Origin of the sequence: Allobosea spartocytisi (assembly GCF_014764685.1) — a bacterium.
Lineage (GTDB): Bacteria > Pseudomonadota > Alphaproteobacteria > Rhizobiales > Beijerinckiaceae > Allobosea > Allobosea spartocytisi.
Genome location: NZ_JACXWY010000010.1, coordinates 1 through 54801 on the forward strand (window position 1 = coordinate 1; position 54801 = coordinate 54801).

57 protein-coding genes and 9 pseudogenes (1 of these 66 only partly in view) are annotated in these 54801 nt (G+C 63.3%); 43 read left to right on the forward strand and 23 right to left on the reverse strand.

The features are described from left to right. Nucleotides 1-133: 133 nt before the first annotated feature. Together IED13_RS16420 and IED13_RS16425 are read left to right on the forward strand one after the other, a co-directional pair. Nucleotides 134-1258, forward strand: a pseudogene (locus IED13_RS16420) (RHE_PE00001 family protein); the annotation flags it as partial. 310 nt (nt 1259-1568) lie between these two features. Further along, nucleotides 1569-2234, forward strand: a complete 666-nt coding sequence (locus IED13_RS16425) for a hypothetical protein (protein WP_157732848.1) — start codon at nt 1569-1571, stop codon at nt 2232-2234. 173 nt (nt 2235-2407) lie between these two features. On the opposite strand, the gene IED13_RS16430 is transcribed toward IED13_RS16425, so the two are convergent. Both IED13_RS16430 and IED13_RS16435 read right to left on the reverse strand, forming a co-directional pair. Then, complete coding sequence (locus tag IED13_RS16430; protein WP_089172780.1) at nt 2408-3331, reverse strand: ImmA/IrrE family metallo-endopeptidase; 924 nt, start codon at nt 3329-3331, stop codon at nt 2408-2410. After that, nucleotides 3328-3648, reverse strand: a complete 321-nt coding sequence (locus IED13_RS16435) for a helix-turn-helix domain-containing protein (protein WP_191124812.1) — start codon at nt 3646-3648, stop codon at nt 3328-3330. The genes IED13_RS16430 and IED13_RS16435 overlap by 4 nt, the downstream gene beginning before the upstream one ends. 191 nt (nt 3649-3839) lie before the next feature. Between IED13_RS16435 and IED13_RS16440 the strand changes: the two genes are divergently transcribed. From IED13_RS16440 to IED13_RS16450, 3 genes are read left to right on the forward strand one after another with little or no spacing between them, the layout of a single operon-like run. After that, nucleotides 3840-5087, forward strand: a complete 1248-nt coding sequence (locus tag IED13_RS16440; protein ID WP_089172901.1) for a nucleotidyltransferase domain-containing protein — start codon at nt 3840-3842, stop codon at nt 5085-5087. Then, nucleotides 5087-5539, forward strand: a complete 453-nt coding sequence (locus IED13_RS16445; protein ID WP_191124813.1) for a type II CBASS E2 protein — start codon at nt 5087-5089, stop codon at nt 5537-5539. The genes IED13_RS16440 and IED13_RS16445 overlap by 1 nt, the downstream gene beginning before the upstream one ends. Further along, a complete protein-coding gene (locus tag IED13_RS16450) occupies nt 5536-6570 on the forward strand; it encodes a CBASS cGAMP-activated phospholipase (RefSeq protein WP_089172781.1) in 1035 nt (344 codons plus the stop codon). The genes IED13_RS16445 and IED13_RS16450 overlap by 4 nt, the downstream gene beginning before the upstream one ends. 21 nt (nt 6571-6591) lie before the next feature. On the opposite strand, the gene IED13_RS16455 is transcribed toward IED13_RS16450, so the two are convergent. The 3 genes from IED13_RS16455 to IED13_RS16465 form a co-directional block, all read right to left on the reverse strand. Continuing rightward, nucleotides 6592-7032 carry a hypothetical protein gene (locus IED13_RS16455; RefSeq protein ID WP_089172782.1) on the reverse strand — a complete coding sequence of 147 codons (441 nt, stop codon included), beginning with the start codon at nt 7030-7032 and terminating at the stop codon, nt 6592-6594. 115 nt (nt 7033-7147) lie between these two features. Beyond that, nucleotides 7148-7774 (reverse strand): RES family NAD+ phosphorylase, encoded by a 627-nt coding sequence (locus IED13_RS16460; RefSeq protein WP_318652277.1) that lies wholly within the window; start codon nt 7772-7774, stop codon nt 7148-7150. After that, nucleotides 7771-8442: a hypothetical protein gene (locus tag IED13_RS16465; RefSeq protein ID WP_089172784.1), complete on the reverse strand. Its 672-nt coding sequence runs from the start codon at nt 8440-8442 to the stop codon at nt 7771-7773. The genes IED13_RS16460 and IED13_RS16465 overlap by 4 nt, the downstream gene beginning before the upstream one ends. Nucleotides 8443-8638: 196 nt before the next feature. Here IED13_RS16465 and IED13_RS16470 point away from each other — a divergent pair, with 196 nt between their 5' ends. The 10 genes and pseudogenes from IED13_RS16470 (at nt 8639) to IED13_RS16515 (ending at nt 15443) form a co-directional block, all read left to right on the forward strand. Beyond that, nucleotides 8639-8902, forward strand: a complete 264-nt coding sequence (locus IED13_RS16470) for a hypothetical protein (RefSeq protein WP_157732849.1) — start codon at nt 8639-8641, stop codon at nt 8900-8902. 109 nt (nt 8903-9011) lie between these two features. After that, nucleotides 9012-9368 carry an ArsR/SmtB family transcription factor gene (locus tag IED13_RS16475; RefSeq protein WP_089172785.1) on the forward strand — a complete coding sequence of 119 codons (357 nt, stop codon included), beginning with the start codon at nt 9012-9014 and terminating at the stop codon, nt 9366-9368. Continuing rightward, nucleotides 9361-9885 (forward strand): annotated as a pseudogene (locus tag IED13_RS16480) (arsenate reductase ArsC); the annotation flags it as partial. The gene IED13_RS16475 and the pseudogene IED13_RS16480, both read left to right, overlap by 8 nt. 13 nt (nt 9886-9898) lie before the next feature. Further along, nucleotides 9899-10324, forward strand: a complete 426-nt coding sequence (gene arsC / locus IED13_RS16485) for an arsenate reductase (glutaredoxin) (RefSeq protein WP_191124814.1) — start codon at nt 9899-9901, stop codon at nt 10322-10324. Between the two features lie 7 nt (nt 10325-10331). Next, on the forward strand, nt 10332-11384 hold the full coding sequence (arsB, locus tag IED13_RS16490) for an ACR3 family arsenite efflux transporter (RefSeq protein WP_089172902.1): 1053 nt from the start codon (nt 10332-10334) through the stop codon (nt 11382-11384). A gap of 58 nt (nt 11385-11442) precedes the next feature. After that, on the forward strand, nt 11443-11760 hold the full coding sequence (locus IED13_RS16495) for an ArsR/SmtB family transcription factor (protein ID WP_089172788.1): 318 nt from the start codon (nt 11443-11445) through the stop codon (nt 11758-11760). A gap of 56 nt (nt 11761-11816) precedes the next feature. Beyond that, a complete protein-coding gene (locus IED13_RS16500; protein ID WP_191124866.1) occupies nt 11817-13223 on the forward strand; it encodes an NAD(P)-binding domain-containing protein in 1407 nt (468 codons plus the stop codon). Next, a complete protein-coding gene (locus IED13_RS16505) occupies nt 13220-14395 on the forward strand; it encodes an MFS transporter (protein ID WP_318652272.1) in 1176 nt (391 codons plus the stop codon). Before IED13_RS16500 ends, IED13_RS16505 begins: the two co-directional genes overlap by 4 nt. A gap of 134 nt (nt 14396-14529) precedes the next feature. Continuing rightward, nucleotides 14530-14916 (forward strand): antitoxin Xre/MbcA/ParS toxin-binding domain-containing protein, encoded by a 387-nt coding sequence (locus IED13_RS16510; protein ID WP_089172790.1) that lies wholly within the window; start codon nt 14530-14532, stop codon nt 14914-14916. Further along, nucleotides 14913-15443 (forward strand): RES family NAD+ phosphorylase, encoded by a 531-nt coding sequence (locus IED13_RS16515; protein ID WP_089172791.1) that lies wholly within the window; start codon nt 14913-14915, stop codon nt 15441-15443. The genes IED13_RS16510 and IED13_RS16515 overlap by 4 nt, the downstream gene beginning before the upstream one ends. Before the next feature lie 194 nt (nt 15444-15637). Here IED13_RS16515 and IED13_RS16520 read toward each other — a convergent pair whose 3' ends face one another. The 4 genes and pseudogenes from IED13_RS16520 to IED13_RS29350 form a co-directional block, all read right to left on the reverse strand. After that, on the reverse strand, nt 15638-16441 hold the full coding sequence (locus IED13_RS16520) for an undecaprenyl-diphosphate phosphatase (RefSeq protein ID WP_089172792.1): 804 nt from the start codon (nt 16439-16441) through the stop codon (nt 15638-15640). Continuing rightward, a complete protein-coding gene (locus tag IED13_RS16525; protein WP_191124815.1) occupies nt 16441-16863 on the reverse strand; it encodes an ArsR/SmtB family transcription factor in 423 nt (140 codons plus the stop codon). Before IED13_RS16525 ends, IED13_RS16520 begins: the two co-directional genes overlap by 1 nt. Before the next feature lie 156 nt (nt 16864-17019). Beyond that, nucleotides 17020-18246 (reverse strand): L,D-transpeptidase family protein, encoded by a 1227-nt coding sequence (locus IED13_RS16530; RefSeq protein WP_248307710.1) that lies wholly within the window; start codon nt 18244-18246, stop codon nt 17020-17022. A gap of 93 nt (nt 18247-18339) precedes the next feature. Beyond that, a pseudogene (locus tag IED13_RS29350) lies at nt 18340-18435 on the reverse strand (DinB/UmuC family translesion DNA polymerase); the annotation flags it as partial. Nucleotides 18436-18756: 321 nt separating this feature from the next. Between IED13_RS29350 and IED13_RS28865 the strand changes: the two are divergent. From IED13_RS28865 to IED13_RS16565, 7 genes and pseudogenes are all read left to right on the forward strand, one after another. Continuing rightward, nucleotides 18757-18960, forward strand: a pseudogene (locus tag IED13_RS28865) (arsenical-resistance protein); the annotation flags it as partial. A 66-nt stretch (nt 18961-19026) separates the two neighbouring features. Then, a pseudogene (locus IED13_RS29420) lies at nt 19027-19245 on the forward strand (MerR family transcriptional regulator); the annotation flags it as partial. A gap of 268 nt (nt 19246-19513) precedes the next feature. Next, nucleotides 19514-20299, forward strand: a complete 786-nt coding sequence (locus tag IED13_RS16545; protein WP_089172794.1) for a winged helix-turn-helix domain-containing protein — start codon at nt 19514-19516, stop codon at nt 20297-20299. 127 nt (nt 20300-20426) lie between these two features. Then, the gene (locus IED13_RS16550; RefSeq protein ID WP_089172795.1) at nt 20427-20825 is read left to right on the forward strand and encodes a FixH family protein; all 399 of its coding nucleotides are present in this window, start codon (nt 20427-20429) and stop codon (nt 20823-20825) included. Next, a complete protein-coding gene (locus IED13_RS16555; protein WP_089172796.1) occupies nt 20822-22240 on the forward strand; it encodes an efflux RND transporter periplasmic adaptor subunit in 1419 nt (472 codons plus the stop codon). Before IED13_RS16550 ends, IED13_RS16555 begins: the two co-directional genes overlap by 4 nt. Further along, complete coding sequence (locus IED13_RS16560; protein WP_191124816.1) at nt 22237-25413, forward strand: efflux RND transporter permease subunit; 3177 nt, start codon at nt 22237-22239, stop codon at nt 25411-25413. The genes IED13_RS16555 and IED13_RS16560 overlap by 4 nt, the downstream gene beginning before the upstream one ends. Nucleotides 25414-25598: 185 nt before the next feature. Beyond that, on the forward strand, nt 25599-26090 hold the full coding sequence (locus IED13_RS16565) for a DUF411 domain-containing protein (protein WP_089172797.1): 492 nt from the start codon (nt 25599-25601) through the stop codon (nt 26088-26090). 134 nt (nt 26091-26224) lie between these two features. On the opposite strand, the gene IED13_RS16570 is transcribed toward IED13_RS16565, so the two are convergent. After that, nucleotides 26225-26638 carry a MerR family transcriptional regulator gene (locus IED13_RS16570; protein WP_191124817.1) on the reverse strand — a complete coding sequence of 138 codons (414 nt, stop codon included), beginning with the start codon at nt 26636-26638 and terminating at the stop codon, nt 26225-26227. A 381-nt stretch (nt 26639-27019) separates the two neighbouring features. Here IED13_RS16570 and IED13_RS16575 point away from each other — a divergent pair, with 381 nt between their 5' ends. From IED13_RS16575 to IED13_RS16615, 9 genes and pseudogenes are all read left to right on the forward strand, one after another. Then, nucleotides 27020-27568, forward strand: a complete 549-nt coding sequence (locus IED13_RS16575) for an MAPEG family protein (protein WP_089172798.1) — start codon at nt 27020-27022, stop codon at nt 27566-27568. 128 nt (nt 27569-27696) lie between these two features. Continuing rightward, the gene (locus IED13_RS16580) at nt 27697-30750 is read left to right on the forward strand and encodes a heavy metal translocating P-type ATPase (RefSeq protein ID WP_191124818.1); all 3054 of its coding nucleotides are present in this window, start codon (nt 27697-27699) and stop codon (nt 30748-30750) included. 58 nt (nt 30751-30808) lie between these two features. Next, a complete protein-coding gene (gene lspA, locus IED13_RS16585; RefSeq protein ID WP_318652273.1) occupies nt 30809-31357 on the forward strand; it encodes a signal peptidase II in 549 nt (182 codons plus the stop codon). Nucleotide 31358: 1 nt separating this feature from the next. After that, nucleotides 31359-31997, forward strand: coding sequence for a cation efflux transmembrane domain-containing protein (locus tag IED13_RS16590; RefSeq protein ID WP_089172799.1), 639 nt, complete (start codon nt 31359-31361; stop codon nt 31995-31997). Between the two features lie 253 nt (nt 31998-32250). Beyond that, the gene (gene blh, locus IED13_RS16595) at nt 32251-33543 is read left to right on the forward strand and encodes a bifunctional sulfur transferase/dioxygenase Blh (protein WP_089172906.1); all 1293 of its coding nucleotides are present in this window, start codon (nt 32251-32253) and stop codon (nt 33541-33543) included. 29 nt (nt 33544-33572) lie between these two features. Next, nucleotides 33573-33881 (forward strand): sulfite-sensing transcriptional repressor BigR, encoded by a 309-nt coding sequence (gene bigR, locus IED13_RS16600; RefSeq protein ID WP_089172800.1) that lies wholly within the window; start codon nt 33573-33575, stop codon nt 33879-33881. Then, nucleotides 33878-34285, forward strand: a complete 408-nt coding sequence (locus IED13_RS16605) for a YeeE/YedE family protein (protein WP_089172801.1) — start codon at nt 33878-33880, stop codon at nt 34283-34285. The genes bigR and IED13_RS16605 overlap by 4 nt, the downstream gene beginning before the upstream one ends. Then, nucleotides 34282-34731, forward strand: coding sequence for a YeeE/YedE family protein (locus tag IED13_RS16610; RefSeq protein WP_089172802.1), 450 nt, complete (start codon nt 34282-34284; stop codon nt 34729-34731). Before IED13_RS16605 ends, IED13_RS16610 begins: the two co-directional genes overlap by 4 nt. A gap of 66 nt (nt 34732-34797) precedes the next feature. Beyond that, nucleotides 34798-35124, forward strand: a pseudogene (locus IED13_RS16615) (transposase); the annotation flags it as partial. Between the two features lie 271 nt (nt 35125-35395). Here IED13_RS16615 and IED13_RS16620 read toward each other — a convergent pair. Continuing rightward, on the reverse strand, nt 35396-36430 hold the full coding sequence (locus IED13_RS16620) for an IS110 family RNA-guided transposase (protein WP_191124819.1): 1035 nt from the start codon (nt 36428-36430) through the stop codon (nt 35396-35398). 32 nt (nt 36431-36462) lie between these two features. Here IED13_RS16620 and IED13_RS16625 point away from each other — a divergent pair. Continuing rightward, nucleotides 36463-37386 (forward strand): annotated as a pseudogene (locus IED13_RS16625) (IS3 family transposase); the annotation flags it as partial. A 39-nt stretch (nt 37387-37425) separates the two neighbouring features. Here the strand turns inward: IED13_RS16625 and hisI are convergent. The 6 genes from hisI to IED13_RS16655 form a co-directional block, all read right to left on the reverse strand. Beyond that, nucleotides 37426-37842 carry a phosphoribosyl-AMP cyclohydrolase gene (gene hisI, locus IED13_RS16630; RefSeq protein WP_089172804.1) on the reverse strand — a complete coding sequence of 139 codons (417 nt, stop codon included), beginning with the start codon at nt 37840-37842 and terminating at the stop codon, nt 37426-37428. Nucleotides 37843-37848: 6 nt separating this feature from the next. Next, nucleotides 37849-38466 carry an SCO family protein gene (locus tag IED13_RS16635; RefSeq protein ID WP_089172805.1) on the reverse strand — a complete coding sequence of 206 codons (618 nt, stop codon included), beginning with the start codon at nt 38464-38466 and terminating at the stop codon, nt 37849-37851. Beyond that, complete coding sequence (locus IED13_RS16640; protein WP_089172806.1) at nt 38453-38686, reverse strand: hypothetical protein; 234 nt, start codon at nt 38684-38686, stop codon at nt 38453-38455. Before IED13_RS16640 ends, IED13_RS16635 begins: the two co-directional genes overlap by 14 nt. 56 nt (nt 38687-38742) lie before the next feature. Then, nucleotides 38743-39786, reverse strand: coding sequence for a L,D-transpeptidase family protein (locus tag IED13_RS16645; RefSeq protein WP_191124821.1), 1044 nt, complete (start codon nt 39784-39786; stop codon nt 38743-38745). 153 nt (nt 39787-39939) lie between these two features. Beyond that, the gene (locus IED13_RS16650) at nt 39940-41334 is read right to left on the reverse strand and encodes a TRAP transporter large permease (RefSeq protein ID WP_191124822.1); all 1395 of its coding nucleotides are present in this window, start codon (nt 41332-41334) and stop codon (nt 39940-39942) included. Next, nucleotides 41331-41888, reverse strand: coding sequence for a TRAP transporter small permease subunit (locus IED13_RS16655; RefSeq protein WP_089172807.1), 558 nt, complete (start codon nt 41886-41888; stop codon nt 41331-41333). The genes IED13_RS16650 and IED13_RS16655 overlap by 4 nt, the downstream gene beginning before the upstream one ends. A 276-nt stretch (nt 41889-42164) precedes the next feature. Here IED13_RS16655 and IED13_RS16660 point away from each other — a divergent pair, with 276 nt between their 5' ends. The 3 genes from IED13_RS16660 to IED13_RS16670 are packed head-to-tail and all read left to right on the forward strand — an operon-like array spanning nt 42165 to nt 44235. Next, nucleotides 42165-42857 carry a class I SAM-dependent methyltransferase gene (locus tag IED13_RS16660; protein WP_191124823.1) on the forward strand — a complete coding sequence of 231 codons (693 nt, stop codon included), beginning with the start codon at nt 42165-42167 and terminating at the stop codon, nt 42855-42857. Next, nucleotides 42857-43498 carry a TlpA family protein disulfide reductase gene (locus IED13_RS16665; RefSeq protein WP_089172808.1) on the forward strand — a complete coding sequence of 214 codons (642 nt, stop codon included), beginning with the start codon at nt 42857-42859 and terminating at the stop codon, nt 43496-43498. Before IED13_RS16660 ends, IED13_RS16665 begins: the two co-directional genes overlap by 1 nt. Beyond that, complete coding sequence (locus tag IED13_RS16670) at nt 43495-44235, forward strand: cytochrome c biogenesis CcdA family protein (protein WP_248307712.1); 741 nt, start codon at nt 43495-43497, stop codon at nt 44233-44235. Before IED13_RS16665 ends, IED13_RS16670 begins: the two co-directional genes overlap by 4 nt. 159 nt (nt 44236-44394) lie before the next feature. Here the strand turns inward: IED13_RS16670 and IED13_RS16675 are convergent, their stop codons facing one another. Next, nucleotides 44395-44604 (reverse strand): cold-shock protein, encoded by a 210-nt coding sequence (locus tag IED13_RS16675; protein WP_089172908.1) that lies wholly within the window; start codon nt 44602-44604, stop codon nt 44395-44397. 101 nt (nt 44605-44705) lie between these two features. Here IED13_RS16675 and IED13_RS16680 point away from each other — a divergent pair, with 101 nt between their 5' ends. The 3 genes from IED13_RS16680 (at nt 44706) to IED13_RS16690 (ending at nt 46635) form a co-directional block, all read left to right on the forward strand. Then, a complete protein-coding gene (locus IED13_RS16680) occupies nt 44706-44924 on the forward strand; it encodes a hypothetical protein (RefSeq protein ID WP_089172810.1) in 219 nt (72 codons plus the stop codon). A gap of 231 nt (nt 44925-45155) precedes the next feature. Beyond that, on the forward strand, nt 45156-45581 hold the full coding sequence (locus tag IED13_RS16685; protein WP_068078949.1) for a Ros/MucR family transcriptional regulator: 426 nt from the start codon (nt 45156-45158) through the stop codon (nt 45579-45581). Between the two features lie 99 nt (nt 45582-45680). Continuing rightward, a protein-coding gene (locus IED13_RS16690; RefSeq protein ID WP_089172811.1) for an IS630 family transposase occupies nt 45681-46635 on the forward strand; the annotation gives its coding sequence in 2 pieces (ribosomal slippage) (nt 45681-46028 and nt 46030-46635; 954 coding nt in all). 86 nt (nt 46636-46721) lie between these two features. Here the strand turns inward: IED13_RS16690 and IED13_RS16695 are convergent. From IED13_RS16695 to IED13_RS16705, 4 genes and pseudogenes are all read right to left on the reverse strand, one after another. Further along, nucleotides 46722-47411, reverse strand: a complete 690-nt coding sequence (locus IED13_RS16695; protein WP_260368478.1) for a DinB/UmuC family translesion DNA polymerase — start codon at nt 47409-47411, stop codon at nt 46722-46724. Continuing rightward, a pseudogene (locus IED13_RS28870) lies at nt 47377-47531 on the reverse strand (IS21 family transposase); the annotation flags it as partial. The gene IED13_RS16695 and the pseudogene IED13_RS28870, both read right to left, overlap by 35 nt. Nucleotides 47532-47686: 155 nt before the next feature. Continuing rightward, nucleotides 47687-48847 (reverse strand): annotated as a pseudogene (locus IED13_RS29355) (sodium:proton exchanger); the annotation flags it as partial. After that, nucleotides 48751-49473, reverse strand: coding sequence for a hypothetical protein (locus IED13_RS16705; RefSeq protein WP_318652274.1), 723 nt, complete (start codon nt 49471-49473; stop codon nt 48751-48753). The gene IED13_RS16705 and the pseudogene IED13_RS29355, both read right to left, overlap by 97 nt. A gap of 321 nt (nt 49474-49794) precedes the next feature. On the opposite strand from IED13_RS16705, the gene IED13_RS16710 reads away from it, so the two are divergent. Further along, nucleotides 49795-50109, forward strand: coding sequence for a PepSY domain-containing protein (locus tag IED13_RS16710; RefSeq protein WP_157732852.1), 315 nt, complete (start codon nt 49795-49797; stop codon nt 50107-50109). A gap of 82 nt (nt 50110-50191) precedes the next feature. Here IED13_RS16710 and IED13_RS16715 read toward each other — a convergent pair. Then, nucleotides 50192-50946, reverse strand: a protein-coding gene (locus tag IED13_RS16715; protein ID WP_188098602.1) for an IS5 family transposase whose coding sequence is annotated in 2 segments (ribosomal slippage) — nt 50192-50613 and nt 50613-50946 — 756 coding nt in all. Because the reading frame shifts where the segments join, the coding sequence is not laid out codon by codon here. Between the two features lie 100 nt (nt 50947-51046). On the opposite strand from IED13_RS16715, the gene IED13_RS16720 reads away from it, so the two are divergent. The 4 genes from IED13_RS16720 to IED13_RS16735 form a co-directional block, all read left to right on the forward strand. Then, nucleotides 51047-51976: an ABC transporter ATP-binding protein gene (locus IED13_RS16720; RefSeq protein ID WP_089172814.1), complete on the forward strand. Its 930-nt coding sequence runs from the start codon at nt 51047-51049 to the stop codon at nt 51974-51976. Then, complete coding sequence (locus IED13_RS16725) at nt 51973-52839, forward strand: ABC transporter permease (protein WP_089172815.1); 867 nt, start codon at nt 51973-51975, stop codon at nt 52837-52839. The genes IED13_RS16720 and IED13_RS16725 overlap by 4 nt, the downstream gene beginning before the upstream one ends. A 193-nt stretch (nt 52840-53032) precedes the next feature. After that, complete coding sequence (locus tag IED13_RS16730; protein ID WP_089172816.1) at nt 53033-53710, forward strand: winged helix-turn-helix domain-containing protein; 678 nt, start codon at nt 53033-53035, stop codon at nt 53708-53710. Next, a protein-coding gene (locus IED13_RS16735) for a sensor histidine kinase (protein ID WP_191124825.1) crosses the window boundary here: on the forward strand, nt 53697-54801 show its 5' portion. It continues 263 nt past the right edge of the window; only the first 1105 of its 1368 coding nucleotides appear in the window; the start codon lies at nt 53697-53699; its stop codon lies off the right edge, out of view. The genes IED13_RS16730 and IED13_RS16735 overlap by 14 nt, the downstream gene beginning before the upstream one ends.

The window sequence follows — 54801 nt, forward strand, 5'->3', positions numbered from 1 at the left end:
ATGTCGCCATGTGACGTTCCTCACGCGACAGGTCGAAATCGTAAGGGGAAAGTCGAGCCCCAGATTCAGGCTAAACCTCGGCAAGGACGTGACGATCCACAATTGAAATCGGCAAGGGAAAGCGACAGAGGCCGCGGCGATCGCGCTCTCCCGCTGCGACGAGCGCCTGGCCCGGGCCACGCCCGATCTGGCCGAAGGCGTGCGTCAGCGCGGCCACGCCTTCGAGGCCCAGGCCCTGATCGCGCTCGCCGGCGGCCTCTGCCCGCTCGAGGATCTGATCCTGCACGACGCCGGCATGGATGTGCGCAGCCCGACCCGTGAGATCACCCGCGCTGCCGCCATGCTTGACGAGCGCCGGCGCCTGGCGCGGCGCGAGCCGACCGGGATTCTGAGCCCCGATGCCGTGCGGGGGCGGCTCGGGCTCACGCAACCGCGGCGACCGGAAGGGAGCGGGCGATCTGGGGCCGCGCTGGTCTCCACGGATAGGATCTCAGCGCCATGGGAGGAGAGCTATCGCGGTGAAGACGATGATGATCGGATCGGCGAGGACCAGGAGCTGGAGGATGATACCGATCCCGCCACTGACCCGGCCTTCGCCGAGATCGACGCCTTACTGGCGCGCACCCGCAACAAACTCGACAGCTGGAACGACTTGTCCTCCGACGCGGGCCGAAAGAGCCTGACCCTGCGCGATCCTGCCTATGACGGCGCCGGGCGCTGCCAGCGTTGGCTCGCCGTCCTGGAGGAGGGGAGGGGGCTGCCGGCGACGCTCGCGGCCGCGCTCGCCCTCGATGCCTGGCTGGCGCTCGAGCCGTCGGAACGGGCCGGCGAGCTCGGCTTTGCTCTGGCGGCGATCGTGTTGCGTCAACGGGGTCTGGCTCAGGCGCATCTGCCGACCCTCGGGCTCGGCTTGAGGCTAGGACGCTTCCGCTGGGGGCCGCACCAGGCGCTCAGTGTCCGGGTCGGTGGGTTGCTCGGCGCGCTGACGGAGGCGGCTGCCTTCGTTCAGGCGGATTGCGATCGGCTGTCACTGGCGCGGGAATTGATGCTGCGGAAGTGTGAAAATCGAAGGGGGAATTCGAAGCTGGCAGAGCTCATCGTGCTGTTCGTGTCGTCGCCGCTCGTCACCGTGCAACTGGCCGCAGCGAGGCTAAAAGTGACGCCGCAGGCGGTCGAGGCGATGCTGAAAGAGCTCGGCGCCAGCCTGCCGCGCGAGCTCACCGGCCGGAAACGCTATCGGGCCTGGGGGATCGTCTAGGCTTGTGCCGATCGGCGCGATCCGCAGGGGCGCGGCGGCAGGCGATCCCATCCTTGGTCGAGCCTGCAATGGCTATCTTGCGATCCGGATCGGCAGCGAGGCTCGGCCGGATTGCTGGTGGCTTCGCGCTGGAGTCCGCTGCGAAGCGATCGCCTCGTTAAGCCGACAACCGGGCAGTGTCCTATCCCAGCGACGGCTTGCTAAACCCCTCCGACGCATGGGGGGCGGGGAGGACAAATCCGGGCCTGGCGCTCACCGGAACGCTCACCCCGTGGTGCAGCTTCATCGACCGGACAAACCGATCCCAGGCATGAGCCGGCTCCACGTCATGGAAGCAATCGAGACACTGGATTCCCGTCGCGACCTGGTCGGGGCCGGTTTTGTGGACATCCACGCCCCGCCGGGTGAACCGACCGATACAGCAGCCGGTCTCGTCGTTGACCCAGACGCTGCGTCCATCCCAGATGATTTCGTGCTTCGAGCTCACACTGATCATGCTCCAGCGGTGCAGGCGCTGTTGGCGGGGAGCCCGCTCTCATCCGCAGTGACAGTGCTTAAGGTAGATTTGGATCTCGGCCAATTCGGGTGCTTCGGCGGCTGCTCAAATTCAGGAGGAAACCGTGAGCTAGAGACTGAAGCGCGTCCGGCAATGCGCGAAATGCCCCTGGAAGGTTTCGACCGACCGCACGACATCCCTCATGGCTACAGCGAAGACCAACATCGCACGCTCGCGGCCACCATCGCGAGCCCGGGATGCCTCGTCGGGACCGGCAGAGCCATGGCTTGCCACGAACATCCGCCGGGCGATGAGGCTCACTGTGTCGGTTGGTTGATGAACCAGCTTGGTCCGGGCAACAACATCCCGCTGCGGCTGCAGGTGCGGGACTGCGAGAATATCGGCGCGGTTGTGCTTGACGGCCCGCAACACGAGTGTTTCGAGGACACGCTTCCTATCCCGGCCGATGAAGGCGGCTGAACCGCGACCTCGAGCAAATCGACGCTTCGATTGGCCGAATGGATCCCCGTCCCAATCTACGCCAATTCTGTCGAAGGCAAGAGCGACATGCTGCTCATCTGGTCTCGACCCCGGTCCCACCACAATGCAGGGCCTTTCGGCGCCCCTTGCCTCGGCGACACCCGACCGTCGCATCACCGGCTCGGCAACTGCCCGCCGTTGGTGAATCGATCCAAGACGTCGGGCTCTTCCTCTTCCCCTTGGAAGCGCGGGCCCTCGGACTCAAATTGGAGCAGGGAGATCTCCTGATCGTATCGATCGGAGCGAAAGCACATTTCATGCACCGGCTCAGGAAACCACACGCCCGCGGTCTGCATCGTTCCCGTGAGAGCACTGTCCGAGTAATCGCCGCGAGCGGCGAAGGCCTGGGCGGGCAGCTCGAACACGGTGTTCTTCGTACGGATGAACCGTCCTGACTTCAGCGCACGGTCACTCGGTTTTGCCCAATGGGCAAAACCCTCGTTCGAGACGACCACCATGGCCCGCGTTTCCGTGTATTCGAGCCAGCGCAGGATCGCGGCGGTCATGGAGACGCCATAGCGCTTCGCGAGGCGCCCGAGGATGTCGAAATCGACGCGAGCGTTGGCAGGGTGCTGCCGACGGAAGTCGTGAAGCGGCATCAACAGTGCCGCCGCGAACTCGTCCGCCTCCTGTTCGATACCGGATCCACCGCGGCGGACCACAGCGTTCTCATCGCAATAGATGCCGCCGTCGAAGCGCCCGTCCTCCTCGATCAGCTGCCGATGGAGAATGTAGTGGGCGAACTCATGTCCGACCGTGAAGGAGCGGCGGCCGTTGGACTGGCCGACATGGTACATGATCGCCCATTGGCGCGGTCGCGCCTCGCCATAGACCAGGGCGCCGACGCAACCGGAGATGTCGCGCTCGACGACCTCATGGATAGGGCTTTGCGGCGCAATCTTCCGTGAATATTCCAGCGCGAGCCCGACCATGTCGACCGGCGCGCGATCAAAACGGTCCGCTCCGAGGACCAGGTCCAGCATCTGGGTGATGCGAGCCGCCTCTTTCAGCGGCCGGAGGCGGCTTGGCTCGTTCATTTACGCGGCTTGGTATCGAGGATGCGAGCCATCTCTCGGATCTGGCGGCGGGTCTCCTCCGGCAAGCCGCTATATTGCCGGAAGAAGGCGGTATCCTCTGCGTCACTCAGGGTCTGGGTGTCGGCGCCGATCAGATAGTCGACGGTGACCCCCAGGGCACTCGCAATCGAGGATAGCTTCTCGGCAGACGGTCTAGGGGGATTCTTGTTTTCGAGCTCCCAAATGTAGCTCTTCGAGGACGCGGTTTCCTGGGCGAGCTGATCGAGCGTCAGGCCTTTCTGAGTTCGTAACTTCTTGATCCGCTCACCAAATTTCATAACCGGCCCTTCCAAAATCGTACCTCCGACGCCTGTTCGGAGTAGCGATAGTCTACGACCCTTGACAGGCGCATTCAAGCTTCCCATCTTGTTCGGAGTAGACGGACAGAGACTCGTATCATCCCGAACATCGCGCGGGCGGTGACGAGATGCACAGCACAGATGCAATCCGAGCCGCCACGGAGATCGATATGAACATGCAGCTTGCGCCGACCGGTCTCAATCCGTTCGACGATCCTCTCGACCGCATCCTCGCGGAGATCGCGCTCAGCATTCAGCTGCCGCCTTCGCTGCACGACAAGGCGAAATCGCGCTACGACGCCGTGCGACGCCACCTCGAAGGCACGGCAGCCTTCTTCGACCAGATCGAGCATTTCTATCCGCAGGGCTCCATGGCGATCGACGCCACGATCTCGACGCGTGGCACGGACGACGAATACGATCTGGATATCGTCTCACAGCTGGGCGGGCGTTTTCGCGGGATGACGCCGCTTCAGATCCTGATAGAGCTGGAAACGGCCCTCGCCGACTATCCCGTCCAGAAGGTGTTGCGGCAGACGCGCTGTGTCACCCTCTACTATGCTGACAAGATGCACCTCGATGTGACGCCTTCGCTGCGCGTCATTGGCACGCTCGATCGCGAGAGCCTGATCACCCACGCCAAGGGGCCGCATCGCTCCGCCGACGATAGGTTCGTCGACATGAATGCCTATGGCTTTGCGCAATGGTATGCGAGCAAGACGCCGCTCGAGCCGCGCATGGCGCGCGAATTCCACCGTCGGTGGCTCGACCATGCCGGCCTTGCCGCTCGTGCGGACGCCGAGGTCGATGACGTGCCGGATCAGTGCCACTTCATCGTCAAGAACACCGCGACGCTTGCCCTTCAGCTCCTCAAGCGGTTCCGCAATATCCGCTACGCGGCCGACAGCGGGCGCATCCCGCCGTCGGTGATGCTCTCCTACTATGCCGGGCTCGCCGCGCAGCCGAACATGTCGCTCAGCGCCATGCTCGCGCGCATCGCCAGCTGGATCATCCGCGAAATCGAACAGGCTTCGCTCTACGGTCGTCGTCTGCATGTCGCCAACCCGGTCTGCGAGGATGATATCTTCACGGATCGGTGGCCTGAATCGATCGCGCAGCAGAACGAGTTCGCCGACCATCTGCGCGACCTCGTCCGCTCGCTCGACGCGATGCGCAAGGGCGAAATCTTCCCCAACACCATGATGGAGATGCTGCGCAGCGACTTCGGCGACCGCGTCGTCACCCGCGCCGCCGATCAGATCGCAATTGAAATCGGCGGGGACATTCAGCAATCGCGCCAGCTCTATACGCGGCGTGGCGGCGTGCTGTTGCCGAGCGCCGCGGCCGTCGCCGCGCCGCTGGTCGTGCCGTCTGTCGCGGCCGCGCGGCCGCACACATTCTTCGGCCGCAAGATCTGATGAACACGCTGATCCTTTCCATCGACGCGCAGGTTGCCGCAATGAAGGCGACCTGGCCGCTGTTCGCCGCGCGTCGGATAGACCGCCGCGCGCAGCAGGCACGATGGGTGGGGAGCGTGAGGCCGCAATATGCGAGCTACTCCCTGGAAATCCGCTACGAGCTCGGCTCATGTCCCGAGGCGCGCGTGCTCGCCCCCGAGCTGGTCCGGCTGCCGGGAAACGTCGAGGGTCAGTTGCCTCATGTCTACCCGCCGGCCGAGGATCCGACCCTTTGCCTGTTCGATCCGCGCGAGCAGGAATGGACGGCAGCGATGACCATCGCAAGCACGACAGTACCTTGGGCTCTCGATTGGCTTGTTTGCTACGAACTCTGGCTCATGACCGGGCGCTGGACCGGGGGGGGCCGGCACCCGGAACCCCCGCCACCCGAAGCGATGGAGACGACGCGATGAACTACATTCCGCCGCGCCGATCGGACGGCACGATCCAGCATGCGCGCGTGAAGCAGCCGTGGCCACAGGGTCGCCCGTTCCGCATCCTGTCGATCGACGGTGGCGGCATTCGGGGAGTTTTCCCGGCCGCCGTGCTGGCGGAACTCGAGTGCCGCTTCCTGCGCGGTGCCTCGATTGCCAATCATTTCGATATGATCGCCGGCACTTCGACAGGCGGCATCATCGCGCTCGCTCTTGCGCACGGCATGACAGCGCGGCAGGCGCTGGACATCTATCTCGAACGCGGCGAGCGCATCTTCCCGCCGGCGGCTGGCTTCAGCGGGATCGCAAGGGCGCTGCGCTGGCTGTTCAAGCCGAAGCATAACCAGGCCGTTCTCAAGGATGAGCTGCTCAGGATCTTCGGCGACAAGGTGCTCGACGATGCCGTCACGCGCCTGGTGATCCCGAGCTTCGAAGGACGTCACGGCGAGCCGTTCCTCTACAAGACGCCCCACCACCCGGACTACCAGAAGGATCGCCACAAGAGATTCGCGCATGTGGCGCTTCACACGACCGCGGCTCCCTCCTACTACCCGGGCGTCGAGGATGATGGCTACGTGATGATCGATGGCGGCATCTGGGCCAACAACCCCGTCATGAATGCGCTGGTCGATGCTCTCGCCTGCTTCGACATCGCCCGTGACGACGTGCGCATCCTGAGCCTGGGCACGGGGCAGGCCACCTTCAACGTGGATGAACGGGCGCGCAACGGCGGCATCAAGGATTGGGCATTCCTGCGTTCGTTCAATGCGGCCGCCCGTGCACAGTCGCACAACGCCCTCGGCCAAGCCTATCTGCTGGTGGGCAAGAACAATGTTTCGCGCATCGATGTGCCAGAAAGCGACGCGCCGATCGCGATGGATGACGTGCAACGGTCGGTCCGGGAACTGCCGATGGTGGCACGCAGTCTCGTCGAAGGAGCCGGGCATCACATCGAGCGCGTGTTTCTCGACGGCGCCGTCGAGAAATTCATCCGCTGCCCGATGGCCTGAGCTTCGAGTGGCCCGGGCTGGCTATCGAGCTGTCAGCAAGCGGCACGCAAGCTCACGCTCGCCCCAGCGCGTTGAGAAGGTATCGGAGATATCGAACCAGGTCCCGTCGCTGCCGGTGCCATGGTTGGCTCCCATGCAGGAGCACTGGCATTCGTGTCCGACGGCTTCCCGACAGGCTCGCGCGCAGATCTCCTGCTCGCGATAGGGCTGGATGATATAGACCTTGCCGTAGCGCCGCAGGGCTCGATCAACGAAGTCGTTGAACCACGATTTAGGGAGCTCCCAGTAGGACTCGTCGCCGCCGAACCATTCGGGTGGCGTCCGCCGTGCGTTCTGAAGCCATTGCCGATTGTCGTCCGCGAATGGCAGCCGCACTCGTAGCTTCTCGCCACGTCCGTCGCGACGGAGAATGACCGGCACCTGCTTCTGCTTCCAGACGTAGCGAAGACCGGGCTGATCCATCTGCCGATAAGCCCTCAGGTGGCCGGCGCTATCGATTTGCTGCCGCGATCGAGGATCGTCGCGACTTCATGCAGGACGCTTGCCGAATTCGTCGCACCGTCTGCCGCGGAGTCAATCATCGCACGATAGCCAACTCAAAATCGTCGATGATCCCGGCCATCTCCTCGCGGCGCTCCATCATCGGCCGCACATCGCTGACGCCCAGCTTTGAGAGCGCGCGATCATAAACGGCAATGTTGGCTTCTCCGTTTAGCCGCGACTCGTAGATGATGCCGTCCGGCCGCGCATCATTGAGCCAAAAGGCGCGCGACCACTGCTGGCCAAGGCGATGGTCGCGCGCCCGCGCGGCGTCGGTCGGCATGCGCATCTGAACGAGACCATCGCCGCGCAGATCGACGAGATAAAGGTCCGTCGTCACCACGACCTCGGCGCAGGCGTAGCGCTCGAGCTCGCCCATCTCGAACGGAATGAGCCCCGACATTCCAACGCCGGCATCGCGCAGGATCGCTTCGGCGAAGCACACTTTCATGCTGCTACCGAAATAGACCACGCCGAAGCGATCCACTACAGCCGATCCGGCCTCCGGGGCGCTGAATCGGCTCGATCCATACCCGAAGCCGAGAGCATCCGGGTGCCGGCTCTCATAAAGCCGATACCACGGGCGCCCGGGGCCGAGCGTCGTGAGCTTGAGCCTGCGCGATGCGAAGTCGAGCGGTGGCAGATCGTGCGGTGCAGCAGTCAGGAGAAGTCACCCCTGCCGGTCGCCTTGGCGACCTCAACCGCTTCATCGACCCGGCCGGCCCGCACCGCAGCAAGGCCCGTGCTTCCGTCGAGCTCGCGATGGGCCTGCACCAGGAACCGGTACACGGCCCACGGATGGTCACCCACCGCCTGGAAAAGCTTCGGCAAGTCCGCAAGCAATCGGCCGCTGTCGTCGAGCTGCCAGCGAGGGAAACGCAGACCGCGCTTTGGTCCTTCAAGGCCAAGGACCTCATGCCGCTTGCGCTTTCGATTGACCGTCTCGCGGGTAGCTCCGATCTCCTCGGCGAACTGATCGGCTGACAGCATCTGCGGATCCTTCAGGATCTCGGCGACGCGCTGTGCGCCGCGAGCTGCCGCGCTGGCGAGCGCCCGATCGAGCGCGTCGCCTGTGGCCGGCGCAGCATCTTCGACCTGGACCTCAGGCGCCATCCCCGTCGATTTTAAGGTGACGGTCATCCGGACCGGCTTGCCGGTATCCTCGAACCGTTTGATCGCCTTGGCATAGGCAGACAGCACGCGCTTGGTGCGCGGGATGCTTGTCTCGGTGAACAGCGGCTCCAGCGAGGTGGCGAGGCCGACCGTCAGGTACTTTCCGCTGCGCTCGCTTCTCCTGCTGGCGGCGCTGCCCTTCTTGCGTGTTGCTGGCATGGTGCACCTCCTGACCCGAAATATGGAGACACCCGTCACGTTCGTCAACTTCGTCAGATGCAGGCGAGGGCGAATTGCGCGAGCGGATCGCACGCATGGAAGGTGTAGGGGTCCGTGTCGTTTCTTGCTCATTGTATCGTGGGCAGCCGGTCGAGATAGCCAGTGTCGGCTAAAGTGGCTTCAAGTTGGAGATCCGGTGACGTACCGCTTTGTTCATGCTGCCGATATCCATCTCGACTCACCGCTGCGCTCCCTCGCGCTGCGCAATCCCGAGTGTGATTCAGCACCGAAGCTTCAACGCGATTTGACACACGAGTCGAGCGAGACCACGCAAATCTATCTTCATGCTCACATCGCACTTAAAGAGGCAGCATTGGCAAGAGTCACGCCGATGAGCGGGCAAGGCGGCATCCGCTTTGAGCCAGACGACAAATTGCAGGCATTCTTGAACGGGCTCTGATCGCTCAACGTCGGCTCCGGGGCGCCGATAGGTCGGGTGTCGAGCGCTTCGTGGACAAATAGTCGTGAGGTCACTGGACTCCCTCAAATATGTCGATTAGTCTCGACATATGGAAAATGAACAAGTCATCCTCGCCCTGGCGGCGCTGGCGCAGAGCACGCGCCTCGATGTCTTCCGCTTGCTGGTGACTGCGGAGCCGGAGGGTCTGCCCGCCGGTGAGGTCGCGCGCCGTCTCGAGGTTCCCCACAACACGATGTCGTCGCACTTGAGCATTCTCAGCCGGGCAGGACTCGTTCGTTCGGAGCGCTTCAGCCGCTCGATCGTCTACCGGGCCGATCTCGACGCGCTTCGATCGGCCATCGCCTTCCTCCTCAAGGATTGCTGCGGCGGCCGCCAGGAGATCTGCGCGCCGCTCCTGGCCGAGCTCGCTCCCTGCTGTCCACCGAAGGTCACGACCGATGCCTGATCGCGTCCACAACGTGCTGTTCCTCTGCACGCATAACTCCGCCCGGTCGATCATGGCTGAGGCCTTGCTCAACCATCTCGGGGAAGGGCGTTTCCGAGCCTTTTCCGCCGGCAGCGAGGGCGGTCCCGGGCCGAAGCCGATGGCGCTCAAGGTGCTGGATGCCGAAGGCATCCCGACCGAGGGCCTCTCGTCGAAGACCTGGGATGTCTTCGCGAAGCCCGGCGCGCCCGACATGGATCTCGTGATCACCGTCTGCGATCAGGCGGCGGGCGAGGCCTGCCCACTTTGGCCGGGTCAGCCGATCACGGCGCATTGGGGCATCGAGGACCCGTCCAACGTCCAGGGCAGCGAGATCGAGCGCGAGCGGGCCTTCGTGACGGCGCTGCGCTATCTCAGGAACCGGATCAACGTCCTCTTGTCGCTACCCGTTGCGAGCCTCGACGAGATGGCCTTGGCGCAGCAGGTCCGGCGGATCGGCGGCCTCGAGGGCGCGAGCGGCGGTCGCCCGGCGGTCGCCCGGAGGTCGCGTGATGGACGTGATCATCTATCACAACCCGGCCTGCGGGACGTCCCGGAACACCCTCGGCCTGATCCGCAATGCGGGCGTCGAGCCGCACGTCATCGAATACCTGAAGACGCCGCCGATCCAGGCGCTGCTTAAACAGCTTCTCGACCGTGCCGGCCTGGCCGTCCGAGACATCCTGCGCGAGAAGGGAACGCCCTTCGCCGAACTCGGCCTCGGCGACCAGAGCCTAACGGATGAAGCCCTGCTCGACGCGATCGAGGCCCATCCCATCCTGATCAACCGCCCGCTGGTCGTTTCGCCCAAGGGCGTGAAGCTGTGCCGGCCGTCCGAGGCTGTTCTCTCCCTACTGCCGCCGCAGCGCGGGGAGTTCCGCAAGGAGGATGGCGAGCTCGTCGTCGATGCCTCCGGTCGCCCTGCCGCTCTCGCCTGAGGTCACTATGTCCACCTTCGAACGCTACCTGACCATCTGGGTCGCGCTGTGCATTGTCGTCGGCATCGCGCTCGGCCACGTCATGCCGGGCGTGTTCCAGGCCATCGGCGCGGCCGAGGTCGCCAAGGTCAACCTTCCCGTTGCGGTCCTGATCTGGATGATGGTCATCCCGATGCTGCTGAAGATCGACTTCGCGGCGCTCGGGCAGGTTGGCCGGCATTGGCGCGGGATCGGCGTCACCCTCTTCATCAATTGGGCCGTGAAGCCGTTCTCGATGGCGGCGCTCGGCTGGTTCTTCATCGCCTGGCTGTTCCGGCCATGGCTCCCGGCCGACCAGGTCAACAGCTACATCGCCGGGCTCATCATCCTGGCCGCGGCGCCCTGCACGGCGATGGTCTTCGTCTGGTCCAACCTGACGAAGGGCGAGCCGCATTTCACGCTCAGCCAGGTCGCGCTCAACGACGCGATCATGGTCGTCGCCTTCGCGCCGATCGTCGGCCTGCTACTGGGATTGTCGGCGATCATGGTGCCATGGGGAACGCTCGTCCTCTCGGTCGTCCTCTACATCGTCATTCCGGTGATCGTCGCGCAACTCGTTCGTAGCCGCCTTCTGGCGAAGGGCGGACAGGCTGCGCTCGACAGGCTGCTCGGTCGCCTCGGGCCGGTTTCGCTCGTTGCCCTGCTTGCCACCCTCGTCCTGCTCTTCGGCTTCCAGGGCGAGCAGATCCTCGCCCAACCGATGGTGATCGCGCTGCTGGCGGTGCCGATCCTGATCCAGGTCTACCTGAACGCCGGGCTGGCCTACCTGCTGAACCGGATCGCCGGCGAGCAGCATTGCGTCGCGGGGCCGTCCGCGCTGATCGGCGCCTCGAACTTCTTCGAGCTCGCTGTCGCCGCGGCGATCAGCCTGTTCGGTTTCAACTCCGGAGCCGCGCTCGCCACGGTCGTCGGCGTCCTGATCGAGGTGCCGGTCATGCTCACCGTCGTCTGGATCGTGAACCGGTCGAAGGGTTGGTACGAGCGCGGCGGCAAGGCGGCCGCAATTCCGGTCGGAGAATAATTCGATGTTCATGGAAATATAGCTTGACGCTGCCTTTGGCTGACCGCATTGTATTTCCATGAACGTCGAAGAAGCAGCGAAGCAGCTTGAGGCTCTCGGGAATCCAACCCGGTTGGAGCTCTACCGGACGCTCGTCCGGGCGGGTCACGGTGGCCTGCCCGTCAATCAGGTGCAGGAGCGTCTTGGGATCCCGGCCTCGACCTTGTCACACCACCTTCAGCGGCTGATCCGTAACGGCCTCGTCTCGCAGGAGCGTCAAGCCACCACGCTGATCTGCCGTGCTGTCTACCCTGCCATGGATGCCCTTCTCGGCTTCCTCGGCGACGAATGCTGCATCGAAGAGGGTTACTCTCGAGCGCCGGAAAAGGCCGCCTGACAAGCCCTTTTTATTTGCCGAATAATTCTATCATTCTAGAAACAGTGGAAAACAGAATGACCGAGCTTCCCGTCGCCGTCATCGGAGCTGGGCCAGTCGGGCTCGCTGCGGCGGCAAACCTCATCGAACGCGGCATCACGGTGAAGGTCTATGAGGCAGGCCGCGAGGCGGGGGCGAATATTCGCGCCTGGGGTCATGTCAGCCTGTTCTCTCCGTGGGAGTTCAACATCTCGCCCGCGGCCCGCGACCTGCTCGCCAATGCCGGGTGGAAGGAACCGGACGGGCAGGCCTACCCGACCGGGGCCGAGCTGGTGGATAGCTATCTCGCCCCGCTGGCCGCCACGCCGTCGCTCGCCTCCGTGATCGAATACGGCGCCCGTATCGCCGCGATCGGACGCCACGGCATCGACAAGGTGGTCAGCCGCGATCGAGAGCAGCGTTCTTTCGTGCTCACTGTCGTCGGGGATGATGGGGCAACGCGGCGCGACCAGGCACGAGCGATCATCGATGCATCGGGAACCTGGACATCGCCCAACCCGATCGGCGCCGGTGGACTCGCGGTGGATGGCGAGGAGGCGCACCAGGATCGCATCGCCTACGGGATACCTGATGTATCGAGCCGCGATCGATCGACCTATGCCGGGCGGGCGACGCTCGTCATCGGTGCGGGCCACTCGGCGGCGAACGTCCTACTTGATCTCGAAGAGCTTGCGGTCGCCGAGCCCGGCACCAAGGCAATCTGGGCTACGCGCGGACGTGATCTGTCCCGGGTGTTTGGCGGCGGAGCGAATGATCAGCTTGCCGCGCGTGGCGAGCTCGGGCAGCGCCTGCACCGCCTCGTCGCGGAAGGCCGCATCGAACTGATCTCGGGCTTCGGGGCCACCGGAGTTCGTGAGGACGGCACCCACCTGTTCGTAGACGGGGAGGTCGACGGTGTTGGCCGGACGATTGGACCGGTCGATCGCATAGTAGGCTGCACGGGTCAGCGGCCGGATTTCTCGCTGACCCGGGAGCTACGGGTCGAGTTCGATCCCTGGCTGGAAAGCGCCAAGGCGCTCGGCCCGCTGATCGATCCGAACCTGCATTCCTGCGGCTCGGTGCCGCCACATGGTCACCGCGAGCTGTCGCACCCGGAGTCGGGGTTCTACACCGTCGGAATCAAGAGCTATGGGCGGGCGCCGACTTTCCTGATGCTGACCGGCTATGAGCAAGTTCGGTCGATCGCAGCCGCGATCGCTGGCGATCTGGCTGCAGCCGATGACGTGAAACTCGTTCTGCCGGAGACCGGCGTGTGCAAGGCGGCGCCTTCGGGCGATTGCTGTGGCGGGCCGGCTCCCGCCCAGGCCAATGCCTGCTGTGTGGCGGATGCCGAGGCGAAGGCTGAAGGGCAGCCCGGCTGCGGCTGCGGACCGGCGAAGCAGCCCGAACCGGCGACGTCCTCCTGCTGCGGCAAGGCAGCGTGACCGAGCGGAACCGGCTGACGGTCATCTCGGCCCTGGGCGTGGTGCAGATCCTCGCCTGGGGTTCCTCCTATTATCTCCCTGCCGTCCTTGCCGCACCGATCGCGAACGACACGGGCTGGCCGTTGTCCTGGGTCGTCGGCGCGCTGTCGATCGGGTTGCTCACCGCCGGGGTCGTCGCGCCCTACATCGGTCGCGCCATCGGCGAGACGGGCGGACGACCGGTTCTGGCGACGGCGGCCATCCTCCTCGCCGCGGGGCAATTCATCCTGGGCATGGCCCCGAACTTGCCGGTCTTCGTATTTGGATGGATCGTGCTCGGAGCTGGGATGGCCGCGGGTCTCTACGATGCGGCGTTCTCGACGCTCGGGCGTCTTTATGGCGGTACCGCTCGGTCAGCGATCACGATGCTGACGCTGTGGGGTGGTTTCGCCAGCACCGTGTGCTGGCCATTGTCGGCCTACCTCGTCGCTCATTTTGGATGGCGAGGCACCTGCTTCGCGTACGCAGCCATCCAGCTCTTGATCTCCCTCCCGGTCGTCCTTATGGCCCTTCCGAAGGCTCCACCGGAGCTTCTTAGGGCGAAGGTTGGAGGCGGTGGTCCAACAACTGAGCTGCTTCCGTCGGAGAGCCGTGCGTTCCGGCTTCTCTCCGGGATCATGATCATCGGAGGCGCCATCGGCGCGATCGTCGGCGTCCACTTGCTGACGCTGCTCCAGGCACAGGGGATCGGCCTGGCAGCGGCCGTGGCCCTCGGAGCTCTTGTTGGGCCGGCCCAGGTCGGTGGCCGCATCGTCGAAATGGCAGGCGGAGGCCGCCACCATCCGATCTGGACGATGAGCGCGGCCCTCGGCTTGATTGCTCTGGGACTTGCGATGCTGGCGCTCGGGGTTGGCCCGATCGCCCTGGCTCTGATCCTCTACGGTGCGGGGAATGGCGTCTTCTCGATCGCGAAGGGCACATTGCCGCTCGCTCAATTCGGATCCCAACGTTATGCGCCTCTCGTCGGAAAGCTCGCGCGGCCGAGCCTCATCGCGCAGGCGCTGGCGCCGACGTTGGGCGCCCTGCTGCTTGAAAAGGTTGGGTCGAGCGCGACCTACGCTGCCCTCATCCTACTGGTGACGATCAATGTCGTGCTCGGCGGATGTTTGTGGAATGCCAGCAACCGGAGATGATAAACGTCGCACTCATTCTAGGATTGCGAGCTTGGATGCTCCCGTCCTGTTGGAGTCCAGCGTGCTCGCAACACGGCACTTGATGTGCGCATGAGTGTGCATATATTGTGCGGGAATGGTAGCGGAGTTTAACCATGGCACATGCTGAGAGACTTGGTCCGGCGATTGTGTCGGGCTTTATGCAGAAGCTGCAGGAACCGAAGACCCCCTATATTTCTCCAGGGCGCTTCTCGAAGGTGCTGGGCATCCAGGTTTCCAGCCTGGCAAAAATGACAGGCGTTCATCGGAACACGCTTCGCAAGCCAAGCTCGGAGAGGCTTCAAGGTCGGTTTCGCGAGATGGCAAAGGTCATAACGGCCGCAGCTGAACTCGCAGGCGATCTCGACAAGGCGATTTATTGGTTCATGAATGAACCGATTTCCGACTACGATCATAAAACGGCTGCGGAACTGGTCGCCGAAGGTCATAGCGAAGCTGTATTGAGGTATCTGCAAGCCCTCGAAATCGGAGCGAGCGGATGAAGCTTGTCCGGCTTGGACCGGACGAGGTCTTCCATCGCTATCTGACGCCAAAGTGGGCATTCGTGCCGACCAGCGGAGCTGGCGCAGCTATGGTCGGCGGCCGCTTCAATCGAATTGGTGTCGAGGCGCTTTATCTTTCGCGCGCGCCGCAGACTGCTCTGGAGGAATATCGCCAGGGTTCGTCATTGACCCGACCCGCGACGCTTGCTGCATACATGATCGACCTTCAACAAGTCGTCGATTTCTCCGCCGGCTATGATCCGAATGTCTGGGCAGCGGCCTGGGCGTCATGGGACTGTGACTGGCGGAAAATCTACAACATCCTAGGCAAGATCCCGCCATCCTGGCCGCTTGCAGATGCTGCGATTTCCGCGGGCTATGGGGGGATCTTGTTCCCGTCACTCCGGCATCCGGGTGGAACCAATCTGGTCGTTTTCGGCGCAAACCTGAGCGCTTCTGATTCCGTCGCAGTCCACGATCCAGACGAGAGCCTTCCCAAAGATCAATCCTCCTGGTCCAAGGCCTGACGTTCAAGCGATGATGCGAGCACGCCGGTGAAAAGCCAAACGGCACAGGATCGTCCCTTGCTCAGGCCAGGGCGGTAACGAGGCAGCCAGCGACGGCTCTCGTTGGCGTCTCGTGCGACGAACGGGAGTGGGACGAGACCGCGCCCGCTGCCGCGATGCCAATCCACAAGACGTCAAGCGTCATCACGGCTCCTTCAGCGCGCGACGAGCAGGATGAGCATCGCGGTGCCGAGCGCGATGCGATACCAAGCAAACGGCGCGAAGCCGTGGCGCGAGACGAAGATGACGAGCGTCCGAACAACCAGCAGGCCCGCGATGAACGCAGCTGCGAATCCGATCGTGATGACCAAAATTCCGCTCCCCTCAAGGCTCATGCGGTTCTTGTAAAGGTCGAAGATCGTTGCCCCGAACATGGTCGGGATCGCGAGAAAGAATGAGAACTCCGCCGCCGTCGGGCGATCCACCCCGAGAAGACGTGCGCCCATGATTGTGGCGCCCGAGCGCGACACGCCCGGGATCATGGCGAGGGTCTGAAACAGGCCGATCTTGAACGCGGTGCCGTAGCTGATCCTCTCAAGCGCAGGGCTGACCGCCTCATCTGCCACGATGATCCGCTCAATCGCGAGGATGGCGAATCCTCCAAGAAGAAGGCTGACAGCCACGACCCATGGGGAGAACAGTACCGTCTTGATAAAGCCGTGTGTGAGAGCGCCGACCGCGGCAGCTGGAAGGAAACCGATCAGGACGATGAGCGCAAAATGCCGTGCCCGCCGCTCGGAAGGCAGCCCACTGATCATCTCAAGCAGCCGCCTCCTATAGATCCAGCAGACCGCCAAGATCGCTCCGAGTTGGATGGCAATCTCGAAGACCCGACCGGGCGGACCATGAAACTCGAGCAGATCGACGAGGAGGATCAGGTGACCGGTAGAGGACACCGGGATGAACTCGGTCAAGCCTTCTACAAGGCCTAAAAGGGCGGCAAGCACAAAGGTGGACATCACAGAAGGCCCTCGATACCGAACGGCGCCGCGCTGAAGCGCTGGAGAAGGTCACGCATCATCGCGACTTGCCCGTTGCACCGCATTAGGCTCGTCATCACCGTCCTTCGAAACTTGACCGTGCTCACCGGCATGGGGGCCATGTCGCGGATGATGCAGGGTACGTGCTCATCCGTCGCTGCGTAAAAGACCTGTTTGTCCAGCTTTTGGCAGCGCGCGGCGCGCAGGAGCCGCAAGTGGTGGCTGACAAGCGTAGGCGAGATGCCGACACGCCGAGCGATGTCTCCCACGCATTGCGGGTCATCCAGACATGCGACCATGATGTGAAGTCGGTTCCCGTTGCCGAGCACGCGAAAGATCTCGACGAGATCAGCGGTCTGTTCTCTCACTAGAGCTGGCATAACGTCCCAGACGTTGAGCATCCCTTCATCAAGGTTTCATGCTTTCGTCAAAGACCGACGATGACGTAGCTGCCATCATGACGCTCCATTCAAGCTTCATGATGGTGCAAAGCCGGGGTCGATTGGAAGATGTAGGCGATTTGATCTGGTTAGCCCGGACTGGCGCCAGCGTGTGCCTTACAGGCCGAGAAGGCCGCCGAGCAGGCGCTTATAGATCGGCTTAGCCGCTGGTTCTGCTACCTGCAGCGGCGGACCAGCCGGCAGCGACGCGGCCTCCAAACTTGCAATGTGGGTTTTGACAGGCTTGGCCACTGCGGCCGGAGTAGAAATGACGACTGGCATTGACGAGGATTGCTCCATAGTCGTCCCGGGTCGAGCGGGAGCTGCCACCGCAACGGCGGTTGACCGGGTCGTCGGATTGGGTTTACCGGGCGCCATTTCTCCGATCGAGATCACCTCCGGGTCCCGCGCTAGCGCATCGGGTCGACTGACGTCTCCGATCGACCGTCGGGTGCGATCGTCGAGGGCTGTGTAGGTGCTTGCGCTGGCCGCAGCCATGGCGACCTCGCGGAACGATTGATGCCCCCCGCCATCCTCGTAGACGAGACGGATCGACGGCGTACCCTTGCTTACGAGCTCTGCAACCTCACGCTCATCGCGGGCTTGCTTAATTGCGACTGCAGCAATTGTCGCCCGGTCGGCCTCGTTAAAGGCGTAGCGCCCGCCGACGACAGTCCAGACGGGCTCCCGCTTCGCCACCTCAAATCGGTCCGAGCCCTCTTTCAGGTTCTTCCAAAAGGCGATGTGAGGGTCGGAGCGGTGCTTCGCCAAGTTCTCCGCCGTCATACGAAAGGGATAGGACTGGAATTGGAACGTACGCTGTCCGCCGGCGAACGCCTCGCGTGCAACGGCATAGACTTCCGCAATCGCCTCGTCGGTCATGGCAAAGCAGCCCCGGGACGAGCAGGTGCCATGGACCATCAGATGCGAACCGGTTCGACCGTGCGAGCGGTCGTAAGCATTCGGGTAGCCTAAGTTGAATGACAGGAACAAGCTGGAATTCGGGTTCATCGCCCCAGGCGTCACGTCATAGAAGCCCTCGGGCGCCTGTCGGTCACCCTCGCGGATCTTCGGTCCAAGCTGGCCTGACCAGCGACACATGGGGTAGGTCTTGAGCAAGGTGTATTGCCCATCAGGCTTCCTCTTCCAGATCTCGACCTCCGACTCCTTTTTGTAGGAGCGCATTAGGATCGGGTCAGACGCGGACACACCCTTCTCGGCCATCAGTGACAACGTGGTCGGCGGAATCGGGGTGCGGTCGCGCGTCGATCTGTAGCTCTCGTCAACACCCTGGCAAGCCACAAGCGAGAGCGCGAGGCCCACGGCGACGACAAACCGGCTCATGAACACTCCGTAAACTATGTGCCACGCCCCGCTGGCAGTTTGGCGCCGTGATGTTGTTTACTGCAGTCGAGGTTGACCGACAATGAACGATCGTTAGTGGCACTCTGATGGCTCGGCTGTCCGGCTCCGTGTCACCCCTTGGAAATCGGCATGCTTCACCTTCAGCGTCACCGTGTGGGCACTGACTTGCTTGGCCTCGCAATGTCGTCAGACTTACGCGACGAGAGGAGCGATCTCGGGGCGAGCCGCCTCGCGCTCGGAGATATCGATCGCGAACGTGTCCTGGGGACCGAGCGATTTTCAGACTCGGTCCGGTTCCACTGGTGGCTCGTCGATCCCGCGCGCGATCCGATAGTACCAGCCACCCCACTTCCCGAAATGCTCCTGTAGGAATCCCAGCAGGCCTTCAGGTCGGCGCCCGTCGGGCACGAGCCTTTCAGTCTCGGCGTGAGTCGCCGGCCCGGCATCGAGGAGTTTCTTCACGGCGAGGGCTTCGACGAAGGCCGCTTTGCCTATTTCCTGAACTCAATCGCCGGGAAACAGCACTGCGTCGCCGGTCCGTCCGCGCTTCTCAGCGCTTCGAACCTCACCGAGCTCGCCGTCGCCACTGCAATCAGCCTGTTCGGGTTCAATTCCGGGGCGGCGCTCGCGACCGTCGTCGGCGTGTGGATCGAGGTGCCGGTCACGCTGAACGTCGTCTGGATCGTGGACCGGCCAAACATTGGGCGTATCGTGCACTCCGTAGCTCCTACAGGCTCAAGTGGAAAAAGCGCCCCGATGATGCAAAGCCTGACGATTGGCAAACTGGCGGAGCTCGCGGGCGTCAATTTGGAGACGATCCGCTACTACCAGCGCATCGGCCTTATGCCGGAGCCTGGGCGAACGCCGAACGGCTATCGCATCTACGGGGGAGGGCACCTACGGCGATTGTCCTTCATTCGGCGCTCGCGCGAACTCGGTTTCAGCATCGAAGAGATCAAGGCGCTCCTTGCATTGGCGGAGCCTGGGCAGGCCTCGTGCATCGAGGTTCGCTCGCTGACGCTGGCCCATCTGGATGAAGCGGGCCAAGATTGCCGATCTCCGGCGGCTCGAAAGCATTCTCGCCCAGACTGTCGATCAATGTTCCGGAACGAGGGCGCCAGCCTGTCCCGTCCTCGAAATGCTGCAGGATTCCTAGCCCGCGAGGTAAACGGGTCGACATTGATGTCCCGCCTCCGAGCCGATCGCACTGCAACAGCGGGACGGAGCTGCCTGTATCGTCGCCCGCATGGCAAAGCTAAAAACCACGATCGTTTTCGGTTCCGGTGCCCGGATCGGTCCAGGCACGATCGCGCTGCTCAAAGGCATCCGCGATACCAGGTCGATCTCAGCCGCCGCCCGCAGCAGGGCATGGATTACAAGCGCCTGGACGCCGCTCGAGAGCGTCAATCAGGCGTTCAACGAGAGCGTCGTCGTCGCTTCGCCCGGCGGAACGCGGGGCGATGGAGCCCCGCTCCCACCCTTCGGCCTGGAATTGTTGGAGCGGTACCGGCGCATCGAACAGCGCGCGACCGCTGCAGCGGCGGAAGATAGCCAAGGCGCGAATGCGCATATTGGCCAGATCGCGTTAGATGGACTCTTGAGAACTATTCGCCGCGATGACGATGTCTTGAAATCGCCAGCCTTTCGCAATCGGCACGATTGTGACATTTCTGATGTCATGAAGCTCCGGCTCCTCGCGCACTCTCTAGTTCTGGCCCTGTTCGTCACGGCCACCGTACTGGCTGCCTTCGTCAGCCCGGCGGGGGCTCGCCATGGCCGGATGGATGCTGCGGAAACAGCGATGCCGATGGATGCCGACATGTCGTGCTGCCCACCGGATCAGGGAAAGAAGAAGGACTGCACCACGAGCTGCCCGGCGTTGAGCTTCTGCCTGGCCAAGTGCTTCGCGAGCGAGCCCACGGCCTTCGTCACGCTCGTTCAGCCGGTCGTCACCGTTCTCGGACTGGCCGGCGACGATGCCGCCCACGCCTCGCGGCCGTTCGAGCCGCCGGCGCGACCTCCGCGAACCTGAGGCATCGCCAGCGCGACAGCGCTGGTTTCGTCCGCACGGCAGTTCCGGGCGGACGGTGAGCCGTGGCCATCGCCACGTTCAAGGCTGTGCGCACGCGCGGCAGCCTGATGCATTCAGGATTTTGATCATGACCCCTATCAACATGTTGCGCGCGTTCGCCGCAGCGCTTCCGCTCGCCGCCATCTCGCTCCCAGCGTTGGCGGACATCAAGGATTATGAATTCCGGCTCGTGCAGAGCGAGCTCAAGCAGGGCAACGGCGTTACTGTCGCCGTCCAGCTTATCGATAAGCGCTCGGGCAAGCCGGTCCCCGACGCCGTGATCTTTGCTCGGCGCATCGACATGGCGCCCGATGGCATGGAGATGATGGCGTCGACGATCGAGGGGATGCCCGCGACCGAGCCCGGAACCTACCGCTTCAAGACCAACCTGACGATGGCCGGAGGCTGGCGCCTGTCGCTCAGCGCCAAGATCCAAGGCGAGACCGGCACGCTCGAAAACAAGCTGATCCTCAAGGTCGTGCCATGAAACCCGTCGCCCTCACGGGCCTCGCTCTCGCCGCCATTCTGGCGGCGGGAAGTGCAGGCTATTGGGCCGGGCATCGTGGTATTGCGTCGGCGGGCCTGCGCTCCTGGTTCGGCATCGAAGGCTCGCTCGCGGCGAACGAGCCCGTCGGAACCGGTCCGGTCGTCTACTATCAGGACCCGGACCGGAGGCCCGTCTATTCGGCGCAGCCGCGCCAGACCGAGGACGGCAGGCCCTTCACGGCCGTCCGCGCCAGCCAGGACATCAGCTTCGAGGAGAAGCCCGCGACCGGGGAACGGACGGTGCAGGCCGACCCGAAGCGTGTCCTCTACTACCGCAATCCCATGGGGCTCCCGGATACCTCGCCGGTTCCGAAGAAGGACTCCATGGGCATGGATTACCTCCCGGTCTACGAAGGCGAGGGAAACGAAGACGGCGTCATCAAGCTCTCGCCCGGGCGCATCCAGCGCAGCGGCGTGCGTTCCGAACCAGTCCGGCGGCAGAGCATCGTCCAGACCATTCATGTGCCCGGCGTGGTCCAGCTCGATGAGCGGCGGGTTTCGGTGGTGACGATCCGGGCGGATGCCTTCGTCCAGGAGGTCGCCCCGATCACGACGGGCGACCGCGTCACGAAAGGCACGCGACTGGCGCGCATCTACTCGCCGGAGATCAGCACGGCGGGCGCGCAGTTCATCACCGAGCTCAATGCCGTGGCGCGCGGCGTACCCGAAGGCGGCGCACGACAGCGGCTCGAAAACCTCGGCGTCCCTTCGGAAGTCATCGCCGAGATCGAGCGAAACCGGAAAGTGCCGCTCACGATCAACTGGTCGGCACCGCGTGACGGCATCGTGCTGGAACGTTCGGTCAGCGACGGCATGAAGATGACGGCCGGCGGCAGTCTGTTCCGGCTCGCCGACATCTCGACGATCTGGGTTCTGGCCGATGTTCCGGAACGCCAACTGGCTGCCGTCGGCATCGGGGCACCAGCCACGGTGCGGTTGCGCGGCCGTCCCGGGAGCTCCTTCGAGGGACGCGTCAGCGTGATTTACCCGGAGATTGCCGAGGCAACGCGGACGGCCAAGGTCCGCATCGAGATCGGCAATCGCGACGGCATGCTGCTGCCGAACATGTATGCCGACGTCGAGATCGGCTCCGGTGACGCAGGTCCGCTGCTCGCCGTTCCCGACAGCGCCGTGATCGATAGCGGTACGCGCCGCGTCGTCATTCTCGACCTGGGCGAGGGTCGGTTCGAGCCGCGCGAGGTCAAGCTCGGCCGCCGCGGCGATGGCAGGGTCGCGATCACCGAGGGTGTCGCCGAGGGCGATCGCGTCGTCGTCTCGGCCAACTTCCTGATCGATGCCGAGAGCAACCTTAAGGCCGCCCTGAGCGGCTTCGCCCAGCCGGAGGCCAAGCCATGATCGCCCGCCTGATCGCCTGGTCGGCGCGCAACCTGATCCTCGTCTTCGTTGCCGCTGCCTTCGCCGTGGCGGCGGGTGTCTATGCGCTGAAGACCTTGCCGCTCGACGCTATCCCCGACCTCTCCGACGTCCAGGTCATCGTCTACACCGAGTATCCCGGCCAGGCGCCGCAGGTGATCGAGGACCAGGTCACCTATCCGCTGACGACCTCGATGCTGACGGTGCCGAAGGCGCGCGTCGTCCGTGGCTTCTCCTTCTTCGGGGTCTCCTTCGTCTATGTCATCTTCGAGGACGGCACCGATCCCTATTGGGCGCGTTCGCGGGTGCTCGAATATCTCAATGCCGCCGCGCGGCGTTTGCCGACGGGTGTCTCGCCGACGCTCGGACCGGACGCGACCGGGGTGGGCTGGGTCTACCAGTACGCGGTCATCGCCAAGAACATGACCCTGGCCGAACTGCGCTCGCTACAGGACTGGGTCGTGCGCTTCGCGGCTTCTCGTGCCGAGGGGGTGGCCGAGGTCGCCAGCGTCGGCGGCTTCGTCAAGCAATACGCGATCGTCGTCGATCCCGTGCGGCTGCGCGCCCAGGGCGTCTCGCTCGCGACGCTTCGGGAGGCGGTCCGCAGCAGCAACATGGACGTCGGCGGACGCACGGTCGAGCTCAGCGAGTTCGAGTTCATGGTTCGCGGCCGCGGCTACCTGAAGTCGATCGCCGATATCGAGAACATCGTCCTGAAAAGCGATCGGGGCGTGCCGCTTCGCCTCTCCGATGTCGCCCGCGTCGAACTCGGTCCCGATGAGCGGCGCGGCATCACCGAACTCAACGGCGATGGCGAGGTCGCCAGCGGCATCATCCTGCAACGATTCGGCGCCAACGCGCTGGCAGTGATCGAACACGCCAAGGCGCGCCTTGCCGAGGTCGCGGCGAGCCTGCCGGGCGGGGCCGAGATCGTGCCGGTCTACGACCGCTCCGGGTTGATCGAGCGGGCGATCGAGACGCTGAAGGGCACGCTGATCGAGGAGAGCATCATCGTCGCCCTGGTCTGCATCGTGTTCCTTCTGCATCTGCGCAGCGCCCTGGTGGCGATCATCATGCTGCCCGTCGGCATCCTGATGGCCTTCGCGGCGATGAAGGCGCTGGGGCTTGGCTCCAACATCATGAGCCTCGGCGGCATCGCCATCGCCGTCGGCGCCATGATCGACGCCGCCATCGTCATGATCGAGAACGCCCACAAGCACCTGGAACGGGCTCAGCCGGACAAGCCTCGTATCGACATCCTGATCGAGGCGGCCAGCGAGGTCGGCCCGGCGTTGTTCTTCAGCCTGCTCGTCATCACCGTCTCCTTCCTGCCGATCTTCACGCTGGAGGCGGAGGAAGGACGCCTGTTCGGGCCGCTCGCCTTCACCAAGACGTTCGCCATGGCGGCGGCCGCGCTCCTGTCGGTGACGCTCGTCCCGGCGCTGATGGTCATCTTCGTCAAGGGCAGGATCATTCCGGAGAGCCGCAACCCGATCAATCGCGGCCTGATCGCGCTCTACCGTCCGATGATTCGCGGCGTTCTCGGGGCCAAGACCCTGACGATCCTGGCTGCGGTAGCCGTCCTCGGGCTCAGCCTCTGGCCAGCGCGGCAGCTCGGCTCGGAGTTCATGCCGTCCCTTGATGAGGGCACGCTGATGTACATGCCGACCACCTTGCCCGGGATCTCCGTCACCAAGGCGGCCGAGCTGCTCCAGACCCAGAACCGGATCATCCGCTCGTTCCCGGAAGTTGCCTCGGTCTACGGCAAGGCCGGACGCGCCCAGACGGCAACCGACCCGGCGCCGACCGAGATGTTCGAGACCATCATCAACCTGAAGCCCAAGACGGACTGGCGCGAGGGTGTCACGCTCGACAGCCTCAAGGCGGAGATGGACAAGGCTCTCCAGTTCCCCGGCATCTCCAACGCCTGGACGCAGCCCATCCGCGCACGCATCGACATGCTGGCGACCGGCATCCGCACGCCGATCGGGGTTAAGGTCTTCGGCACCGATCTAGCGCAGATGGAGTCGATCTCGCGCCAGGTCGAGACCGTGCTCAAGGCCGTCCCGGGAACGAGCAGTGCCTATGCCGAGCGTGTCATCGGGGGCTACTTCCTCGACATTGTGCCGGATCGGATTGCGCTGGGGCGCTACGGGCTCTCCGTCGGCGACGTCCAGAATGCCGTGGTGATGGCGATGGGCGGCGAGACCGTGACGACGACGGTCGAAGGCCGCGAGCGCTATGGGGTCGCCATCCGCTACCCTCGCGACCTGCGTTCGGATCCGCAGGCTATCGCCCGCGAGGTCCAGATCTCGACGCCGTCCGGCGCCAGCGTCCCGCTCGGCGAGGTTGCGAGCATCGAGCGCAAGCGTGGCGCCACCTCGATCCGCACCGAGAATGGTGAGCTCGCGGTCTATATCTTCGTGGACACTGTCGGGCGTGACCTCGGCGGCTATGTCCGCGATGCCCAGGACGCGATCGCGCAGAGCATCAAGCTGCCCGCGGGCTACCGCATCGCCTGGAGCGGTCAGTTCGAGTATCTCGAACGGGCCGAGGCGCGTCTCAAGCTGGTCGTGCCGGTGACGCTCGCGATCATCTTCCTGCTGCTCTACCTGAACTTCCGCAGGCTGACCGAGACCTTCATTGTCATGCTCTCGCTGCCCTTCGCGCTGGTCGGCGGAGTCTGGCTGCTCTGGTGGCTCGGCTTCAACATGTCGGTCGCCGTTGCGGTCGGGTTTATCGCGCTCGCCGGTGTTGCGGCCGAGACCGGCGTGATCATGCTGATCTATCTCGACCACGCGCTGAAGGAGGTGCAGGCGCGCTGCGCGGCGGAGGGGCGAGCATTCACGCGAGCCGATCTGCAGGAGGCGATCATGCTGGGCGCGGTCGAGCGCGTGCGGCCCAAGATCATGACGGTCATCGCGATCATGGCCGGCCTGCTGCCGATCCTGTGGAACACCGGCACGGGATCGGAGGTGATGCAGCGCATCGCCGTGCCGATGATCGGCGGCATGGTCTCCTCGACCGTGCTGACGCTGCTGGTGATCCCGGCGATCTACGGCCTGATCAAGGGCTGGCGGCTGCCGGCGGCCGCTGTGACCGATAAGGCAACATCGGGATCCGCGCCGGCAAGCTTCGCTGCGGCTGTCGAATGAGGGAGGAGCCAATGATGCACAACATGATGAGCGGTATGGGCTGGGGCATGGGCCTCGTCGGCCTACTCGGCATCGCAGTACTGGTGCTCACGATCGCAGCGCTCGTGAAATACGTCTTCTTCCGGTGACGGCGCTGGATGCGCGCACGACCGGAGGAAGACACAGCCAAGGCAAAGGAGACAATTATGCCAACCGAGCTCTATCCATCCCGCCGCGCGCTGATGATCGGCGCTGCGCAGGCAGCCGCGGCGCTCGCGCTGTCGCCTCCGTCACTGGCCGCCGAGGCGCTCCCGAAGATGACCGTGACTCGTGACCCGAACTGCGGCTGTTGCAGCAACTGGATTGCGCATGTGAAGGCCGCGGGCTTTCCGGTCGAAGTGGTCGAGGTTCCCGACGTCATGCCGCTCAAGACCAGGCTTGGCGTGCCCGATGCCCTGGCATCGTGCCATACCGCCGAGATCGACGGCTATGTCGTCGAAGGTCATGTTCCGGCCGAGGCGATCAAGCGATTGCTGGTCGAGCGGCTGCGGGTGAAGGGCATCGCTGTCGCGGGCATGCCGGTCGGCTCGCCCGGAATGGAGATCCCGGGCCAGGCGCCTCAGATTTACGAGGTCGTCCTCTTCGCCTCCGGAGAGCAGCGCCTGTTTGCCCGCTATCGCGGGCTGCAACAGATTTGATCTATACGCGTTAGCGATGACCCCGCGGCAAGAGAGAGAGAATGCCATGGTCGGTTGAGTCGGACGGGACGAATCCGCAGCCGGTACAAGAAGGGTATTCGCAACCTTTGCTGAGCTTTCATTCGGTGGGCGATTCACGATGCGTCTTGCGGGATAGTTGGATCAGCGAGGACTTCCACAATCCGACACGATGCGACGCTCCCGTTGTCGCACGATTTTATCATTCGAATGAGCTCGCCCTTAAGTCCCAGAAGCCGACCTATCCTGATCTCGACGGCTTCAAGCTGATCCGTGGCAATTCGGCTGACCTGGTCACAAGAGGCCTCCGGGCTTTCCTGCAGAGCAAGCATTCTCTTAATGGCCGGGATATCGAAGCCGAGGTCCCGGGAATGCCGGATGAATGTCAAACGTCGTACGTCCTCGGCTCCGTAAAGCCGGCGTCTGCTTTCCGTGCGGGGCGGCTTTGGGGTGAGGTTGATCCGCTCGTAGTAGCGGATTGTTTCAATATTGACGCCTGTCCGTTGTGACAAAGCTCCGATGGTGATCATGGCGGATTCATTCCGTAGGGGCGATTGACGCCATCAGCGCGACACCTGGCATGCGCCGTCGCGCGGTGGGCCGGAGCGTCTCAGCGACGTTGTCGCCGGGATGGCGGACGAACCCGTGCTGACAGATGGAATAGAAGCTCATCGACGGTCTTATCTCCATTCTTGCGCTGCGCGATTTCAACCAAGAGCGCGGCGGCCTTGATCGCCGCCGCGTCGGGATAGTCCAGCCATGGATATAATCGAGGGTTGATCCTGTAGCCACTACAGGATGTAGATATAGCAAATGGCTGGAGACGTGTGAACACAGGCGCGGCTATCGGCCGCTTCCCGGTACGTCACCTGATCGCGCCACTCAGCGGAGGGCATAAGAGGAGCAGGAGAATGGCCAGGGCCTTTAGTTCGGACCAGATGGGCATCATCCGTGGCTCCGCCGCCGCGCTCACTCTTGCGGCGATCGTCCTTACGGCCGGGTATGTTTGGCTGCCTCCTGGGTTGCTCCGCCTCAACCCGGAGATGGGCCTCGGTGAGCGGGTCGCGTTCACGCTGAAGGCTGATATTCTCATGTTCCTCTGGCTTGCTGGCTGCGTCGGCGCGGTGAGCAGAGGACGGTTCTATTCGCCAGCAGATATACGGGGCTCGGCATTTGGCCAACCCAGCCCAGCAATCGCCGTGCGAGCTGCGGTGCTGCAGAATTCATTGGAGCAGACGGTTCTGGCCTTTGGCGCCCACCTAACACTTGCAGCGCTGTTGCGAGGACCCGAGCTGGTACTCATCCCTCTGCTGGTCGCTCTGTTTTTGGCCGGTCGGGTGGCCTTTGCTTTCGGCTATGCCAAAGGAGCATCAGGTCGGGCTTTCGGCATGGCCCTTACCGCCGCGTCTATCATCGTGAGCTACGGAGTGGCGGTCGGCTTGGTGGCTGTCGGACGCTGACATCTGCCGCTCGTGAGACGGCCATAAATTCGGCTCATGACCTCTTGATCCTGTAGCGACTACAGAATGTATGGTGCGCTAACAGGCTTGAGCTAAGCCCAGATAATTTAGCAGTCGAGGAGACCGAAATGGCCACTGATGCCGGGACGAGAAGCACCTCAAGCACGTTGCGCTTCAAGGTCGAGGGCTTGGACTGTCAAAACGAGGTTCGCCTGCTTCGCGCTGCGGTCGGCCCGGTCGTGGGTGGTGAGGACAGGTTGTCGTTCGACACCAAAGGCGGTGTCATGGAAGCAACCGTCCCGAGCCTTCCAGCTTGCGATGCCATCGAGCAGGCGGTCGCCTCCACCGGGATGCGGGCGCAGCTGCTGGCTGAGCCGGACACGTCCTCGGCGTCCGCGTGGCTGTTCAAGGTCGATGGGCTCGATTGCAAGAACGAGGTCGCGATGCTCAAGCGCGAAATCGGCCCGCTCGTTGGTGGTGAAGACCGGCTCGCCTTCGATACGGCCAAGGGGTTGATGACGGTTGCGCCTCAGCAGCGTGCCTCGATCGACGAGCTCGTGAGCGGCATCTCAAAGACCGGAATGTCCGGCTCTCTCATCCGAAATGGTTTGGCCGAGGCCATGCTGCTGCGCGTGCGTGGCCTCGACTGCAAGAATGAGGTGGCCGCCCTGACGAGGGAGCTGGGGCCGCTCGTCGGTGAGGACAATCTTGCCTTCGACACTTCGCAGGGCGCGATGACCGTTGCGCCTCAGAGCGGGGCAACACTCCGTCAGATTGAGGAAGCAGTCGCGCGAACGGGCATGCGAGCTGAGCCGTGGTCGCCGCCGGCGGTTTCTGAGGCTGCCTGTTCCGAAACTGCCGGATCCGGATGCGGCTGTGCGGGCCAAGCTCAGGAGGCGCTTGCACCGCCACTTCCGACCAATCAGCCTGGCGGCGTTGTCTATCGAATCCACGGGATGGATTGCGCCGACGAAATCGCGGCCTTGAAGCGCGAGGTTGGTCCGCTCGTGGGCGAAGATAAACTCGCCTTCGACCTCCTCAACGGCCGCATGTCGATCGACATGGTGCCAGACGCTGCGCTGGAGGCCAGCATCGAGAAAGCCGTCGGGCGCGCCGGCTTGCGAGCCGAGCCCTGGATCGAAGGGGCGAGCAGCGAAGCGGCACAGGCAGAAGAGCGTCGCAGGCGCATACAGTCGTGGCTGACCGCCGCGAGCGGCGTCTTCGCCGCGCTCGGCTTTGCGGTTCACGCCTGGCTCGGCGGCGGCATCATCGCGGCGTTCGAGGCTGGCGAACATGCTGCGGGCTCGACGCCGCTGCCGAGCATTATCCTCTATACCCTCGCAGTGCTCTGTGCGGTGCGCTACGTCGCGCCTAAGGCCTGGCTCGCGGCGCGACGGTTCCGCCCGGATATGAACCTCCTGATGGTGGTTGCCGTCGTGGGCGCGATCGGGATCGGCGCGTGGTTCGAAGCCGCTACGGTTTCCTTCTTCTTCGCGCTTGCCCTGGCACTTGAGGCGTGGAGCCTCGGTCGCGCGCGGCGAGCGGTGGCTGCTTTGATGGAGCTGGCGCCGCCGACAGCACGGGTTAAGCTCGACGATGGATCTGAGCGTGACGTACCGGCCGCCGAGATTCGCGTCGGCTCGCACATCATTATTCGTCCCGGCGACAAGCTCCCCCTTGATGGTCGCGTCGCAGCTGGTGAGAGCGAGGTCAATCAGGCGCCCATCACCGGCGAGAGCGTTCCGGTGTTCAAAACCGTGGGCGATGAGGTGTTCGCCGGCACCATCAATGGCGAGGGCGCCCTCGACGTCGTGACCACCAAGGCGGCGAACGATACGACCCTTGCGCAGATCATCCGCATGGTCGGCTCCGCACAGAGCCGGCGCGCACCGAGCGAGCAGTGGGTCGAGAAGTTCGCGCGCGTCTACACGCCTGTCGTGATGGTTCTCGCCATCGCAGTTTTCCTCGTCCCGCCGCTGCTGCTCGGCGCTGGCTGGGAGGTCTGGTTCTATCGCGCGCTCGTGCTGCTCGTGATCGCCTGTCCCTGCGCCCTCGTGATCTCGACACCGGTGACCATCGTAGCCGCTCTCGCCGGATCCGCGAAGCAGGGTGTCCTGGTAAAGGGCGGAGTCCACCTCGAGACTCCGGCCAAGCTGAAGGCCATCGCTATGGACAAGACCGGAACCCTTACTGAGGGGCGTCCGCGAGTGGTTGACGTGGTGCCGCTCGTCGGCCGCAGCGAGGATGACGTTCTCCGGTTGGCCGCAGCCCTTGAGGCGCGCAGCGAGCATCCGATCGCGCGCGCCATTCTGGCTAAAGCCGCGGAACGCGGCCTTGCTGCCCAGCCAGCCGACGCGGTGCAGGCCATCACCGGCCGGGGTATGACCGGTCGGATTTCCGGTCGCGAGGTCTGGCTTGGGTCGCGCCGCTATCTCGATGAACGGAAGATCGGCTCGCCAGCCGTTCTGGATCAAGCCGACACCCTGTCTGGCGCCGGTCGTACTGTCGTGGCGGTCGGTGACGGCGAAGAGGTCTGGGGGCTGATCGCCGTTGCTGATGCCGTGCGCGCAGAAGCCAAGGATATCGTCACCGCGCTGCATCGGGCCGGCGTCGAAAAGGTGGTGATGCTCACGGGCGACAATCAGGCAACCGCCGATGCGATCGCCAAGCAGACCGGCATCGATGAGGTTCGGGCGGAACTGCTACCCGGCGACAAGGTCACAGCCGTCGAGGATCTCGTACGGCGTTATGGTTCTGTCGCCATGGTCGGCGATGGGGTCAACGACGCACCGGCGATGGGCCGTGCCAGTCTCGGGATTGCCATGGGCGCAATGGGCAGCGACGCGGCAATTGAGACGGCCGACGTTGCGCTCATGTCGGACGATCTCTCGAGGCTGCCCTGGCTGGTGCGCCATTCGCGCGCGACGCTCGCAGTCATTCGGCAGAATGTCGCATTCTCGATCGCGGTGAAGCTCCTCTTCACGGTCCTGACAGTGCTCGGCCTGGCATCGCTTTGGGGCGCCATCGCTGCGGATGTCGGCGCCTCCCTGCTGGTTGTTCTCAACGGGTTGCGCCTTCTCAATCGCGACCAAGGCGGACCAAAGGCCGGTCCATCAGTGGGGACCGGTTCTCCTGCCAGTGAGCGCCATCAGCCAGGGATGCGCCCGGCATCTGCCCACTGAAAACGCATCGACGGTCGTCAAGATTGGGCGACCGTCGTCACCAGGACGTCAATGAAAAATGACCTGCAAGGAAAGTAATACCGTGGCGGTAGCGTCCGTTGGACAGCGTGCGATGTGGTTGGGCTTCGCATTCGTCCCCGCTCTTCTCGTCGATGTCGTCACGAAGTGGCTGATCGTGACGGTGGTGATGGCGCCTCCGCGCGTCATAGAGATTACGTCATTTTTCAACCTGACGCTTGGCTTCAACCCCGGAGTCAGCTTCGGGATGTTCCAGGACGTCTTTCTTGAGCGTCCGTTGGTACTGGGTGCCATTAAAGTGGCGATCACAGCCGGGCTTCTCGTCTGGGCATTGCGCGTCGAGAACATGGTCGAGACGGTCGCCCTCGGCTTGATTGCCGGCGGCGCCGCCGGCAACGTCGTTGACCGCGTGCGACAAGGAGCCGTGACCGACTTCCTAGATTTTCATGTCGGCGATTGGCATTGGCCTACCTTCAATATGGCGGATGTGGCGATCAGCATCGGAGTTGCGCTGCTGCTGGCGGGGTCCCTGCGGCCGTTCCGATCGGTGTTCGGCGTCCAGAAACCATCGGGTGAGACGGAGCGCTGACATGGCCTCTGAGCGTCGCAACGAGGAAGCCGAGATCGAACTTGACCCAAGCGACGTGGCCGAACGTCGAACATTGATCTGGGTGCTGCTTATCAATTGCTTGCAGGTGGTCGTAGCGGGGACGGTGGGCGTTGTTGCGGACTCGACTGGTTTGCTGGGCGCGGCGCTCGACAATCTGGCGGATGCCGGCGTCTACGCGGTGAGCCTTTACGCCGTCGGACGGAGCGTCGCGGCTAAGTCGCGTGTTGCCGCTTTGTCCGGCGCGCTTTTGATCATTTTAGGCGTCGGGTTGCTGGCCGAGGTCCTGCGCAGGTTTTTCGTTGGCGCCGAGCCGATCGGTCTTGCCATGATAGTCGCGGCCGTCGCGAATGCGGCGACAAATCTGATTTGCCTTCGGCTGCTGCGCTCGCATCGAGACCAGGGCGTCCATATGCAGGCGTCCTGGATCTTTACGACCAACGACATGCTGGCCAATGCGGGCATAGCGGTCTCCGGCGCTGCGGTGATGTTCTTCGCATCTCCGCTGCCGGACCTGATCATCGGCCTGGTCGTCGGCGGGCTCGTGCTCAAGGGTGGCTGGGAGATCTTGCAGGAAGCGCGCGACGCGCGGCGCGCGAGTGTGTTGACTCAAAAGGACTAGAAGACCACCAACCCTCACCCCAGTCAGGATTGGGCTCGGAGTCTCCGGGACACCCAGAGGCGGCGTACGCCAAGATGATCCTGACCCGTGCCATTTGCCGGGGCTGGCGCATATGGGTCAGAGCTGCTGCCACGCGACCATCAGAAGGTTGCTCATCAGAGTGTCGGTGGCAGCGCAGGCGGTGCCACCTTGATTTCCATCATTATACATTATATGTAATCGTATAATGTTTGATGATCAGGAGCCTGCGCTGATGAACACCGTGACCATTGATGATCGTCTGACGGTATCGGCCCAACCAGATCCCGCTGCCTTCAGTGACCTCGCAAGACAAGGCTTTGCCGCCGTCATTAACGCCAGACCGGATGGTGAAGAGGCAGGGCAACCGGGCAACGCCGCCGAAGCCGCCGCCGCGCGTTCGGCCGGCCTCGGCTATGCCTTCGTACCAGTCACCGGCCCGACCATCACCGAGGCCGACGTCCGTGCATTTCAGGAAGCGATGAAGAAGGCGAAAGGGCCGACCCTTGCCCATTGCAAGAGCGGGATGCGGGCGCTCACCCTCTACGCGATCGGTGAGGTGCTCGACGGGCGAATGCAGCGCGGGGAGGTCGAGATCTTCGGAAAGGGCCACGGCTTCGACCTGTCCGGCGCCGCAGTTTGGCTTGATCGGCAGGACGCCAAGGTTCCGCGCGTCGTGGGTTTCCACGACGCGCGTACGGGCAGCATTCAGTATGTCGTCTCCGATTCGGCGACAGGCGCCTGCGCCGTGATCGATCCTGTACTCGATTTCGACGAGAAGTCCGGCGCGACCGCGACTGTTCATGCCGATGCGATCCTGGACTATGTGCGGGCCGAAGGACTGACGGTCGAATGGATTCTCGACACCCACCCGCATGCCGACCACTTCTCGGCCGCCGCTTATCTGAAGGAGAAAACCGGTGCGCCGACGGCGATCGGCGCGCGCGTTGTCGAGGTACAGAAGCTCTGGAAGGACATCTATAACTGGCCGGAACTGGCGACAGACGGATCGCAATGGGACCAACTGTTTTCGGACGGCGACACATTCAGGGTCGGCAGTCTTGAAGGCCGCGTGATGTTTTCGCCCGGCCACACGCTCGCCTCCGTCAGCTACGTCATCGGCGACGCCGCCTTCGTCCATGACACGATTTTCATGCCGGACTCGGGCACGGCCCGCGCCGATTTTCCAGGCGGTAGCGCCAAGGTTCTGTGGCATTCGATCCAGCGGATTCTCGCGCTTCCCGATGAGACCCGCATCTTCACGGGCCACGACTACCAGCCGGGCGGGCGACATGCGAAATGGGAGAGCACGGTGAGCGAGCAAAAGCGCTCCAACCCGCATCTCGTCGATATGACCGAGGACAGCTTCGTGGCGCTGCGCGAAGCGCGGGACCGGACATTGCCGATGCCGAGGCTGATCCTCCATGCACTTCAGGTGAACGTGCGCGCCGGCCAGCTCCCCGAACCGGAGGACAACGGCCGGCGCTACCTGAAAATTCCGCTCGACGCGCTAGGGGCGACACGGTGACTGCAATCGAAAAATCGGTGTCCGCCACCATGCCGCCGGAGGAGATGGCAAGCCGGGCAGAAGAGGTCGCGTCCCTTCTGAAGACGATGGCACATCCCGTGCGGCTGATGCTCGCCTGCACCCTGGCCGAAGGGGAGCACTCGGTCGGTGAGTTGGAGGAGGAGCTCGGCGTCCGTCAGCCGACCCTTTCGCAGCAGCTCGGCGTGCTTCGCGAGGCGGGTGTCGTGCAAACGCGCCGCGAGGCCAAGCAGATATTCTATCGCCTGTCGGAGGAAAAGGCGGCTCAGCTCATCACGGCACTCTATGCCATTTTTTGCAGTCCGGAGGGGCGGAGATGACGCCTTACCTGCCCGCGCTTTTTGGCGGCATGCTGCTCGGTCTCTCCGCCGTCCTGCTGCTCGTCGCCAACGGTCGGATCGCCGGCATCAGCGGCATCCTGGGAAACCTGCTCGGCGGCAGACCCGTTTGGGCCGATGCAGCCTTCGTCGTTGGTCTTCTCGCAGGGCCATTCTTCTACGCAGCAGCCTTCGGCCGATTCCCGGCCGTGACCATCGCAACCACCTGGCCCCTTGTCCTTGCCTCCGGTTTGCTCGTGGGCATCGGCACCCGTATGGGCTCGGGCTGCACGTCCGGCCACGGCATCCTCGGCCTTGCCCGCTTCTCGAAACGCTCCTTTGCCGCGACCGCTACCTTCCTCGCTGCTGGGATCGTCGCGGCAACAAGCATGGGGTTGCTGAGATGAGCGGTCCCATTTTTGCCCGCCCCGCCATCGCCCTGCTTGCGGGCGCGATATTCAGCTTCGGCCTGTCGCTATCCGGGATGGTCGACCCCGCGCGCGTCCTCGGCTTCCTCGACATCGCGAGTGGCGATTGGGACCCGAGCCTGATGTTCGTGCTCGGCGGTGCGGTGCTCGTCGCGATGCCAGGCGTCGTGCTCCAGCGCAGCATGACGAAGCCGGTTCTGGATGCACGATTTCATTTGCCGGAGAAGACGCAGATCGACGCGCCCCTTCTCATAGGATCGGCGATTTTCGGCATCGGCTGGGGGCTCGCCGGCTTCTGCCCGGGACCGGCCATTTCCGCCTTTTTGATGGGGCTGCCGCTTGTCCTCCTGTTCGTCGCCGCCATGGCCGCGGGCATGGTCTTGTACGACCGGGTCCTAGCAGTCGGCTTTAACATGCCACGGTGAAACGGCCCCCGAATTCCCCGGACAGGTCTCACCCTTAAAATAAGGGTTGGGAGTAATGTCGTGTCTATGACTGGTTCTTATCCGAAGGTTGAGGTCCTGACCGGGCCTGAGCGGCGTCGCCGGTGGTCGGTTGCGGAGAAGTTGGAGATCGTCGCGCAGACGCGCGAGGCGGGTGTCACGGTCAGCCTTGTGGCACGCCGGTGCGGCGTGTCGCCGAACCAGCTTTTCACGTGGCGGCGGCTTGCCGAGCAAGGGGCGCTGACCGCGACGGCGGCCGAGGAGGAAGTGGTCCCGGCCTCCGCCTTCCGGGCGCAGCAGGAGCAAATCCGCGAATTGCAGCGGCTCCTGGGCAAGAAGACCCTGGAGGTGGAAATCCTGAAGGACGCCCTCGAACTGGCGGAGGATATAAAACGTATGGCCCGCCCCGTCTGCAAGAGGATTCTACGGCGTTCTGATCTCAGTCTGCGTCAACGTATACGGTCTTGTGAGCACGCTCACAGCCAAGATGGACATCCGCGCGTTCAGAGCCCCATAAAAACGACGGCATTTAATGCCATTTTTATACTCGGGCTTTCCAAACGCCGATCGACTGATCAGGCCATCTTCACGATCCTTCCTGCAAACCTCGTTGGGCTACATGCGCGGTTGCACGTGGCCGATCAGATCATGCTGCTGCTGCCAAGTAGCCACGTTCAAAGCGCGTCTCCTTGCGCAGGGTAGCCCAGGCAATCCTCGCCAGCTTGTTGGCCAGGGCCACCACCACGGCATTGCGGTGAACGCCTCGCTCGATCATGGCCTTGAGCCATCGCCCCATGGGTGTGTCGCTGTTTGAAAGCGACGGTAATGCCGCACGCGCACCGTGGATGAGCAAAGTGCGCAGATAGGTGTTGCCGCGCTTGGATATGCCCAGCAGTCGAGCTTTGCCGCCCGTACTGTACTGCCGGGGAACCAACCCGAGCCATGCGCCCAGGTCGCGGGCCTTGGCAAAGCTACTCGCATTGCCCACCGCAGCGATCAGGGCCGTCGCGTTGAGCGCGCCGACGCCCGGGATCGATGTCAGCCTTCTCGCCGCCGCGTCGTGACGCGCCAATTCGACGAACTCGCCATTCAGCGCCGTGATCTTCGCGTCGAGTTCCTTCCATTCGACGCAAAGCTCGTCGACCAGTTGGCGCACGCGCGGGGACAACAGGCCGTCATCCTCGGCCAGCAGGTCATCGACACCCAGCTCAAGTTTGCGGCGCCCTGCCGGAAATGTCACTCCGCGTTCCAGCAGGATCGCGCGCAGTTGATTGATGAGACTGGTTCGCTCGGCAACCAGGCGCGAACGCACCCGGTGCAGCGTCTGGATGTCCAACTGCTCCTGGCTCTTGAGTTCAATAAAACGCATCGTCGGCCGCGACGCGGCCTCGGCGATCCCCTCGGCATCGCGATCATCGTTTTTCTGGGCTTTGATATAGGGGCGAACATACTCAGGCGACATCAGCCGGATCTCGTGCCCTTGCACCGCGAACAGGCGACCCAAATGATGGGCACCGCAGCACGCTTCCATCGCCACCACGCAGGCCGGTAGCTTCGTCACATAGTCGATCAGCGTCTGCCGACGCATTGTTCGACGCACGACTACTGCACCGGCCGCATTCACGCCGACCACACTACAAGAGTTCTTGCCCAGATCAACGCCGAGGATCACAATAGACATTGGCTCGCTCCTTTCCTTCCTTCATCGACGGCATCATACAAGAGGCCGGGATTGGGGCGGGCCATTCCATAAAAACGGAGATTGCGGTCGCTGTCGCTGCCCAAGGACGGTTTGCCATGAACACCGTCGCCGCGACGCTGGACGTGGCCCGTTCGCATCTCGCCGCCCGGCTGGCGCAGCGGACGGCCGGGCGCTCTCCCCAGCGCAGAGGCCGTCCGCCCCTGCCGGAAGAGGCGCTCCTGTCCGAGATCGAGACGGTCATCGAGGACATGCCAACCTACGGCTATGCTCGCGTCTGGGCCAGATTGCGCCGCAAAGCCCTGACCGAGGGCCGTGCGCCCGCCAATCGCAAGCGCGTCTATCGGGTGATGAAGGTCCATGGCCTTCTGCTCGAACGCCATGCTGGCGGGGTCGAGCGCCGTCACGACGGCCGCATCGCCGTCGAACGCTCCAACCTGCGCTGGTGCTCGGACGGCTTCGAGATCGGCTGCGACAACGGCGAAAAGGTCCGCGTCGCCTTCGCGCTCGATTGCTGCGACCGGGAAGCCATTGGCCATGTCGCCACCACCGAGGGCATCAAGGGCGAAGATGTCTGCGACCTGATGGTCACCGCCGTCGAGCACCGCTTCGGCAAGGTCAACCGCCTGCCGCAGACCATCGAATGGCTGACCGATAACGGCTCCTGCTACATCGCAGGTCCGACCCGCCGCTTTGCCCGCGATATCGGCCTGGAGCCGCTCACAACTCCGGTCCAGAGCCCGCAGAGCAACGGCATGGCCGAAGCCTTCGTGCGAACCTTCAAGCGCGACTACGTCTCGGTGAATCCCATCCCCGATGCCAAAACCGTCATGCTCGCCCTGCCGGAATGGTTCGACCACTACAACGAGCTTCACCCGCACAGGTCGCTCGGATATCGTTCACCCCGCGAGTTCATCGCGGCCCATGCAGCACCGTGAGAAATGTCCGGGCTTTTGGGGGCTACAACACACGGAGCCTCAAGCGCCGGCACACAAGCGAATGAGCGGAGCTTCGGCGCCTGCGCGTAGGGGCTTGGCGCGATAGAAACAGGAACACCGGCCAGTATGGCAGCAACCGCCATCGCCGGCGACATTGACCTTAAGCCAGAGCGCGTCCTGGTCGCAATCGATGCGCATCTCGACGATCGTCTGGACCTGGCCCGAAGTGTCGCCCTTGTGCCAAAGCTGCTGGCGTGAGCGCGACCAGTACCAGGCTTCGCCGGTCTCGATGCTGCGCCCCAGGGCGTCCGCATTCATATGCGCGACCATCAGTAGCTCGCCGGTCTCGGCATCGGTGGTGACGCAGGTGATCAGGCCATTGGTGTCGAAGCGCGGCGCGAGTTGCGTGCCGTCCTCGAGGGCGTGCTTGTCCGAGAGGACGGGGAAAGCTGTCATTGGTGGCTAGCCTCTCGCGTTCAACAAGAGCCGGATCTTCTCCAGCGCCGCCGCGTCGTCCTCATGATAGTCGATCATACTCTTGAAGCGGCCCTTGGCGTCCATCAGGTAGACCGACGCCGTATGGTCCATGGTGTAACCATTATCAGTCGGAATCCGCTTGGCGTAGGCCTTGTAGGCCGAGAGCGCGGCATCGACCTGCGCCTGGGTGCCGGACAGGCCGACGATCCGGGAATCAAAAGATTGCAGGTAAAGCGCCATCTGCGCGGGTGTGTCGCGTTCCGGGTCAACCGTGACAAAGAGAACCTGCAGGCGATCCGCGTCGGGGCCGAGCTTGCCGAGCTGGTTGCTGATCTCGAACAGCGTCGTCGGGCAAACCTCCGGGCAATGGGTGAACCCGAAGAACACCAGCGTCGGCTTGCCCAGATAGGTCGCTTCCGTGACGGTCTCGCCCTTGTGGTTGACGAGCGTGAACGGGCTGCCGGCGGCGAATGCAGCGACCTCGATCTGCTTTCGGCCGGGGCCGTCGACCTGCCACCAGCCGATCAGGATCGCGGCACTGACGAAGGCCAGGATGGCGACGGCGGCCCAGGCGCCATAGCGGATCCACTTAAGCGCTTGCATGGCGGACGAAGGTCGATGCTGGCGAGGTGAGGCCTTGCTGCTGCAGTGCCGGACCGCGCATCTCGCGGGTGACGTGATAGAGGTTGATCGCGAAGGCGAGCGAAACGAAGGCCAGGAGCAGGATCAGCACGATCCGATTGCGCTTGATTGTTCGTTGCTGTGCGTCAGCAGCATCAATCATCGCGCGCCGATCCCCAGCTGACAGCGAACGCTTGCTCATGATTGTGAATGTGCCCTTGCTGGTCGTGCCCGTGGGTCACGGGGCCACGATATCAGTCACCGGGGAAGCGATCCGGTCGCGTCGGCGTCGCCGCTTTCAAACGGGTCCGCCAGAGCGGCGTCCGGGCGGCTGATCTCCACCTTGCCCGACACCATGGCCTGCATCCGCTCGGGCCCCATCGTCCTGAGCAGTTTCCGGAAGCTCGGGTGCATGCCGCCATCGGCATAGGCGAAGGCCGCCGCCGGAAGTCCGGTGCCGACGAGTTCGACGATGCGGCTTTCATCGCGGGCGCGGCGCTCCGCCACGAGGCCTTGGATTTCCGGCTCGACTTCGTAGGCCGGGCAGGGGCCAGCCGGGTCGAAGGAGCTGATGTCACCCTTGACGTTGAAGACGTAGCGCCGGCCGCAGGTGGCAAGCTTGGGCGGCTGCCGCGTCGCGTCGAAATGGTCGGCACCTTCCTTCAGGTTGCGCCAGAAGGCGATGTTCGCATTGTTCCGGTACCGCGCCATGTTCTCCGCCGTCATCCGAAACGGCAGGGCCTGGACCTGGAAGCCGGCCTGGCCGCCGGCGAAGGCTTCGCGCGCGAGCCCATAGATCTCGCTGACCCCCTCGTCCGTCATCGCGAAGCAGCCAGCCGAGGTGCAGGCGCCATGCACCATCAGCGCCGACCCGGAATAGCCCTGCGATCGCTCCAATGGATTCGGGTAACCGAGATTGAACGAGAGATAGAACTGGGAGCGCGGATTCATCAGATCCGCCGTGACGGTATAGAAACCCTCGGGCGCCTGGCGGTCGCCCTCCCGCTTCTTCGGCCCGAGTTGTCCCGACCACCGGCACATCGGATAGGTCTTCAGCAACGCGTATCTACCGCTGCGGTCACGCTTCCAGACTTCGAGCTCGCTCTCCTTCTTGTAGATGCGCACGAAGATCGGGTCCGCCTCGGTCATGCCTTTGGCGGACATCTGCGAGACGAGCTTGGCCGGCAGCGGCTGCAGGTGACGCGTGTCGCCCTCGCCGACCACGCAGCCGGACAGGACGGAGGCGCCGAGCGCGAGCACGGCAGCCAATCTGACAAAGGGGCGCAAGACCGGAATCTGCATGAAGGGGAGCGTGCGCGAAGGAGCCTGATATGCTGTTAACGTCGATGTGTGTGGGCCTTACAACCTGATGCCGCTTCAGGTTCAAGCGGAAATCATCCGCCTGCAGGCTTGATAGCCGCTGTGGGCCAAAAGACGGGAAAGCGAGTGGTTCTTCTAGCGCAATACCGGTTCAGGCAACACGAGCGGCGGAAGCTCGATGTTAAGTTCCCCGCCTGAAGGGGGAGGTGCGATATTGCGAAGCACGAGAGCCGGAAACAGAATGAGAAGCACGACCGTGAGTGCCTGGATCAGCACGAACGGCACGGCGCCCCAATAAATGCTCACGGTCTTGATCGAGGCGGGCGTCACGCTGCGGAGATTGTAAAGGGCGATACCGAAGGGCGGATGCATGAAAGATGTCTGCAAGTTGATCGCAAGCAGGACAGCCAGCCACACGACATCCACGCCAGCAGTGTGTGCGATCGGCGCGATCAGCGGCAGAACGATGAAGGCGATCTCAAAAAAATCGAGAAAGAAGGCCAAGCCGAAGACCGCCGCATTCACTGCGAGGACGAACCCGAGTTGACCGGCCGGAATGTGCTGAAATAGAGCTTCGATCATGAGGTGTCCGTTGAACCCACGGAAAACCAGTGTGAAGAAGGATGCGCCGATCAGCAGAAAGACGACATTGGAGCAAAGCACGCCTGCCGCGACGAGTGCTTGTTTCAAGCCTGCAAGCTTAAGTCGTCGTTTTGCCAAAGCCAACGCCAGCGCCGCACTGACGCCGATGGCGCCCGCTTCGCTTGGTGTTGCGACGCCGAAGGCGACCGAAGCCAGCACGCAAACAACCAAACCAATAGGCAGAGCGCCGTCGAGTAATAGCCGCAGTCGAGAGCGCCAATCCGTTCTGGCTGTCCAGCTGGTGTCGAGAACCGGGGGGGCCAGAAACGGTTTCCAGGCAGTCAGGGCGAAAATGTAGAACATGTAAAGCGCGACCAGCGCGATGCTGGGCAGTAGAGCTCCTCGATAGATGTCGACCAGCGACACTTCGAGTTGCTCCGCCAGCACAATCAGGACCAGGCTTGGCGGCACCACCTGGGCCAACGTTCCCGAGGCGGCGACAACGCCAGTCGCTAGCCGGCTGTCGTAACCGGCACGGATCATGACCGGCAGCGATATCAATCCGAGCGCGATGACCGAGGCCGAGACAAATCCGACGATCGGCGACAGGACCATACCGACGATGATGACCGCATAGGCCAGTCCGCCAGGCAGCTTGCGGAAGAGACGATTCAGCGCCAGCAGCATATCCTCTGCGATGCCTGTCCGTTCGAGGATCAGACCCATGAGCACGAGCAGGGGAATTGCCAACAGGTTATCATTGTTGAACATGCCCAGGACGCGAAAGTACATCGCGCTTAGGAAGGAAAGTGGAAAGGCGCCCGAAAGCACGCCAAAAGCGCCGAAGACGCCCGCCACGGCTGCCAACGAAAACGCAACGGGAAATCCGGCCAGCAAAACGACGACGAGTGCCCCCAACATCGCTGGGGCGAGCGGTTCGGCAGTCAATTTTCCCTCTCGATCAGTTGGAACCGCTGCAGTGGTCGCGGCGCGATTCGCCTAAGCGCCGCCACGCAACGCACGGCTTCGGCAAGACCTTGAAGAGCGAGCAGTAAGAAGCCTGCGGGGATAAAGCCCTTGATGATCCACGCGGGCAGCGAGCTTATGCTTTCGCGGCTGGCACGCGTTTCGCTGGCGAGAAATGACGTGGCAAATTGCGGCCAGCTGATCCAGATCATCGCAATGCAGACTGGCAGCAGCACCGCGACGATGCCAATCAAATCAAGCCACGCGAGGCCGCGCTCGCCGAGCCTCTGCGCCAGGATATCGATTCGTACATGCTGGTCGCGTTGGAGCGTGTAAGCCGCCATCAAAAGCACGACGGCTGCAAAAAATTGCCATTGCATGTCGAACGCCAGCGGCCAGGCGACTGAAAATACCTTCCGAGCAATCGCGTTGGTTGCGATAAGCAGCGCGTTTGCGAGCAGCGCCCAGCATACGATTTTCGCCATGGCGGCATTAATCGTGTCGATCGCTGTTGCAATCGAAAGAAGCCTCCGCATAACCGCCTCATCGAATTGCCTAGCTGGGCACGGCGAAACCGCGAATCATCAATACGAGATTTTCCCATCTCGCACTACGTAGTCGCCTAAAATCGGCAGCGCAGAACGGCAGCCCATGGGAGTGCAAACAAGCACTCCCATGGCTTATCTTTCGTAGCGATTCAGGTTGGGACGTACGAGCTCCTCGTTTGAGGCTGGCGCCTGCCGCGTTGCCAATGTGAGCGGCGCACTCTCTAACGTCTTTTCGGTATTGATCCTGTAGTCGCTACAGGTTGCATGATCGCCGAATGGAGAGGACTGATCGTGCCACCTGACCTGACTTACACGCCTGCTGCCGGGCATCATTGGCTCACCCCCTTCTACGACATCGGTGTCGCGGCGCTGACTCGCGAGCGTCAGTGGCGCAGGGCTCTCATTGAACAGCTGCGCCCTACCGCCAGCGACGTCATTCTCGACGTTGGCTGCGGCACGGGTTCTCTTTTGCTGCGTGTGGGAAATGCCGCCCCCGCCGCTCAGCTCAATGGGGTCGATCCCGATCCGGCCGTGCTGGCGCGAGCGCGGAAGCGATTGTCAGCCGCCGGCCTCTCCGTTGTTCTGCACGTCGGCTTCGCGCGACAAGTGGCGGTATTGCTGGAAGGGCGGCGTCCGACCAAGATCGTGTCCAGCCTTGTGTTTCATCAGGTGCCGATGGCCGAGAAGGTGGCAGCGCTCACCGCGATGTATGCTGCGCTTGCCGCCGGTGGTGAGCTTCACATCGCGGACTATGGCCTTCAGCGCACGCAAATAATGCGGTTTCTGTTCAGAGGCATCATTCAGAATCTCGATGGGCGCGTGAACACAGAACCTAATGCCCGTGGGGTCCTTCCGGAACTGATGCGCGGCGCGGGATTCCAAAACGTTGAGGAGACGGCCGTTATTGCGACGCCAAGTGGCTCCATCTCTCTCTATCGGGGAGTTCGGACGCAGTGATGCAAGAGGCTCCCAAATCCGGTGGAGGAAGGCAGCGAACACGGGGCGATGACCTGATCGCTCACAAGACACCACGAAGATACCGCCTGTACGTCCTGCTGGCCATGCTGGCCATACCCGGTGTCGTTGCAGTCGTCTACGGAAGCAGTACGATCTGGTCGGAACGGTCGACGCCAGTGCAGAGCCGGCGCGCGCTCGATCTGAAGTTCGAGCGCGCGGACGGCCGGTCCATTCGCCTCGCAGAGCTGCGCGGCAAAGCGATCCTCTTGAATATTTGGGCGACCTGGTGCCTGTCGTGCCGCACCGAGATGCCTTCGCTCGATCGCTTGCAGGCCCAGATGGGGAGCAAAGCCTTCGAAGTGGTCGCGCTGTCGGTCGACCGCGACGGCGCCGAAGTGGTGAAGCCGTTCTATTCACAGTTCGGCATCAAGGACCTTACGATCTATCTCGACCGAGAAGGCAAGGCGGTCCGGTCGTTCAAGATCACGGGGCTTCCGACCACGCTCCTGCTCGGCCCCGACGGCGCCGAGGTGCTGCGCTGGGTCGGGCCGAAGGAATGGGATTCGCCGGAGCTGATCTCAGAGATCTCCCGACATGTCCCCACGCTGTCCGAGCCCGGAAATCGGGGCGCGCAGCCGTGAGCGAGATTGGAAATATCGGGGTCCTGACTGCTTTGGCGGCCGGAGCGATCTCCTTTCTGTCACCCTGCGTGCTGCCGCTCGTGCCCGGCTATATCTCTTTCATTGCGGGCAATGCCGTCGAGACGGGACCGGCAGGCTCTCGCGTTGCGCGGCGGCTGTCGACGCTATTCCTGAGTGTTAGCTTCGTGCTCGGCTTCTCGACTGTCTTCGTTATCCTGGGAGCGGGCGCGACGGCCTTGGGGGACGCCTTCCGCAGCTATCGCTATGAAGCGGGCCTCGTCGGTGGCGTGATCGTCATCGTCTTCGGCATCTTCACCACGGGCCTCGTCCGGTTTGCCTGGCTTGAGCGGGAGCTGCGCCTCGAGGGCCCGGCCAGAGGCGGACATTCGGTTGGCGCTTATCTCCTCGGCGTGGCTTTCGGCTTCGGCTGGACCCCATGCATCGGTCCGGTCCTGGGCGCCATTCTGACCGTCAGCGCGGCATCCGCGACCGCGCTCGATGGCGTGGCGCTCCTCAGCCTCTACTCCCTCGGCCTTGGCCTTCCTTTCCTGCTGGCGGCCCTGTTCGCCGAAGGCTTTGCGGCCCGCCTGCGTCGGCTGCGCCGGATCGGGCGCGCCCTTCAGGTGCTTGCCGGCCTGGTGATGATCGCGATCGGCCTGGCGATGCTGTCCGGCCACCTATCGACCTTGGCGTTCTGGCTGCTCGATCGCTTCCCGATCCTCGCGACGATCGGTTGAGACCCCAACCTCATGAAAGGAAGCATCTGTCGTCGAATTCATTGTGCCGCCCGCGCGGCCGACCTCGGCAGGAGACGATTTGACGAGGATGATCGCAGCGCGGGTAAGAGAATGACCGGTTCGAGGGAGCGGCGCTTTTCTGGCTGCGCTAGCTCGCGACTACAGCGCCTGCAGCTGCTCGGCCGAGGTCCGGCCGGACCGCTTGTCCTTGGGGAGCTCGTAAGAGACCTTCTGGCCGTCGCGAAGCTCGCGCGGGCCCGCTCGCTCTGCGGCGCTGATATGGACGAAGACGCCCTGCCCGCCGGTGTCCGGCTGGGTAAAGCCGAAACCCTTCGTGGCGTTGAACCACTTCACGGTGCCAGTCGCCATCGTCGCATCTCCTAAAAAAAGGCGCGCCATCGTCGCAGGATGCTGGGATTGCACAATCCGGCGGTTCGCGAAGGCGACCACCGGAACATGATGATCGGACCATGCCGTTTTCTTCGTTGAACGATCCTATCGACGTCGCCCGCGCGCATGCGGCGTTCGATCTCGTTTGGAACGAGGTGAGACCGAGTGTTCCTGACGGCGATCAGGAGCGCGAGCGGACGCGCGTTGCCTCCATCGTCGCGAACTTCGCACATGTCGCGCTCGACGAGGCCGACCTCGTGCGCCGCACCCTGGATCGATACCGGAAAATGGTCGAGTAGCCACGGGCGGTCGGGAGCCGCATTGCGACCGATGTCGGCGCGGAAATGTCTCAGGCGAGCAATCGAGACCTCATGGGCTGATCAGGAAATTGTGGATAGCTCTCTGGCCGTGGCGGGCTCGTTGAGACTATGTTGTTGTAGACAATAGCGAGTCGGTTTGTCTTCATTGAAGATAGTAAGCAGCTAATTCCAATTTCTGCGGGCGCTTCGCCGGCATTGCGGGAGAGCACAATGGCAGAGAACAACGACGTTCTTGTCGGCCTGGTCGCTGATATTGTTTCGGCCTACGTCTCGAATAACAGCGTGCCTGCTGCCGAGCTGCCAAACCTGATCGCAACGACCCACGCAGCGATCACCGGATTGGGCTCGGAGGCGGCCGCGCCCGCGGTTGAGGAGAAGCCTACACCGGCGGTGCCGATCAAGAAGTCGATCACCGCAGACCACATTGTCTGCCTCGAAGACGGCAAGAAGTTCAAATCGCTGAAGCGGCACCTTCGCACCGCCTACGACATGACGCCCGAGCAGTATCGGGCTCGTTGGGGGCTACCAGCTGACTACCCAATGGTCGCTCCGGCCTATGCCGAGGCGCGTTCCAGCCTGGCTAAGAAAATGGGCCTGGGTCAACAGCGGCGGAAGCCGCGTGGCAAGGCTGCCTGAGCTGTCCAGGTCGGTCACGCTAGAGCGTCGGACTTGAAATCGGAATCGGATGATTCCTTTTAGGCTGTGTTTGTGATTCACCGTTTGTGGAGGTGGATCATGGGTCGCAGCTATTCGGATGATCTGCGCGCACGGGTCTCCGGCTTCGTCGAAGCGGGGCATTCTCGTCGCGCCGCAGCGCGGCATTTCGGGGTGAGCGAGAGCTTTGCGGTGAAGCTGCTTCAGCGTGCGTCACGTCTGAAAACGCTACGGCCTGCGCGTCAGGGGCGTCCGCCCGGCGGCAGGCTGGATGGGCACAGTGCCTTCCTTGTGGCGCAGGTGGAGGCCACGCCCGATATCACGATGCCGGAACTGGCCGCCCGGCTGGTCGAGGCGACAGGGGTGAGCGCGGCGCCGGCTGTTCTGTCCCGGCTTCTGTGCCGGCTGGGCTTCACATATAAAAAAAGCGCTGATGGCGTCGGAATGCGCACGCGTTGACATCGCTGAGCAGCGCCATCTCTGGATCATACGCCGCCAGCCTCTGATGCGGATCGAGCTTCACCGGCTCGTCTTCATCGACGAGACCGCGATCAACACCAAAATGGTCAGGCTGCGAGGCCGCAGCCGCTGCGGAGAGAGGCTTCCCGCCTCGGCCCCGTTCGGACATTGGCGGACCCAGAGCTTCATCGCCGGCCTGCGCTGCCACGGGCTGAGCGCGCCATGGATCGTCGACAAGGCCATGGATCGCATCGCATTCGATCTCTACATCGAGACCCAGCTCGCACCGACCTTGTCGAAAGGCGACATCGTCATCCTCGACAATCTCGCCGTCCACAAAAGCAACCGCGCCGCCCAATGCCTCGCCGACAGAGGCGCCTGGTTCCTCTTCCTGCCGCCCTACAGTCCCGATCTCAATCCGATCGAGATGGCCTTCGCCAAGCTCAAGGCTCACCTGCGCAAGGCCGCCGCCAGGACCTTCGACGCACTCTGGAAGGCCGTCGGTGACATCTGCAATCTCTTCACCCCAGCCGAATGCCGAAACTTCTTCAGACACGCCGGATATGCGTCCGATTAAATGTCCGATGCTCTAGAGCAGCGAGAGCTGTGGATCGGACACCGGGGTCGCCGCTGCGTCGTTGAGCGTCGGGACGGTCACGCTGATCAGAGGATGCCTTTCGGAACCGGGAACAGCGGATCGAGAAGCGCCTGGGCGAACCACTCGACCTCCTCTGACCCGGTGAATGGCCCCGGGACCGTCCGACTTCGCGTCACCGCCTGGAAGTCGGCGTATTTTACTTTCAGCGTCATCGTACGCGCGCTGAGCTGCTTGGCCTCGCAATGGCGCCGTACCTTCGCGACGAGAGGTGTGAGCTCGGACTGCGCGGCGTCGCGCTCGACGATGTCGGTCGCGAAGGTGGCCTCGGCGCCGATCGATTTTCGGACCCGGTCCGGCTCGACCGGACGCTCGTCGATCCCGCGGCGATCCGATAGTACCAGCAGCCCGACTTCCCGAAATGCTCCTGCAGGAAGGCTAGCGGCTTCGCCTATAGATCGGCGCCGGTCAGGATTCCTCGCCTCTCCATCTTGGCGGCGGTTGCCGGCCCGACGCAATGGAACTTCTTTCCGGCCAACGCCTCGACGAAGGCGGGCCCGGCGCGCGGCGCGATGCCGACCAAGTTCGGGGCAATGATCTTCGACCTTTACAAGAACCGCAGGAGCGTTGGGGGGAGTGGAATTTTGGTCATCACGATCGGGTTCGCAGCTGCGTTCATCGCGGGCCTGCTGGTTGTTCGGACGCTCGTCATCTTCGTCTCCCGGCGAGTTGCTGGGCCAGCTCGCGCTGGCAGCCACGATTATGGGCCAGCGCCAGGAGCTCGACCATGGTCTTGCAGGCCTGCCTGCGGAGATCTGCTCGATGAGGCGATCGAAAATGCGTCGATATTCCTGCGGCAGGAAGAGCTTGTCGCGATAGGTGGCTCGGAAAAGGCGGTCGCCAGTACTCCCATGAGCTGTCGCCCACTCACCGCCACTATGATGGCGGTCAGGCCCAAGTAGGTCCACGCGAGCCAGGTCAGCGTCACGATTGCGCGCGCCTCATCATTTCGGAACGCGAAAGCTAGACCGACCTGCACCAGGAACAGCGCAGCGAGCGCCAGTGCAGATGTCAGCCCAAGACGGAAGCGCAGCAGGAGCGCAAGGCCGAACAGGGATTGAGCAGCCGTCAGGAAGAACTCCTCACTCTGCCGCGCGTCGAGCGGCAGCGCCGAGACGCTGCCCGCGCCGATGCTCATCGCAAGGGGCAACATGCCCACAAGGAGCGTCCACTGGTTGATCTTATCGCTGATCATGGTCACGAGCCCATTCGCCGCCCGGCCTGCGAGTACGAACAGGATCGCGACCGAGACTGCCGGTGCTTCGCTGGCGAGCGGCGCCAGCCACTGGATCAGAAGGAACTCGTTCAGCCCGATCACCCGGCCCGTTCCGACCATGGCCTCGGCGAAGGGTTCGGCGGAGGCGAGGATGACGGCACACGCCACAATGACGAGCGCTCCCATCGCCGCCCATTGAGCGCCGGGAGCAAGTGTGTTGAGGGCAGCGGCCGGGCCGGATTCTTCCCCCTCTTCGTCGGGGTTATCGGCCTTGGGCAGGTGCCGCACTCGCCAGACGTAAGCCGCGAAGATCGCGGCTAAAATGGCGAAGTCGAGTAGCGTGATGCGCCCTTTGAACAGGATGACGAAGGCGTACAGGCTCGCGATAAGAAGAAACCCGATCTCGATTGCATTGGCGGGCGCAAGCTCGATTGAGCGGTGCCGGGTTTTGAACCAATGCAGGAAAACCATCAGCGGCCAGGCCAGACCGACTAGGAGGCGGTTCGCCCCGGTCATGTTCGCGGCGGCGTAGTGGACATAGGACGACTCAAGGCCTGCACGACCGGCTTGGTAAGCGTAGTAAAGGTCCACCGCGTATTCGGGCAGGACCGTGACGAGGGCGACGGCCGCCAGGATCAATCCTTGTGAAATGTGTTGCTCGGCCGCCTCTGCACCCCACGACAAGAGGAAGCCTGCCGCGAGGACAGCGACTCCAAACACGGCGGCGTCTATCACTGGACTGGGCCGCCAGCCCGTCGCGCGCAGGATGAGGGCCGGAACAGTCGCAAGGACGGCGAGGGCGACCAGGGTCAGAAAGCGTTTCACGAGTAATGTCTCCGGTGTTCGCTCAAGCTCCGGCCCTGCCTGGGCACATTCAAAGCGGCCACCAGATGCGCCCCTGCCGGCAGGCAACGCCATGGAACCCGAGGTCCGACGCGTGGGACCGGCCAAAATGGCGCGGGTGCCGCATCGTATCTAGGTGCCAGCTCAACCTCAAGGCTCCCGTGAGTTCTGCGAGGCTCGTTACGTGGGGCGAAGACCGTCAGTGCGCGCGGCAAGAGCTGGAAGCGGGCAGGGGTCGCCGTCGTGATTTCGCCGTCGGTGTTCACCGGCAGCGCCGGACGTGTGCGAATCTCAAGCGGGCGGCCGCTGCAGAACGCGCGCACGCCCGGTAAGGCGCGAGTGCGGCCTCCCCGAGACGCCGAAAGGATGAAGGGCAGCCGCCACAGGTGCTGCGGCTCGAGGCTGTAGAAGTCGAGGCACTGGTCGTCGATGCCGGCAGCGTCGTAGACCGCCATGCCGCCGCCGTAGTAGACACCGTTGCCGACCGCGATCTGCACGCTGCGCACGGGCGTTGTCTTCTCGCCTATGCTAACTTCCGCCACGAACGCCTTGGCGCGACCAAGAGCTATACAGATCGGTAATGTTGTGCGGATGCTGCTGATCTTGTCTGCCCTTGGCTCGAGGAGCGGCGCGAAGGTCGGGCCAGGGGGCAATGGTAAGGGGATTGGCACCGCAGCTGCAGGCGCGGTCTCGTTCCGCACAGCGGCGTCAATCCATGACGATGCCTCGGAGCTCGGCTGCGCATCTAGGGTCGGGCCGTGGGAGGCGGCTCCGGTCGGGATTGCTCGGGAGCCTCGAACGGCCAAGCTATAGAGCTGCAGCGCAGTCCGGTGAACATTACCAAACCGTATAGTCCTAGTCGAACTGAGGGGAGCCGCACCGGCCGATACTGCGGAATCTGGCGCGTGGGCGGGAGAATGCTATGAACGGCAGGTTTCGTGCGGCCGCTCTGTCGGTCGGTTTGCTGGTAACCGTCATGGTTGGGATTGCAGTGGCTCATCCCGAGAGCGAACGCTGAATCGGTGGATCAGACGGCGGCTCTCACTGCCAACGCGAAGACCACTCTCGCGCAGGGGATCACAACAGCTAAGCACCAGGTTGGCGGCAATGCGGCCGTCGCTTCCATAGAGGTTCATCTGGACAAGGAAGTCTATGCGATCGACGCGTTCAAGGACGGTCAGATTTACGCAGCGATTGTCGACATACAGACGGGCACGATCGCCGACACATTTGAGACTCATGATGACGAAGACGAGGACGATTGCGGCCTTCGCTCGAGCGGGGTCGTACGCCCGACGACGAGCCGATCCTGTTTGGGCCGAACGTCAAGAAAATAAGCTCTACCTAAGGGCCTTTCCGCCGCTTCCGTGACCGGCTGGTTATCCGTTCGCGGCATCTCCTAGGCTCAGGACTCATTGATCAGAGCCAGAAGATGACGGTGGCTGCGATGCAGATGGCCGAGAAGAAGGTGTGGGAACACCGGTCATAGCGGGTGGCGATGCGCCGCCAATCCTTGAGTTTGGCGAACAGGTTCTCGACCTTGTGGCGCTGGCGGTAGAGGGCTGTGTCGTAGGCGTATGGTACTTTGCGGCTCCGGCTTGACGGGATGCACGGCTCGATGCCTCTGGCTTCCAGTTCCTCGCGGAACCAGGTGCTGTCATAGCCGCGATCGGCGATGAGATGAGAGGCTGGCGGCAAGGCGCCGAGCACCAGGCGGGCGCCTTTGTGGTCGCTCATCTGGCCTTCCGACAGGAGCAGGACGATCGGCCGGCCGTCACCGTCGCAGACGGTGTGGAGCTTGGAGTTCAGCCCGCCCTTGGTTCGCCCGATACGACGGGGAACATCCCCTTTTTAAGCAGGCTCGCCGCCGTGCGATGAGCCTTCAGATGCGTCGCATCGATCATGATGCGCTCCGGTCTCGGCCCTTCGCCGGCGAGCCCGGCGAAGATGCGGTCGAAGACGCCCAGCCGACTCCAGCGGATGAAGCGGTTGTAGAGCGTCTTGTGCGGGCCGTAGCCGGCCGGCGCGTCCTTCCATTGCAGCCCGTTGCGGATCACGTAGACGATGCCGCTAACCACCCGCCGGTCATCGACACGCGGAACGCCGTGCGACAACGGGAAGAAGGGCGATATCCGAGCCATCTGGCGCTCGCTCAGCAAAAACAAACCCATCAAGGCCTCCTTCTCGGAGACCGTGAATCACAACTCAATCGGAATTAATAGGTCCTGAGCCTAGCCGTCGCAAGGTGACCCGCACCACCCTTCGGAGAGAACCGTGATTCTTGACCTTAACAGAGTCAAACTTTCGATTGGTGCCGTTCCCATCCTCCATGACGTCTCTTTACGTGTGGCTACGGGAGAGATCTACGGTCTGGTGGGGCCAAAGGGCGCGGGTAAGAGCACCACGCTGGCGACGGCCATCGGGCTTTTGAAGCCCTGGTTAGGCGAAGTGAAGCTGCTGGGGCGAGATCCCGCTGAGGCAGGACCAGCTGCGCGCAAGGAGGTTGGTGTCCTACCCGAACGGAACGGCTTCTGCGGTTGGATGTCGGCGGAGGACTATTTGTCCTTCTATGCCCGCCTGTGTGGGCGACGTTCAACAAGAACCGACCTCTCTTCCGCATTGGAGCTCGTCGGTCTTTCAACCTTCGCCACCACTCGGACCGACGCATTCACGCAGAATATGCGCCAGCGGCTCGGGCTCGCGAGGGCGGTTCTCGGCAGCCCACGTCTCCTCGTGCTCGACGAGCCAACCGGCGGCATGGACGCAAGCGAGCGTCGCGAGATCCACGATATCCTGATTTCGATCGCGAGAGGTGGAACGGCAATTCTGCTCTTGACGGAGAGCCTTGAGGACATCGAACGGGTCTGTACTCATCTGGGGTTCATCGTCGCGGGACGGACGGTCGCAGAAGGCATGCTCGCGGAGAGTTTTGCCGACCAGGGGCCGCGATGCAGATTCCGGCTGCGCCTTTCCGGCCCGATTCCAGATGATGACCCGACGAGCCGCCCGGCGCGGATGATCGGCCGTGAAGGTGAGTGGACGGTGGTCGGCGTCGATCCGGCGCGGCGCGCCGATGAAATTTGGCGCGAGCTCATGTTCCGCGGCTGGCCTATTGTCGAGATCGTGCGTGCCAACCAGGGACTGCAGGAGCTCTACGCCGAGCTCACAGAGGCTAGTTCGCCGCCGGGGAGAATGGCAGCATGATCACATTACCCAGCCTTCTGGAAGGGCGCTGCATTTCGGCGTTGCGTCTCGAAAGCGGCCTGCACCCGGTGCGTTTACTGGCTGCAAAGGAGGCCCTGGAGACGGTGACGAGCCCGCGCCGATCGGTTTGGTTGCTGGGGCTTTTTGTGATGTTCGCCCTCGGGTCCCTTGCGCTGATTCTGAAGGCGACGGGCGGATCATACATGTTGAACAACCAGGCCCTTTCGACTCTGCTCGGGCTGATCACGGGGCTCGGGGCGGTATTTGCGACCGTCGCAGGTACGGACGCGATTGCGGGCGAGCAGGAGCGCGGTTCGTGGACCTCGTTGCTTGTGGCCCCTCTGTCGTCCCGACAAATCGTCCGGGGCAAACTCGCGGCACCGCTCGCGGCATGGGGGGCAATCTTGATTCTGACGGTACCTGCTCTTTGGGCACTAGGCAGCACAACCTCCCGCTTTACCCTGCAGGCGCTCGGGGTCGTTGCCGTTGGAACACCCGTCGTGCTCGGCTTCGGGTTTCTCGCTTTTGGGTTAGCGGCCCGGCTCAGTTCGGGTCCTTGGGCGTTGTCGCTGTCGCTTGGCGCGCTCGGGCTTGCGGCGAGCCCGATTGTCTGGGATCAGGAGCTCGGAGCAAGATCTCTTGGCGCTGCGTTCGAGACAATCGACCCGTTTTGGGGCGCACTGAGGTTCTACGACGCGGTCGCGAACCAACCGCAGACGTGGGATCAGCACGGGGCGTATGCACTGCCGGGCTTGGTTTGGCTGGTTGTCACCTCTAGATTCGCGCTCGCAAGTCACAGGCACGTTCAATGGCGAGGGCCGCAGTCGATCGGAGCAAAGTTTCATGTTTGGCCCATCTGGTGAAGTTGGCCTGAGCGTCCCGGAGCCGCTCAATTTTGCGAGGAGAAGTGTCACAATTGCTGCGGATCTCTGTAAAGTCCGACCTCGGCCAACGGTCTGTCCACATGACGAGGCTCTTATCCGACCAGAACGCGAGCCGTGCTGAACGAGGAGCAAAAGGTACGCCTCCGTCCCGCCCAGAGGTCAAGAGTACTCCATGAAGATCCTGGTGATCGAGGACGACATCGAAACTGGAGCCTACGTGAAGGGAGGGCTCGAGGAGCAAGGGCACGTCGTCGATCTCGCTGCGAATGGACGGGATGGCCTCTTCCTCGCAGCGGGAGAGACGTACGATATCATGATCATCGACCGCATGTTGCCGGGTCTGGACGGTTTGGGGATCGTCAAGACGGTGCGGGGCGCAGGCATCAAGACCCCCATCATCTTCTTGACCACAATGGTCGGGGTAGGAGACCGCGTCGAAGGACTGGAGGCCGGCGGTGACGATTACCTTGTGAAGCCGTTTGCCTTCGCCGAGCTCTCGGCCCGGGTCAACGCACTGTCGCGTCGGCCTCCTATGGCCAGTGTCGAAACGGTGTTGCGGCTAGCTGATCTCACATTGGATCTGATCGCGCGTAAGGTGAGACGCGGCAGCCAGGACATTGAGCTGCAGCCACGCGAGTTCCGGCTGCTGGAGTATCTGATGCGCAATGCCGGTCGGGTCGTGACGCGGACGATGCTGCTCGAGAATGTGTGGGATTTTCACTTCGATCCCAAGACCAACATCGTCGAGACCCATATGAGCCGGCTTCGGTCGAAGATCGACAAGGGCTTCGAGCCGGAACTCATCGAGACGGTTCGGGGCGCGGGCTATCTCCTCCATGCACCTCCGTAAGATCATCCGCAGCACCGGCTTTCGATTTGCGGTCCTGCACACGCTCGTGTTCGTCGTCTGCGTCGGACTGATCGGCTGGCTTGCCGAGGTCACAGTGACGACAGCGCTCATGGGGCAGGCTCGCCAGCGCGTAGATGCCGAAGTGGCCGCCCTTGCGATGGAGTTTGAGCATGAGGGTAGCACCGGATTGCTGTCGAGTGTGCAGCGCCGTTTCGCCACCCGAGAGAGCCGGCTGCGCTATGCGATACTCGACCGGGACAATCGCACTGTTGTTGGTGACCACGGACTTGCGGCTTACGCGGGGGGCGCCGACGCATCCACTGAGACGGAGACACGCCAATTCAAGAGAGACGCGTCTGATTCCATTCTGGTGGCGGCGCGATCGCTGGCTGATGGCACGCGTCTTGTCATCGCTGATGATCTCGAAAGCATCGAGGACGTACAGGATGTCATTTTGGACGCATTCCTACTCGCGTTGGGGGTCGCCCTGGCGCTCGGCTTTGGCACCGGCGCGCTCCTGACCTACGCACTCCTGAAGCGAGTCGATGCTGTGACGCGGACTGCCGACGCTATCATTGGCGGCGATCTCTCTCAGCGCATCGAGTTGACCGGCTCGGGGGACGAGTTCGACCGACTTTCGGCGACACTCAATACGATGCTCGACCGCATTGGGGGCTTGATGGAGAATGTGCGACAGGTCTCGAACGACATCGCGCACGACCTGCGGACGCCCCTGGCCCGCCTGCGCCAAGGATTGGAGGTCGCGAGAGGCCGCGCAAGAACTGGGGCTGAGTACCAAGCCGCGGTCGACCGGGCTCTCGACGAAGCCGACGGACTCCTGCAGACATTCTCAGCGTTACTGCGTATCGCGCACATCGAGAGCGGTGCGCGACGTTCGGCCTTCCGAACGGTGGATTTGTCGGAGGTGATGCAAACCGTCGCCGAGGCTTATGGACCTGCAGCTGAAGACGGTAACCGCGTCATCCGCGCCGAGATTGCGGACACGGTCCGCGTCCACGGCGACCGCGAGCTTCTGACGCAGCTTTTTTCCAACCTTGTCGAGAATGCGCTCCAACATACACCCCAGGGCG

Bases quoted from the DNA above. Each gene is read 5' to 3' on its own strand.
- IED13_RS16680 (WP_089172810.1), top strand. From the start codon at position 44,706: ATGCCGTTTTCTTCGTTGAACGATCCTATCGACGTCGCCCGCGCGCAT.
- IED13_RS16545 (WP_089172794.1), top strand. From the start codon at position 19,514: ATGGCAAAGCTAAAAACCACGATCGTTTTCGGTTCCGGTGCCCGGATC.
- IED13_RS16565 (WP_089172797.1), top strand. From the start codon at position 25,599: ATGCCAACCGAGCTCTATCCATCCCGCCGCGCGCTGATGATCGGCGCT.
- arsC (WP_191124814.1), top strand. From the start codon at position 9,899: ATGGACGTGATCATCTATCACAACCCGGCCTGCGGGACGTCCCGGAAC.
- IED13_RS16580 (WP_191124818.1), top strand. From the start codon at position 27,697: ATGGCCACTGATGCCGGGACGAGAAGCACCTCAAGCACGTTGCGCTTC.
- IED13_RS16620 (WP_191124819.1), bottom strand. From the start codon at position 36,430: ATGTCTATTGTGATCCTCGGCGTTGATCTGGGCAAGAACTCTTGTAGT.
- IED13_RS16605 (WP_089172801.1), top strand. From the start codon at position 33,878: ATGACGCCTTACCTGCCCGCGCTTTTTGGCGGCATGCTGCTCGGTCTC.
- IED13_RS16665 (WP_089172808.1), top strand. From the start codon at position 42,857: ATGCAAGAGGCTCCCAAATCCGGTGGAGGAAGGCAGCGAACACGGGGC.
- IED13_RS16635 (WP_089172805.1), bottom strand. From the start codon at position 38,466: ATGCAAGCGCTTAAGTGGATCCGCTATGGCGCCTGGGCCGCCGTCGCC.
- IED13_RS16550 (WP_089172795.1), top strand. From the start codon at position 20,427: ATGACCCCTATCAACATGTTGCGCGCGTTCGCCGCAGCGCTTCCGCTC.
- IED13_RS16725 (WP_089172815.1), top strand. From the start codon at position 51,973: ATGATCACATTACCCAGCCTTCTGGAAGGGCGCTGCATTTCGGCGTTG.
- IED13_RS16430 (WP_089172780.1), bottom strand. From the start codon at position 3,331: ATGAACGAGCCAAGCCGCCTCCGGCCGCTGAAAGAGGCGGCTCGCATC.
- IED13_RS16675 (WP_089172908.1), bottom strand. From the start codon at position 44,604: ATGGCGACTGGCACCGTGAAGTGGTTCAACGCCACGAAGGGTTTCGGC.
- IED13_RS16655 (WP_089172807.1), bottom strand. From the start codon at position 41,888: ATGCGGAGGCTTCTTTCGATTGCAACAGCGATCGACACGATTAATGCC.
- IED13_RS16730 (WP_089172816.1), top strand. From the start codon at position 53,033: ATGAAGATCCTGGTGATCGAGGACGACATCGAAACTGGAGCCTACGTG.
- IED13_RS16570 (WP_191124817.1), bottom strand. From the start codon at position 26,638: ATGATCACCATCGGAGCTTTGTCACAACGGACAGGCGTCAATATTGAA.
- IED13_RS16525 (WP_191124815.1), bottom strand. From the start codon at position 16,863: ATGCTCAACGTCTGGGACGTTATGCCAGCTCTAGTGAGAGAACAGACC.
- IED13_RS16520 (WP_089172792.1), bottom strand. From the start codon at position 16,441: ATGTCCACCTTTGTGCTTGCCGCCCTTTTAGGCCTTGTAGAAGGCTTG.
- blh (WP_089172906.1), top strand. From the start codon at position 32,251: ATGAACACCGTGACCATTGATGATCGTCTGACGGTATCGGCCCAACCA.
- IED13_RS16555 (WP_089172796.1), top strand. From the start codon at position 20,822: ATGAAACCCGTCGCCCTCACGGGCCTCGCTCTCGCCGCCATTCTGGCG.
- lspA (WP_318652273.1), top strand. From the start codon at position 30,809: ATGACCTGCAAGGAAAGTAATACCGTGGCGGTAGCGTCCGTTGGACAG.
- IED13_RS16500 (WP_191124866.1), top strand. From the start codon at position 11,817: ATGACCGAGCTTCCCGTCGCCGTCATCGGAGCTGGGCCAGTCGGGCTC.
- IED13_RS16560 (WP_191124816.1), top strand. From the start codon at position 22,237: ATGATCGCCCGCCTGATCGCCTGGTCGGCGCGCAACCTGATCCTCGTC.
- IED13_RS16515 (WP_089172791.1), top strand. From the start codon at position 14,913: ATGAAGCTTGTCCGGCTTGGACCGGACGAGGTCTTCCATCGCTATCTG.
- IED13_RS16455 (WP_089172782.1), bottom strand. From the start codon at position 7,032: ATGGATCAGCCCGGTCTTCGCTACGTCTGGAAGCAGAAGCAGGTGCCG.
- IED13_RS16645 (WP_191124821.1), bottom strand. From the start codon at position 39,786: ATGCAGATTCCGGTCTTGCGCCCCTTTGTCAGATTGGCTGCCGTGCTC.
- IED13_RS16660 (WP_191124823.1), top strand. From the start codon at position 42,165: ATGATCGCCGAATGGAGAGGACTGATCGTGCCACCTGACCTGACTTAC.
- bigR (WP_089172800.1), top strand. From the start codon at position 33,573: ATGCCGCCGGAGGAGATGGCAAGCCGGGCAGAAGAGGTCGCGTCCCTT.
- IED13_RS16685 (WP_068078949.1), top strand. From the start codon at position 45,156: ATGGCAGAGAACAACGACGTTCTTGTCGGCCTGGTCGCTGATATTGTT.
- IED13_RS16575 (WP_089172798.1), top strand. From the start codon at position 27,020: ATGGCCAGGGCCTTTAGTTCGGACCAGATGGGCATCATCCGTGGCTCC.
- IED13_RS16610 (WP_089172802.1), top strand. From the start codon at position 34,282: ATGAGCGGTCCCATTTTTGCCCGCCCCGCCATCGCCCTGCTTGCGGGC.
- IED13_RS16440 (WP_089172901.1), top strand. From the start codon at position 3,840: ATGAACATGCAGCTTGCGCCGACCGGTCTCAATCCGTTCGACGATCCT.
- IED13_RS16445 (WP_191124813.1), top strand. From the start codon at position 5,087: ATGAACACGCTGATCCTTTCCATCGACGCGCAGGTTGCCGCAATGAAG.
- IED13_RS16530 (WP_248307710.1), bottom strand. From the start codon at position 18,246: ATGAGCCGGTTTGTCGTCGCCGTGGGCCTCGCGCTCTCGCTTGTGGCT.
- IED13_RS16475 (WP_089172785.1), top strand. From the start codon at position 9,012: ATGGAAAATGAACAAGTCATCCTCGCCCTGGCGGCGCTGGCGCAGAGC.
- IED13_RS16495 (WP_089172788.1), top strand. From the start codon at position 11,443: ATGAACGTCGAAGAAGCAGCGAAGCAGCTTGAGGCTCTCGGGAATCCA.
- IED13_RS16450 (WP_089172781.1), top strand. From the start codon at position 5,536: ATGAACTACATTCCGCCGCGCCGATCGGACGGCACGATCCAGCATGCG.
- IED13_RS16425 (WP_157732848.1), top strand. From the start codon at position 1,569: ATGAGCCGGCTCCACGTCATGGAAGCAATCGAGACACTGGATTCCCGT.
- IED13_RS16465 (WP_089172784.1), bottom strand. From the start codon at position 8,442: ATGCCAGCAACACGCAAGAAGGGCAGCGCCGCCAGCAGGAGAAGCGAG.
- IED13_RS16590 (WP_089172799.1), top strand. From the start codon at position 31,359: ATGGCCTCTGAGCGTCGCAACGAGGAAGCCGAGATCGAACTTGACCCA.
- IED13_RS16510 (WP_089172790.1), top strand. From the start codon at position 14,530: ATGGCACATGCTGAGAGACTTGGTCCGGCGATTGTGTCGGGCTTTATG.
- IED13_RS16640 (WP_089172806.1), bottom strand. From the start codon at position 38,686: ATGAGCAAGCGTTCGCTGTCAGCTGGGGATCGGCGCGCGATGATTGAT.
- hisI (WP_089172804.1), bottom strand. From the start codon at position 37,842: ATGACAGCTTTCCCCGTCCTCTCGGACAAGCACGCCCTCGAGGACGGC.
- arsB (WP_089172902.1), top strand. From the start codon at position 10,332: ATGTCCACCTTCGAACGCTACCTGACCATCTGGGTCGCGCTGTGCATT.
- IED13_RS16435 (WP_191124812.1), bottom strand. From the start codon at position 3,648: ATGAAATTTGGTGAGCGGATCAAGAAGTTACGAACTCAGAAAGGCCTG.